This window comes from Pallidibacillus pasinlerensis, assembly GCF_009996845.1.
In the GTDB taxonomy this organism is placed as follows: Bacteria; Bacillota; Bacilli; order Bacillales; family Caldibacillaceae; genus Pallidibacillus; species Pallidibacillus pasinlerensis.
Genome location: NZ_JAACYS010000018.1, coordinates 1 through 45,470, shown reverse-complemented (window position 1 = coordinate 45,470; position 45,470 = coordinate 1). Strand labels below are relative to the sequence as shown.

The window sequence follows — 45,470 nt, the reverse complement described above, 5'->3', positions numbered from 1 at the left end:
TATAAAATAAATTAAAATGTGATAAGGCTCTACTGTTATGTCCTTATCACATTTTAATAAACACTTATTTTACTCTCACGATGCCGACCTTTATTTTATATTGATTTAAATCCTTTTCCGTTCCTATATAACTAACAATTATATTTCCATTAGTGTCAAATGCGATCGATGATGGCTCTTCACCGCTTGTTAATGTAATGTTAGAAGCTTTAAACTCATTATCTATAGACTCATATAGAGATAATTTACTGCGCGTATCTAATATTAATACTTTGTTTTGATAGACATCAAAATCCTTTAACTGAACATCATAGGGAAATGATTGAAACTCCTCAGTTTGTATGTCTAGATATCCAAAGGTTTGATTATCCCAATATTCGACCACTGCACCTTCGAGTTGTATCTTTCCTGTACTATTTAAAGCGTAAATTTTGTCATTACTGTATTTTACCATTAGCGGATAAGGAATTGGTTCTTCATATTTTTCAATTGTTTTACCTTCGATGTCATATAAGTAATAATATCCTTTACCGTTTTCATGGTTATTCCATACTATTTTTCCATCAATCATAAATACTGAATAGTAAAGTTCAGATTGAAAAGGTACGTTTGCAATAACTTCCGTTTCTTCTGTCGCTAAGTTGTGTAGTTTAACTTCTACTTGTTCTGTAGCATTATTCGTATAAATCCAAGCTACATAGTCATCTTCTAATGTTGGAGGACTGAGAACTTCATCTCTATTATTAATCTCAGCGATCGTTTTAATCTCATTAGTGGACCTATCGATGACAAGGATTTTAGCTTTCCCAATTCTGCCAAAGTCTAGCCAAGTAATCCAGTTTTTATTTACATTAGTAGCTTGCATATTTGCGTTGGAATATTCGGATTCATATAATACTTCGTACTCACCTGTCTGTAAGTTATATTGGATAAATTTATTGATGTTTAAAATGTCTGATGGACTATTAACGTGAACGAATAAATTATTCCCATCAACTACAGGATCGTTATACTTTTGAAATGGTATATAATATACAGTTTCTTCATAGAACGGATCGATATCATCTTTGTGTTCTTTGTTTACTTCAGTTACCGCAGAGTTATTTTCAGTATCAGTTGAGTTAGCTAAATTTTGCGTTTGAGATTGAAAAGATTGCGTGATTAAAAATCCGCCAATGAGGATAATGAAAAAGGAAGCTAATGCAACCGATAAAATTGGAGAAAACAATTTAGGATTTTTCATATCTTTTTTATCTATTGTATTTTTATAGATTTCTCGTTTCTTAGATGATGATAACTCTCCATCTTTCAACATCGTTTCATCCATGATTTCTTTTAAATTATTAAGATGGTCATTCATATTCTTTTAGCCTCCTTTCAAATTTTGTTTGAAGGATGTTTCTCGCGCGTTTCAGGCGTGTTCGAATTGTCTCTTGTTCTATTCCCGTTATTTCAGCAATTTCTTTAATTTTCAATTGCTCATAATAAAATAAAATGATGACTTCTCTGTATTTACTTGGTAGCGATAAAACGAGCTTAGCAACTGCTTGTCTTTCGTCATTCGAAAGTACTTGGTGTTCAGGTGTACGGTTTGTCGTTAATAAAAATTCCTTTATATATTCTGTCGGCAGTATACTACGGTACCATTTACTTTTTAAATAATCTTTACACTTATTAATGGTAATTTTATAAAGCCAAGTTTTATAGGAACTTTCACCACGGAAAGTATCCAGTTTTTCATAGCACTTCATAAAAACATCCTGGGTAATATCTTCCGCAATCGCCCAATCTTTCACATAAAGATAAGCTAAACGATTAATATAAGAAGCATATTCTTCGATTAAAATTTGTAGTTTTTCCTCTTTTGTTTCTAGGCTCTCCTCTTTCGTTAACAATATGGATCCCCCTTTCCTACTTATTTAGACGAATAAAATGAAAAAATGGGTCCACAAACATTATGTAAATTCATTATATTCTAAAAAACACCTTTTTTTATAGTAAAATAGAAATTATTGGGAAAATATGGTAATCTAATGATGGTATGGGGAGGGAGAGTATGAAAAAAGTAATAAAGACTGTTATCAATGTAAGCTTTATCATCTATTTGTTACCACTAATCTATATATTATTTTTAAGATTTAGGGTTGATCGGATGCAAGGGTTAGATTTCTCAACCTATGTCATGAGTTCTACTAACCTAGTTCCTTTTCGTACAATCAATACATATATTCAAGCGATGATTGATGGAAGTATGAATATGTATATACCAATTGAAAATTTGGCAGGTAATTTGCTGTTATTTCTACCGATGGGAGTCTTTTTGCCTTACTATATAGCAAGAATAAATAAAATTAGTCAATTTATCTCTTCTATGATTGTATTGTTATTCGTTGTTGAAGCGATGCAATTTATTACGAGAAGAGGAAGTTTTGATATTGATGATTTTATTCTTAATATGATTGGTGCATTAATTGGATATGGTATTTGGAAGATGAAGCTTACGCAGAAATTGTTAGGGTATGTTAATCTAAAAGGTGATAAATACATAGCATAACTTCTGAAGGGTAGGGCAACAAATGAAAACGGAAAAAGAAAAAATGTTAGCAGGCGAGATATACAATCCGGCAGAACCTGAGTTAGTTAGGGACCGTGAAGAGGCTCGCCGGAAAGTTCGAGTTTATAATCAAACATTAGAAACAGAAGGTGACAAACGAACTCAGATTTTAAAAGACTTGCTCGGTTCAACAGGGGAAAATATTTATATGGAACCAAATATTCGGTTTGATTATGGCTATAACACTTATGTCGGAGAAAATTTTTATACCAATTTCGATTGCACATTTTTAGATGTTTGTGAAATACGAATTGGGGATAATTGTATGCTTGGACCAAATGTGCACATTTATACGGCAACTCATCCACTCAATCCAATTGAACGAAATTCAGGGAAAGAATATGGAAAACCTGTGAACATTGGAGATAATGTTTGGATTGGGGGAGGCTCTATTATTAACCCTGGTGTAACAATCGGGGACAATGTTGTGATAGCATCCGGATCCGTTGTGACTAAAGATGTTCCAGATAATGTAGTAGTTGGCGGTAATCCAGCTAAAATTATTAAACAAATTGAATTATAGTAAAGATAAAAGTGCTAACATGTTTCCGTTGGCACTTTTTTAATTGGGAGGAAACTTTTTTCTACTTATATTCGTATTATTAAGTAACTAGTAAGCAAAGGGGGATGCGTAGGAATGGAATTAACGTTTTTTGTTGTTATTGCATTTCTCGGTATTGTTGTAGCGGTAGTGGGGGTAGTTAAAGTTTTCAGTCGCCGAGTTACTGAACCGAGGCGGGATCTTGAAGAAAAAGTAGAACGATTGGAAAAAGAGATACAAGATTTAAAAAATCATAAGCGATAAAACATTTCCTTGTGATTAAATAAAAAAGAAAAAGTTTCAAAATCATTGTATGTAATTTGAAACTTTTTTGTGTAACATTATTTAGCTTTTGATAATTTTTCAAGGGCTTCTTGTTCAGAGGAAACAAAAAATATATCATTTCCGTTATTGCATTCATAAATAAAGTCGTTCAAAGCTTTACTCGTATATTGTGAAAAATCTTCGATAAACTTAGATGAAGAAAATATTTTGGGGGATTTTTACAATCGGTATTATTCTTTTAGTTAATTGGGGAGCAGTAACTTTTTTAACTCAAACTTTTTCGAATGTCCTTTTTATCTGGTCTGGCACAGTTACAATAAAATCCGTTTCTTAAACTCTTCCGGTGCGTTTATGTCAGATTTGACTGATTCAAAATTGATGAGCACAAACAATGATGACTTATTAAATCAATTGCGGTTCTTTTTATTTTTTATTAAAAAATATCTTTAATTTTTTGTATATACATATATCATTTTTTGAATTTCGTTTTCGTAAGACTTTTTTAAAATAATTTATAAGTTATTTGTGTTGACAAGAAAAAAATATTGTGATAAATTTCGAACTAACAATTCTAAAAAGTCGAAAACTAAATATTTTGTACATTCTTATCAAGAGTGGTGGAGGGACAGGCCCGATGAAACCCGGCAACCTGTTAAACTATTAAATCGTTTAACAAGGTGCTAAATCCTGCAGAAGGTAATTCTGAGAGAAAGAGGAGTGTGAGCGAAATCATACCATATTAAAGAAGTAAAAATTCGGAACAAAAAACCAAGGAGATGTGTTTCCCCTTGGTTTTTTATGTAAATTAACATTACCTAATTATCTTCACTACACAAACAATCCAACAACCGTTCCTGTTAAAATTGATGCTAATGTTGCAGCAAGTAATATTTTTAAACCATATTTGGCAACGATGCTTGCTTTCTCTGCATGAATCGCTTGAATAGAACCAGCAATAATTCCAATCGATGAGAAGTTAGCAAAGGACACTAAAAATGATGAAACAATAGCCACTGTTTTCGCCGATAACTCAGGCATAAGTGGTTGGAATTGCAACATGGCAACGAATTCATTTGTAGCTAATTTCATACCCATGATTGACCCAGCTGAAATTACCTCACTCCATGGCACACCCATGATGAAAGCAATAGGAGCAAATATGTATCCTAGAATTTCAGAAAATGAAATATTAATTAATGCAGTAAATATCCCATTAATCAATGCCATTAACCCTACGAAAGCAACCAGTTGCGCCGCAACAATCAGAGCAACTTTACCGCCATCTAAAGCACCTTCTCCAATCGCTCCAAAAATTGAATTGGAAGTTGCAATATCTTTAATATTAATTTCTTCATCATCTTCTTTTGTGATTGGTGTCATAATTGTCGCAACAACTAAACCAGATAGTGCATTTAAAAGCATGGACACTAAAACATATTTTGGTGGAATCATCGTCATATAAGCTCCCATAATTGAAGCTGAAACCGATGCCATTGCACTTGTAGAAATAATAAACAGTTTATTATTACTCATTTTGTCTAAATGAGTCTTAATCGCTAAAATTGCTTCACTTTGCCCGAAGAAAATGGAGTTAACACTGTTAAAAGTAACTACTTTAGAAAGTCCTGTAATTTTCGCTAAAAATCCACCGATATACTTAATTGCCAATGGGAGAACTTTAATATATGTTAATATTGAAAGTAATGTTGCAGTAAATATAATAACCATTAGGACATTGAAAAAGAAGACCGAAACTCCTTCAGGAATTAACCCACCAACTACGAAGTTAATTCCTTCATATCCATAACTGATGACTTTTGTAACACCATTTGATACAACTTCAATAATTTTTGCACCAAACGTTGTTCTAAACATGAAGAGTGTTACGATCACTTGTAATACAAGTAAAATAATGATTGCTTTAAAATTTATATTCTTTTTGTCATTTGAACATAAAAAAGCAATACCAATTGTGAAAATTACACCTAATAAACCAATTAAAATATCCATATAGATCTCCTTACCATTTTTTTTACACTAAGATAATAATACAATTGTGGAAATGCCGATGTCAAATGTATTAATATTCACAAATTTGTTGTATATAGATAATCACTGTTGTGTTATTTAGTTTTGCTAACTAAAAATTATTTATGCAACAATGGGAAAATATTTACCTGTATAAAATTTTTAATGAAATTTTAATCTCAATTTAAAGTAAATTCTTGTAAAATGGTATTTTGCGGGGGAGGAAATTAATGAGGATTGTATCGAAGCGAAAAACAGTTCTCAAAAAATTTATCGCATGTTCTGTTTTTGAAATTGCTGGGATTTTCGTAATTTGGTTAGGGATGACATATGAATCGGAAAAGTATAGCTAAGGTTGGATTATGATGACAAAGGCTACTATGATTCTATTTGGGCTTTTTGTCTTCTTCTTTATGTTTCATACAATCCGCCAATTGGACCAATATATACCTTTTAAATTTCCTGAAGATGACGAGGAATAATTATAAATTCGTACACACTAAAAAAACACGCAACAGAAATAAACATAAAAAAATACTAGTAATTTCCAACGGAGGGGAACGATTTTATGGATTTCATAAATAACTGGATATTTAATTTAGGCTTTGAGGGGAAAACCGGCCAATACTTAGCTGCAGCAGTTACAATTTTATTAATAGCATTAATATGTATTGTTGCAAATTTTTTAACGAAAAAGGTTGTCGTTCGCATAATATCTCATATGGTGAGTATGTCAAAATTTAAATGGAATGATATTCTTCTGAAACGTAGAGTATTTCATAAATTATCCCATATCGTACCAGCGATTATTATTTATTATTTCGCACCTACATTTCCACGTTATCAACATTTGATTGAAAGTGGAGCAAATATTTATTTAATCATTGTCAACCTAATTGTTATTAGTAGTGCGCTTGATGCTTTCCATGATATATATGAAACCTTTGAGATTTCAAAAATCCGCCCAATTAAAGGTGTCATTCAAATTGTAAAAATTGTGTTGGCAATAATAGGGATTATTCTAATTATTTCCATTTTACTTAATAAAAGTCCATTTATTTTACTAAGCGGTTTAGGTGCACTTTCTGCAGTACTAATGCTTGTGTTTAAAGATTCCATATTAGGACTTGTAGCAGGTGTGCAATTATCTGCCAATGATATGGTTCGTGTCGGTGATTGGATCACGATGCCGAAACATGGAGCAGATGGGGATGTCATTGAAATTTCTTTACATACGGTAAAAGTGCAAAACTTTGATAAAACGATTACGACAATTCCGAGCTATTCGTTAATTTCCGATTCTTTTATTAACTGGAGAGGGATGCAAAATTCCGGAGGGCGAAGAATAAAACGACCAATTTATATCGATGTTAATTCCATCCGATTTTGTGATGATGAGATGATAAACAAATTTCGCAGAATAAATTTTTTAGCCGACTATATCGATGAACGATTAGTAGAAATACAAAAGTTCAATGAAACGCATAATATTGACCGAAGCAATCCGGTAAATGGACGAGCGTTAACGAATATCGGTGTGTTCCGTGCATATATAAAAAATTACTTACTTAATCATTCTGGTATTCATAAAGGAATGACTCTAATGGTCCGCCAATTGGAACCGACTGAAAGAGGTTTGCCGATAGAACTATATTGTTTTACCAATACGACCGATTGGACTGAATATGAAACGATTCAAGACGATATTTTTGATCATTTATTTGTGGTTGCTCCGGAATTTGGTTTACGTATTTTCCAAAATCCGTCCGGCCATGATTTTAGAAATTTAAATGGTGAAGAGAAAGAGATGTCTGCAGTTGGAAATGAGTAGCTTTACCGATTCGAATAAATAGATTCTCAAACTCATTTCATTTATAATCAAAGAAAACCGAGATAAAGGAGTGCAAAATAGTGACAGAAAAGAAGAAAGAAACGAAAGAGTCGACTCCAATTAAATTGGTTGAGTTAGATATTTTAAAGGAATTACAACTAAATGATTCATCAGAAGGATTTTTTTGTGATGTAAATACTGGTGTATGTGGTCCAATTCAAAAAGAGAAAGAGGTAAAATAATGAAAGTTACAATTTGGTCTGATTTTGTTTGTCCGTTTTGTTTTATAGGTCAATCTCACCTCGACCAAGCATTAGAGCGTTTTGAACAGGTAGATAATGTTGAAATTGAATATAAAACGTTTCTTTTGATGTCTGATGCAAAATATGATCCAGGGAAAAGTTATGCAGAAACATTTGCAGAATTAAAAGGTCTACCAATTCAACAGGCGGAATCGATGTTAAGCCAAGTAGTAAATATGGGGAAACAGTCTGGTGTCAATATTGATTACGATACAGCGAAACTTGCCAATACAATTGATGCTCATCGTGTATTCCAATTTGCGAAGAAGCAAGGAAAGGGAACAGAGTTTTTTAAACGCTTTTACCGAGCTCATTTTTCTGAAGGTGAATTAATTAGTGATCACGACACAATTGTTCGCTTGGCAACTGAAGCAGGACTTGCTGAAGCGGACGTTCGTAGTGTACTAAACAGTAAAGAGAATATCGATGAAATGATGGACGATATTAAAGAAGCTCGTAGTATTGGTGTTCAAGGAGTACCATTCTTCGTGTTTAACAATAAATATGCCGTTTCCGGAGCACAACCGGTGGATGCATTTGTTCAAGTTTTAAATAAAGTTTGGGAAGAAGAACAGGCGGAAAAATAAAGGAATGCAAAGCGACGTAAGTGTTGGGCTTACGTCGTTTGTTTTTTTTGGGCGAGGAATTCAAATCGCTCATACCGGTAGTGAAGTCGATCATAGGTCGTATGAAATTGCTCATAGGACAAGTAGGCATGTTTTAAATGATAAATATCGATCAAACACCTTACAAAATCGCTCATAGCTAACGCCAATTCGCTCGTAAAATCGCGATTCGCTCATAAATTGAAAAAGTCGCTCATGAAAAAAGGCAACTCGCTCACAAAAGTAAGCGAATCGCTCATTAAACAGGAAAAATCGCTCATAGAATTTACAAAGATAGGCTAATAATCGTAAAATCGCCCGAATAAAGGTCAAGCTTTATAAAAATCACCCTAAAATTGTAGATTATCTACTTATACAACTCCCAAGCTAGTTTCAGCGAATCCGTAATATATTCAGCCGTTTCCTCAACATCTAACGAATCGGTGTTAATTTTCGAATGATAAGTTTGATAAATCGGTTGACGTTCGTTGTATATCTGCTCCATTTCCTCTAACGTTTTCCCTTGTAATACAGGTCGACTATCAATAATTAAATTAATCCGATCCTTCCACGATTCAAAAGATAAATCTAAAAAGATAATAATACAATTTTCGTAACACGCTTGTTTAATTTCTTCTTGTAAAAATGCACCGCCACCAAGGGAGATTACTTTCATTTTTTGTTCGCTAAAATGAAGAATCATTTCTTTTTCAGCTTGGCGAAAGGTTTTTTCACCGTAAGTTTTAAAAATTTCCGTAGTTGGCATTTGGAACTTTTTCTCAATTTCTTTATCAATATCGATAAAATCCCGATATAATTTTTTAGCAACGGCTTTACCGACTGTTGTTTTTCCAACTCCCATAAAGCCAGTTAATACAATACTTTTTTCTTTAAGGGACATCACGTAATTCTCCTCTTCACAAGTTGTTTTCTGAAAAAAATCTTATATATTAATATAAAGGTTAATTAGAAAAAAATGAAGACAAACTTCTACATATTTTTTATATCGTCTGGGCGCAATTGATGCCCTCGTAAATTGATTTCAATTAATAACGTATTGATTATTTCTTTATTTGGCTGGTTTGGAAGCTTCGATTTCTCATAGGCAACGGATAATTGATGATCGTAGACTTCGATTAACTGCAATGCTTTTTCAAATGAATACTTTCCATTGCGACAATCGAGTAATTCTTGTCGGTTAGGTCGATATGTATGAAAATCTCCAGTTTCTAAAATTTCAATGGCACTTGTAAGTAATCTTACCGTATGCATAAACAGTTTTGTATCATACTCCTTGTTTTCAGAATTGAAACTGGAAATTAATTTTTTTCTTTGCGAAAAGGCATAACCGGCAAATTTTTGATAAATTTGTTTCGATAAAAATAAATGCCGATTTTCAACAAGCATTTCTCCTAAATCAGTTAACTTCAAATAATCCTCTTTCCGTAAAAACAACAGTTCAATATTATTAGGTACACCTTTCATGGCGTTTATTACGAATTTATTTATATGAAAAATCGTTACATCAACATCATTTTTCGTATTTTTAAAATTTTTCCCACCGCTTGTATCGTATTGGTGAAAAGCGTTTAATCCGAAATAATAATCAATAGGTGGAATACAAATACCTTTATAATCACGGTCAGAATGTGCCGTATTCGTTCCGTAAGCAAAACTACCCGTTGAAGCAAATAAAATTGTTCGTTCTTCTAACCATGGAAGGTTAGGATAATTGATCAACATAATAATTCTCCTTAATTTTTTTGAAACTTTTATGATAATTTTATCGTATAAAAGATAAATTGTTAAAAATGGGAGGGGATGGTTTGGAGACATTTATTTTATTTGCACTTAGCATACCCATTTTCTTTTTACTATTGTTCGGATATACGGACCCAGAGGAAGCGTTAATGTTAGGGAATCGCTGGGAATATGCGGAAGAGCCAGTCTTTTCAGAAGAGAGATTGAAATTAACAAAATATAGTTCATTATTCTTTTTAGTTTTACTTTGTATTTGGTACGCATCAATCCTGTTTAAAATTATAAAAGGCTTCATTTCATTATTTATATAAACAAGAAAACCTTCTCTAAATTAAGAAGGTTTTCCGCTTTTCTCGAAGACAAAATTTAATTTTTTCTCTTGCTCATTCCATGCTAGTTTTGCCGTAAATTCCTTTTCTTTACTTTTGAAGCCTTTAATTTCATCTGTAATGCCATCTTTTAATAACTTTTTCAATTGGGCTTGGGTTATAGACTTTCCTAAAATCTTTTTGGAAATCGTAAATTTACACCCATTATTTTGAAAGTTAGAACAGCCATAAAAACTCCCTTTATCGACAACATTGCCATCACATAATTTACAGCTCCCTAATTTTCTTGGTGTTGACTTTTTATATTCTCGTGGGACAAAGTTTTCAGTTACGTCTTCACCGAATTCCCAATTATTCATGTTATTTTTCGTTTCTTCAATTAAGTGAGTAATCATCTTATTCGTCATTTGCATAAAATGGGCCGGTGACGCTTTTCCTTCTGAAATTTCTTTTAAACGTTTTTCCCATTTTGCTGTCATTTCTGGTGAAGCAAGTAGTTCTTGCCCAATCGCGGTAATTAAAATTTTTGCTTTGGCAGTGGCATATACGAGATTTCGTTTAATTTCAATATACTTTCTTTGTTTCAACATCGTAATAATGCCAGCCCGGGTCGCTTCCGTACCAAGACCTTCTGTTTCTGCCAACACTTTTTCTAATTCTTTATCTTCAATATGTTTACCAGCAGTTTTCATCAGTGTAATTAGCTGACCCTCTGTATATCGTTTCGGTGGCTGGGTTTTTCCTTCTTTTACTTGTACCTTTTCAACGGTACCTGTTTCGCCATCTTCAACAATCGGAAGGATTGGATCTTTATCTTTGTCACTAGCTGGAATCACTTTCCGCCAACCTTCTTCTAATTGCACTTTTCCTTTTGATAAAAAGGTTGCGCGACCGTCCACTAATGTGGTGATCGTTGTATATTCATAAACTGCCTTCGGATAATGGGCAGCAAGCACACTTTTTACGACTAAATCATATAGCTTTTGTTCATCGCCACTTAATTTTTCAATATTCGGTATTTGTTCGGTCGGAATAATCGCATAGTGATCGGTTACTTTTTTCTCATTCACATAGCGCTTATTATTCATAATGGATTGAATCGGAAGCGGGAAGTAGTCCGCATATTTTTGTTGTTGCGAAAGTTTTTGTAAAATATCAGGAAAACTAGCTGCTTCACCTGGTGTCACGAATCTGGAATCAGATCTAGGATAAGAAACAATTCCTTTTTGGTATAAACCTTGTAAAACATCTAATGTTTTTTTCGGAGGAAATTTAAAAAGCCGGTTCGCATCCGCCTGAAGGGCAGATAAGTTATACAACATCGGTGGTTGAAATTCCTTTTTCTCCCGTTTTACTTCCGTAACCTCCGCCGGTTTGTTTTGACAAAAGGCGGCAATTTTATTGGCCATTTCCTCAGTCTTAATACGTGAATCTCCTTTAAGCTCCCATTTTCCACGATATTTTTTTCCAGCCATTAAAAAGTCAGCAAACACTTCCCAAAACGGTTCGGAGACAAATTGTTCAATCTCCAGTTCCCGTTTCACAATGAGTGCAAGGGTTGGTGTTTGCACACGTCCGACAGAAAATACGTCAGAAAAACCACGTTGTTTTAAAAGAATACTATATAGCCGTGATGCATTCATGCCGACAATCCAATCAGCACAAGCCCGGGTGTATGCTTCGTAATATAAATTTTTCGTATCGGATTCATCTAATAACTTTTGGAAACCTTCTTTAATGGCCTTTGGTGTAAGGGAGGATATCCATAGTCGTTTCATCGGTTGGCGGGCTCCAGTTAAACGGAGAATGTTACGAATGATGAGTTCACCTTCACGTCCAGCATCGCCTGCATGAATAATTTCCGTTACTTTCGGGTCATTTACGAGCTTTTTAATAATCGAAAATTGTTTAACTTTATCTTTTGTAATTTGATATTGGAAACGCTCAGGAATCATCGGTAAGGTGTCGAGGGTCCATTTTTTCCATTCGGGATTGTACTTTTCGGGAGGGACAAGTTCAGTTAAGTGACCAATCGCCCAAGTCATGTAGGCTCCGTTTGGAAAGATATCATTGGGCATAATTTCAATATAGCCTTGTTGTTTTTTCGTTTTAAAAATAGATGCCAGGGTACGCCCTTGATCCGGCTTTTCAGCAATAATTAATTTCATCGTTTTACTTTTGCGCCTCCTATAGAAATAGGTTTTTAATTATACGGCATGATTGTTTTCTAGTGCGTTAATTTAATTATACTCTATTAAAATTATAGGAGGTCCGGGAAAAAATTCAAGCGGGAAATATTAGTTTAGTGTTCGTAATTGGCTGTATTTGAAATAAAAGAAAAAAGTGTTCACCATTCTAGAATGCATTATATGCAACACTAGCTACTAGATGGTGAACGATTTAATACTAAAACAATTCCTTTCTCCTAAAGTAAATCAGACCTCCTATGAAAAATAGAAGGAAACTCCCACCGACAATTGTGAGAACCTGTTCCGCTGGCACATAAAAAAGAGTGTCCATATTATCTGTAAAATTGTGCATCATGAGAAATGGTTGTGCCCATGGATAAATGGGTCCGAATGTTTCCGAGTTAACGGCCATAATGGATGGTAATGTAAAAATCACATTCACGGTAAAAGGCGCAGCAAAACTTTTCCACATAATTGACATCCATAATTGCAAGGCTAACAAAGGAAAAGTTGCGATCCATCCACCTAATATACTTTTTAAAGCTATTTCAAGTGGAAAAGGATCAGGAATTCCTTTTAAGATACCAGCAACAAACATCGCACTAAAATATAGAAATTGAATTAGTAATACTAGAAGAATTAAAATAAGGTATTTTGCTATAAACACTTTATTTCTTGTAACTGGCATTGATAATAGTTGTTTCCAACCACCGGCTTGATGTTCGTAGCGACAAATCGTTCCGGCTAAAACACCCGTCATTAACGGAAGAAAAAGCAACCCGTAAACTAAACTATTATACATAAACATAATGAACCAACCATTTATTTGTTGAGCTTGTAACGGTTCATTATTTAAATAGCCCATAATAAATCCAAGTGCAGGACCGAGCATAATGATTGAACTCACTTTTGATTTCTGTAATTTAAACCATTCTGAGCGCATAATCGAAAATAGCATTTATTTCACATCCCTTCTAATAAAATCAAACATTCCAATGAAATAGAGGAGTATTCCAAATCCTATACCGAGCCAAACATTCATTAACGGGTCATTCCAATCATTCATTAATGTCGGCCATTTCCAAATGACCCAGTCGGGTAAAACATAGGCTAAATAGGTTGCGATACAGCCAATGACTCCAAATGTGATCGGGATTCCTTGATTTCTTGAAACCGTTGCGATCCATAAATGAAATGCTAATATAGGCAGAGATGCGCAATATGGGTAAAAGCTAAATTTTAGAATCTCTATATAAGGAACTGGTTCACCTAAATCAAGAAACAAACCATAACTGAATGTAAAAATGGCTAACAGTGTAGAAGAGATAAATAGTAAAGTTGCAAGAACAGTAAACTTTGATAAATATACCGTCATTTTTGAAACGGGTAATGCAATTAACTGCTTCCAAGCATTTGTTTCATCTTCTACACTAGCGATTAACGATGTTAAAATAACAATCCCTAATACTAGCGCCATAGCCGTAAAAGAATGAACATTGTATAAATAGTACAACCACTTATCATCACTTTGTTGGATTAACCAGTCGTATCGTAAGCTGTAGTTTACAATTTGTAAACCGACAACCCCGAAAGCACCAAGAAAACTTAAAAGCCAAAAACCCTTTCGTTTAATTTTTATAAAATCTGCTTGTAAAAGTTTGCCAATCATTGTAGATTTCCCTCCTTCGTCATTTGCAGGAAAATATCTTCCAATGATTGTTTTTCTTCTTCAACACGATAAACGGAAAAGTCGTTTTTAATAAGACATTTCACAGCTTTAGCAACTTCGTTATCCGTTTGTTCTGATAAATATAAATGTTGATTCTGTGAATCTACTTGAATACCATTTGCTAAAAGAGATTGATAAGCAAGTTGTGGTTCGTTTACAGTTATACGAATTTTTGGATTTGCTTTTTTGCGCATTTCTTCAATCGGTCCTTGGAAAATTAAACTACCTTTCGAAATAACACCGACGGAAGTTGCGATTTGATCGATTTCAGATAAAATATGACTCGAAATAAGGACGGTCATATCGTATTCTTTTGGCAATCTCCTAATTAAATTGCGCATTTCAATAATGCCGTTCGGGTCAAGACCATTTGTTGGCTCATCTAAAATAAGTAGTTTAGGTGAATGCAATAAGGCTGCTGCAATTCCTAATCGTTGCTTCATTCCAAGGGAGAAACTTTTCACTTTTTTATTAGCTACATCACTTAAACGGACAATGGCCAATACTTCTTCGATTCTTGATTTTGGCGCTCCTAATATTTTTCTCAATGCTTCTAAATTTTCGTATGCAGTTAAATGTGGATAGTAAGAAGGATTTTCAACAAGTGATCCAACTTGCTTTAAAATTTTAATTCGATTCTTGTTTAAATCTTCGTTAAAAATCCGAATTGAACCATAAGTAGGCTTCATTAAACCAAGGAGCATACGAATCGTTGTCGATTTACCAGCACCATTCGGACCAAGAAAGCCGTACACTTCTCCTTTTCGTATTTTCAAATTAATTGCTGAAACAGCTGTATGTTTACCAAAACGTTTCGTTAAATTATTTGTTTGTACAATAAATTCCATTCCAATCACCTCACCTTCTAGCTTATCCAGTGAAGGTTAAAAAGAGGGAGAGGGGAAGTTTAAATTTTGTTTAAAAAAGAAAAGACTGCCTATTAGACAGCCTTTTCGAAAGATTTATAACGCAATATTTTAATCGTTGTACCGTTATTTGTTGAATCAATTTTCCAATCGAGATTCATCGTTTTAATCATCATATCGACGATGGCAAGGCCAATGCCCGCTCCTTTTTCGGTAGATGAAGCATTCATTCCTTTCCCGCGATCCGCAATAATAAGAGCATCATACTCATCTGTAGATTCTGTTCGCAACCCGATATATTTCCCATCAGCTGCATGACGGATTACATTTTGAAAAAGATTATCAAAAATTCGTTCCATCCAAATCGGGTCTATATTCCATTCTTTCTCCTTAAACTGTTCAAGTTGGACATCAATTTCAAATCCATTTTTCTCAAATAATGGATACCAGGAAGCAATTGAAGTTCGTAACAATCTTACAACATCAACATCCTCTGATTTAAATTCAAATTTATTAGCATGCAATAACGTATAGGACATTAAGTTTTCAATTAAAGTATCCATTTTATTAATTGATTCATTCATATTTTTTATCGATTCTTGAGCTTGTTCAGATAGCGTCTCTTTTTGAAGAGTATAAGAATGGGCACGAATTTTCGTTAACGGTGTTCGGATGTCATGGGATAAATTAGCAATTAATTCTTTTCTTAATTGTTCTTCTTCCTGTTCCCGTTTTCGACTTTTTCGTAGTTCAGCAACCATATGATTAAAGGCATGTTCTAAGCTACCGATTTCATCCTCTTTTTTAACAGGAATTGCAATTGGTAAACCGTCATTATCCCGAATCTCCATTGCATCTTGCAAGTTTACAAGTCGCTTACGTATTTTTCTGAAAAATAAATAAGAAACAAAGATAAATAGGATAATCCCAAGTGGAACTGAAATTGATAAAAATTGGCTATTTGTTTCAACGTAGTCTTGTTCTAGTTTATCTCTTGGAATCTCGTATACGAGAAAACCATGTTTTTGCTCTTCACCGACAAAAGCAATTACTGTAAATGGATCATTATCATAGCGTTCCTTAATAAACTTAGCAGTATAAGAAGCATCCCAAATGGGTGGGTAATCTTCCTTAAGATTATGATGTGCGGTGAGGCGCCCTTTTTCATTAATCCAAAACATGGATGCATCTGGATATCGGTTTGTCCAATGTTCGAATAGCTCGGTAATCATAGACGGATTTTCGATTGCATTCGCCTCTCGATGCCATTCTCTTTCAATTTTAGCCGTCTCCAGTTCTTCATGTCCATTAATGTTAAATACAGCAATCGATGTTGCTAAAAATAAAATGTAAACAAAAAATAGGGCAGTTATGACAATGAGCATATATTTTGCTTGTAATGATTTAAAAAATTTCATTTTCTCACCCGATAGCCAATCCCACGTATCGTTTCAATAATTTCCGGATTTGCTGGATCCTTTTCTATTTTTTCTCGTAAATAGCGAATATGAACCATCAATGTTTTGTCGCCTTCAATATACGGTTCTCCCCAAACACCTTCATACAATTGTTCCTTAGTTAAAATTTGATTGAGATGCCGGAGAAAATATTGGAAGATTTGATATTGTTTTCCGGTTAATTGGATTTCCTCTGATGTTTCGTTATTAATGATTAACATATCTTTCATATGAATAGTTAGATGTTTAAGTTGCAATACTTTTTCATGTTTATTGTATCGTCTTAATAAAACTTCAATTCGTGCCAACAATTCTTCCATATGAAAAGGTTTCGTTAAATAGTCATCTGCAAAACTAAGTCCCTCAACTTTGTCATCGATGGCCGTTCTTGCAGACAACATAAGGATCGGAATATCGCGAGCTTTTTTAATCCTTTTCCCGATGGAAAATCCATCTAAACCTGGAAGCATGACATCAAGAATCACGAGATCTGTTTTCGATAATTGCTTTTCAATACCTTCACCTGATTGGAACCATGTTATGTTAAATCCATGTTCTTTTAAACTTTCGTAAACCCACTCTCCAATTTCTTTATCATCTTCAATGTATAATATATTGACCATCATTCAGCCCCCAAGTTTTAAATAGAATTATTTTTATTTTATATTATCAAACTATATGGAAAATGAAATAATAAAACCCGAAGTATAGTTTGTAATTTATATAAAAAGTGTGTTCATTTCGTAAGTTTTGCAAAAAGATAGAGCTAAGGTTTAATACACCCCCAGCCCTTCATCAATGATCATTTCATACATTTGTTTCGTCGACTCCATCGGTTCAAAGCCATATTCTTCTTCGAGCACTTTACAACATTGTTCATAATATTGTATCGCTAAGTTACGATTATTCTTTTGATAGTGACAGTACATAAGTAGGCGATAGGCTTCTTCCCATGTACGATCCATCGTTAAAATTTCTTCACACCAAAAAATGGCCTCATCATATTCTTGCGATTCAACGTATAATTGCGCCAGTTTTTCTGCACCTCGTAAAAATAATGTTTGCAAGTGAGTTTGTAAGTTTTCAAATAAAGGTATATCGAGCGTTCCTTCCATGAAACGTCCTTTGTAATGGTGAAGACCTTGTAAAAGTAGGGATATCGCTTTATCGGTATGTTTTTCACGTAAACCTTCTTTAATCCAATGTTCAAACTGTTCGTAGTCAATTTCAATGACCGCCTTTGGATTGATGCCGTACATGTTATTTCGTCTATAGATATAAAATGGTGACGAACGAGCTTTACGATTCGGTTCTAACGCACGGTTACATGCGTTTAAAATAACTTTAAATTCCTTTTCGATATTTTTACTATTCGTATCCGGCCAAAGTTGATCGTAAATTTGTTCTTTCGTATACCAACTCTCTCTCTTTATTAATAAAAATTGAAAAAGTTCCTTTGCTTTACCCCGTTGCCAGTCTTTATCAGTTACAAGACGATCCCCTAAATATACTTCAAAACCACCGAAGGTTTTCACGCGTAACGTATAACCAGGATGAGAGTCAATGTCGTTATAGCCGAGACTTTGTAAAATTGATTGGACAAAGGGTGGATAAACATCCAATTCTTTCGCCTTCATTAATAACGGTATAAACGATTGCATATCTTTCGGACTAAATTGGGTAGGTTTTGAAAACAGAAATTCATAGTTTCCGAGTTGTACTTCTTGTAAAAAGCTCGTAACGACAAATTTAAAGTTTTCCCAGTCTTCATTAGCAAGATAGTAAAAGCTCAGCCAACATAAAGAAAGGGTATAGCCGTATGGATCGCCGTGGGTTTTAAAAAAGTCCCGAGCATGTTCAAAATAGTTTTTCGCATCCTCCAAACGTCCACACTGATAGGAGGCAATGCCCATAGAAAGACGAATAAAGGAAGCTAACCATTGGTCTTGTACATTTTCAGTTTCGTATAACGCGAGTTTACCTATTTCTAATGCTCGTTCAAATTCTCCCCGGCGGCTATAAAGGATACATAACCCCATATTTGGTTCAGCTTTTCCACGGGAAACGTGGATTTTCTCCATTAATTCAAGGGCAGTGAGATAACATTTTTCAGATAAACTCGGATCATAATCATTCAAAATTTGGTTCGCATGGCCGAGTCGCATCCAACCGCAAGCTTCAACAAATATGTTTTTTGATTTAATTCCTTGTTCAATCCCTTTTTGTGCGTATCGTTTTGCTTCTTGTCCATTTCCGAGACATAGTTCAATATAGGCGAGTATTATCTCTGTTTCCCGATGGGTTTGTGGAAGAGTTCGGTTATGTTCTTCATCTTGTAATCTTTTTACAAGTAGTTGCTTTGCCTTTTCTAATTGACCAGTTCGTAGAAACATGCGGGCATCAAGATTGTTTGTTGCCATGATTTTTTGTAGACCAGCTAACTTTTTAAACCATTTTTCAGCTTTTTTTGCTTGTCCAGAATTGATGAGATTTTCAGCCATTAAGCCATATATTTCGATCGTTTCGACATCATCTTTTCCTTTAAATTTTTCAAGTAATTTTATCGCTTTTAATAAGTACTGTTCGGCAACAACTGGTTGAATCGTATCAATATAAATTTTCGCTAAACCTTCATAGGCCATTGCTGTAAGTAAAGAGGACCCCGAAATTTCAGCGTGTTCAATTAATTCGAGATAACAATTTTTTGCCTTTTCATAATAGGCTAAGTAGCGTTGTACTTCACCTTCATAAAAGAGAAGCGATAAATATTTTCGCTTAAACTCATCTGGAATCGTTTTTAAATAGCCTGCTAATTTTTCCAACTTCCCATTTTTTAAAAGATCATCGGCACCTTCATTTAAAATTGCTGCAATCCAATCATAGTTTTGAATTTTTTCTAGGTGAGAAATGGCCATTTCCCAGTTTTTTTGTTTTTCATAATAACGGGCTGCTTTTTCATTTAATTGTTTATATAACTGAATTTGTTCTTCTTCTACTTTCCGTTCAATGGCCGCTTTAAAAAGGGCATGGAAGCGGTATTGATGATTACTTATTTTCATCATAAAAGCATTACTTTCTACAAGTTTTTCAAGTAACGCCTCAGAACCAGGAACACCTAATATTTCATTACATAGTTCAGGAGAAATTTCTTCAAGGACAGCTACTTGTTCAATAAAACTTTGCATAATCGGTGTTTGTTTTGCTAACACTTCCAAAGCTAAGTAATGAAATAAGTCATCCATGGAAGTGTGTTGATAGTTAAGGATTGCATCAAGTTGCGTACCATTTTTCACTTGTTCGGCAATTAGGCTAACAGAAATAACCCAGCCTTCCGTTAATTCATATATGGAAGACAGTTGTTCTTCTGTTAAATTCCCATTGTTATTTTCATCGAAAAACAGTTCTACTTCATCTTTTTCTAAAGCTAAATCATTTTTATCAATTTCTAATAATTTTCCTGTTACTTTCCATTTAGTAATTAGCGGGTCTAATTTTGGCTTTGTTCGACTGGAAATGATGATATGAACATGATTAGGAAGATGTTCAATCGTCTTTTCAATCCATTGATTAATGGAAAAGGAATGATCAACTAAATGATAGTCGTCTAAAACGAGATAAGTTTCTTCATTAATAGCAGATAATTCTTTTATAAAAAGTGCATGCAGTATTTGAATTTCTCCATCACGAATAAATGAAGTTAAGTTGTTCATATAGGCTAACAATTCCTCGCCAAAGTCTTCAAAACACTTTTTAATTGCATAAACAACATGAGTAATAAAGGGAATAATATCATCATCGTTTATGTCAATCGTATACCAACAACAATTTTTTTGAAAACTGTTCATATAGAGGGAAAGGGCAGTACTTTTACCGTATCCTGCACCAGCGTGAACAATCGTTAGTGGATGCTTTGAAATATTGTGCATTTTTCGCATGAGTTTTTGCCGATGGATTACATTCTTTTTAACAAATGGAGGAATTAATTTCGTTTCAATAATTGGAATGACAGGTTTCATCATGTTTTCACCTCACTTTTCGCCGAGGGCTTTTCTTATTTATTATATTACCGAATATTCACAAAAAATGAAATAATCAGTAAAAAATATTTTGTAACTAACTTGTAACTTCCTCATTTTATGATGTTACTAGTTTTAATAATGAGTTATCTGGAGGGAGATAAGTGAAAAGGAAAAAATTTAGTTGGTTATTCGTATTCGCTATTATTGGTGTATTAATTTTTACAACGGCGTGTAACTCAAGCTCGTCAAGTGGCGGCGATGGCGATGATGAAATTGTAATTGGTGTATTGCTATCCCAGACAGGAGCATTAGAAGCTTATGGTTTACAAACAGAACGTGGTTTTGAAATTGGTTTAGATTATGCAACTGACGGAACACGAGAAGTAGCTGGTAAAAAGATTAAAGTAATCTATGAAGATACAGAAACATTGCCAGAAGTTGCCGTACAAAAAGCTACGAAATTATTAGATGAAGATGAAGTAGATTTCCTTGTCGGATCTTCCAGCTCAGGTGATACATTAGCTGTTCTTCCACTAGTAGAAGAATATGAAACAATTATGGTTGTTGAACCTGCTGTAGCTGATAGTATTACAGGTTCTGAGTTTAATAAATACATCTTCCGTACTGCTCGTAACTCATCACAAGATGCGGTTGCTGGAGCATCTGCCATTGCTGGTCCAGGTGTGAAAATCGCAACCCTTGCACCGGATTATTCCTTCGGCTGGGACGGTGTGAAAGCGTTTAAAGATGCTGCAGAAGAATTAGGGGCAGAAATTGTGCATGAAGAATATGCCGACCCACAAGCAACAGACTTCACATCTAATATTCAAAAAATCATTGACTCTGACCCAGAATACTTATTTGTCATTTGGTCTGGACAAAACTCTCCATGGCAACAAATTGCGGATATGAAATTACAAGAACGTGGCATTAAAATTTCTACCGGTGCACCGGATATTGCTGCATTATCCATTATGGAACCGTTAATCGGAATGGAAGGATTCTCCGTTTACTATTATGAACTGCCTGATAATGAAATTAATGATTACTTAATTGAAGAGCATAAGGAGCGTTATGACGGCGATGTGCCTGACTTATTTACTGCAGGTGGTATGAGTGCAGCCATTGCCATTGTTGAAGCGTTAAAGCAGTCCGATGGTGATACGGATGCAGATACATTAATTGAAATTATGGAAGGCATGAGCTTTGAAACACCGAAGGGAACAATGACCTTTAGAGAGGAAGACCATCAAGCATTACAAACACTGTATGCAATTCGGTTAGAGAAAAAAGAAGGGGTACCATATCCAGTTCCAGTATTAATTAGGGAACTAAGTCCGGAAGAAACCGCTCCACCGATTATGAATCAATAAATTAATCTTTAAAAAAATTTACTTAAGAAAAGATGTTGTTTAAATAATATTGTAGATTGATGAGAATGAAAGACACGAGACTCCAACGGGATTAGCGTGAGTCTTGAGACCCCGCAGGCGAGCTTGCGAGGCGAGGAGGCTCAAGCCACGCCCGCGGAAAGCGAGTGTCTATAGTGACAATCAACTGAATTGAGAAAGTAAAGAACAAATTTTTTTAGGGCTCTTTCAATCTTGTTTTAATGGTTGAAGAGCCCTCACCAACAATTTGGAGGTGAAACTGTGTCAACACCAATATTAGAAACAAAGGATTTAACAATTCAATTTGGTGGTCATGTAGCGGTAGATGAGGTTAATTTAACCGTTAAAGAAAAAGAATTAAAGTCGATTATTGGCCCAAACGGAGCAGGTAAAACAACATTATTTAATTTAATTAGTGGTCAACTATCCCCAACGAAGGGCTCCATTTTTTATAAAGGAGAAAATATTACAAACTGATCCCCTGTTAAACGAACAAGGAAAGGTATTGGACGTTCATTCCAAATTACAAACGTTTTTCCAAATTTAACCGTATTAGAAAATGTTCGACTTGCTGTCCAGTCCCGATTGGGGATTCGCTATCAAATGTTTAAACATTTTGCTAGCTACAAAGAAGTGACAGAAAAGGCATATGAAATTTTAGATCTCGTTTTGTTAAAAAATAAAGAAAATTTTTTAGCGATTAATTTAGCCCATGGTGAACAACGGAAATTAGAGATTGCCATGTTACTCGCGTTAGATACTGAAATTTTATTACTTGATGAACCAACCGCCGGCATGTCCCTTAATGATGTTCCTGCAATATTAGAAGTTATTCAAAAAATAAAAGAGGAAGGGGACCGGACGATTCTTTTAATTGAACATAAGATGGACATGATTTTAAATTTGTCCGACTCCATTTTTGTGTTATTTAATGGAGCGTTTTTAGCCGACGGGAAACCAGAAGAGATTATGGAAAACGAGGTGGTCCAAACAGCTTACTTGGGAGGTTTATACGATGACAACAATTCTTAATGTTGAACAAATCGAAACTTATATCGGTCAATATCATATTTTGCAAGGTGTCTCGTTTGAAGTGCCTAAAGGAGAAGTAACGGTATTACTTGGTCGAAATGGGGCAGGGAAAACAACGACGTTACGTAGCATTATGGGATTGAACCCTCCATCTAAAGGGAAAATTGTTTTTCAAAATAAAGAAATTCAAGGTATGCCGACGTACAAAATTGCTGGCCTTGGAATCGGGTATGTTCCTGAGGATCAAGGTATTTTTGGTGAATTAACCGTTGAAGAAAATATTCGAGTGGCGATGAAAGATAATTCAGATGCAACAATGGAACGAATTACCAAAGTTCTAGAGCTATTTCCGGATTTGAAAAAGTTTTGGAAAAAAGAAGGTGGTCACCTTAGCGGTGGACAAAAGCAAATGTTATCCATTGCACGAGCCTATATCAATGAAAATGATTTGTTACTAATTGATGAACCGAGTAAGGGACTCGCACCAATTGTTGTGGAAAGAGTAATGGAATCACTTCAAGACTTGAAAAAGTCAACAACAATCGTGTTAGTTGAACAAAATTTCCATATGGCAAGTTCAATTGGTGACCGGTTTTATATTATTGATGACGGTAAAACCGTATATTCTGGCGAGATGCATGAATTAAATGAAAATCAAGATTTAAAGAAGAAATATTTAGGAATTGCCTAAAGGAGGGAAGTGGGGGATGGAGCTTGTTATCAATTTAATTATAAATGGCCTCGCCACAGGTATGCTCATCTTTTTACTGGCAGCGGGATTAACGTTAATTTTTGGGCTTATGAGCGTATTAAACTTTTCCCACGGTGGATTTTTCGCTTGGGGAGCATATATGGGTATTTGGCTTTTTACAACGACAGGAAATTATTTGTTAGCCATACTTGGTGCGATGGCTGTCGGATTATTGCTCGGTGCCTTTACGGAACGAGTCATTATTAAACCAGTGTACGGCAACCATATTCGGCAAATATTAATTACGTTGGGTTTAATGCTTGTTTTACAAGAAATGTTAAAAGTTGTGTGGGGACCGAACCAATTACCGGCCCGGGCACCAGAGTTTTTATCAGGAAGCTGGGTTATCGGAGATATCGTTATTATTAAATATCGGGCATTTATCATTTTAGTCGGTTTCCTTGTCTTTTTCCTCGTTCATTTTATGCTTAAGAAAACGAAGATTGGCTTAGTCGTCCGTGCGGGAGTTATGAATAAAGAGATGGTGCAAGCACTTGGCATTAATATAAATCGGGTGTTTATGTTTGTCTTCATGCTCGGTTCAGCGATGGCAGCCTTAAGTGGTGTGTTATTAGCACCGTATTCAGGTGTAATTTATGCAGAAATGGGCTTAGAGTTTGCCATACTTGCTTTTATCGTTGTTGTCATTGGTGGAATGGGAAGTTTTCCAGGATCGTTATTTGCTGCCATATTAGTCGGTTTATCTGGAGCCTTTATGACGTATTATGTTCCGGATTTATCATTGGCGGTCAATATGTTGTTAATGGTCATCGTGTTATCAATAAGACCAGAAGGCTTATTTAAAGTAAAGGGGTGAGTTGATGAAAACAGGTAGAATTACGAATTTAGCAATGATTGTGATGGGAATTATTTTACTCATCCTACCTTTTGTATATGAATCTCGTTCCCTCATCATATTACTTACACAAATTTTTATATTTGCGATTTTTGCCATGAGTTATGATATTTTATTAGGCTATACAGGGATTGTCTCCTTTGGACACGCGATGTTTTTTGGCTTCGGTGCTTATGCAACGGGTATTTTTTTACAACGTGCTGAACCAACGATGGGAGTTTTACTTTTAGCTTTACTAGTCGGTGTGTTAATTTCCTTAGTTGTAAGTATCATTATCGGCTTTTTAACGTTACGGCTAAAAAGTCACTTCTATGCCATGCTGACGTTAGGACTTGCGAGTTTGTTTTTAGTTCTAGCTGAAAAATGGCGGACATTAACCTTTGGAAATGATGGCTTTACATTTAAAATTCCTGAATTGTTAAGGGATCGTGTCCATTTTTATTTATTATGTTTAATTTTGATGCTGGGGACTTTCTTTCTTTTAAAACGATTTACGAACTCGCCGATGGGTCGTGTTTTACAAGCGATTCGTGAAAATGAACAACGTGTTGCATCACTTGGATTTAACCCATTGTATTACAAAGTGATTGCAACGGTTGTAGCAGGTGTTACAGCAACTATAGCGGGTTCATTGTACGTGATGTCTCTACGATTTGTAAATACGAGTGTTTTTGCCATTGATGTTACGTTGGATGCATTATTAATGACGATAATTGGGGGAGTCGGAACATTAGTTGGACCGATTATTGGCGCGGGGATAATAGAGTTTGCCCATGAATGGCTCACCTCTTTAGCGAGTTCTTACCCGATTTTTGAACGGTGGATTATTTTCTTCGGAATTCTTTATATATTAGTTGTTATCTTTTTCCCGAAAGGTATCGTCGGTACGTTACAAAGTAGATTTACAAAAGTAAAGAAAGTCGAGGTCCATCGTGATGAAAAGGACGAAAATATAGCTGGGTAATGGAGGGAGATTATGACAGAGATTGGCATTGTCAGTACAGGTTTGTATATCCCAGAAACGTATATGACGGGTCGTGAAATTGCGGCACGTTCGGGGATTCCTGTTGACGTTGTAGAAAATAAAATGGGTATCCTTCGCAAACCAATCCCAGGTCCTGATGATCACACATGTGAAATGGGCATAAAGGCGGCAAAACAAGCGATTGAACGAGCTGGGATTGATCCGAAAAACATTGATTTAGTTATTTATATTGGGGAGGAACATAAAGAATACCCAGTCTGGACGGCGTCGATTAAGATACAAGAAGAAATAGGGGCTTATCATGCATGGGCCTTTGATGTTGCACTTCGTTGTGGAACGACGATTATGGCGTTAAAAGTAGCGAAAAGTTTAATGCTTGCTGATTCTACAATAAAAACCGTTTTACTTGCGGGCGGATACCGTAATGTTGACCTCATCGATTATAACAATCCACGATCACGGTTTATGTTTAATTTAGCTGCTGGCGGAGGCGCAATTCTTTTACAAAAAGGTGTAAAAAAGAATGTCGTTTTGGAATCGGTTTTAGTCACTGATGGCTCTTTTAGTGAAGATGTCGTCGTTACAGCAGGTGGTACGAAAAATCCGATTACCCACGAAGCTTTAGATCAAGGGTTATTTCGACTAGATGTGACTGACCCAGAAGGTATGAAACGCCGTTTAGAACAAAAATCGATGGATAACTTTTTAAAAGTAATTCGAGAATCTTTATATCGTAGTGGCTATACAGAAAAAGATATTGATTATTTAGCGATTCTTCATATGAAAAAATCGGCACATCAATATGTATTAAATGAGTTAGGTTTATCAGAGGAGCAGTCGATTTATTTAGAAGAATACGGACATATCGGGCAGATTGATCAAATTTTGTCTTTAGAATTGGCTGCACAACAAGGAAAATTGAAAGATGGTGATGTCGTTGTACTTGTTAGTGCAGGAATAGGATATGCATGGGGAGCAACGACCGTTCGTTGGGGAGTATGAAGTATGGTATGCCTTTGGAGCTGCTGTTTGAAGGCGAAATTTTACGAAAAAGAGAAGGTTTTTTATTAAAAATGTAGAAGTTTGGTCATAAATCAAATTAATAACAAACATTATTGAAAAAAGACTCAAATTTTAATAGAGTTTGTGCGAAATACGTGGTAAAGTGTGCGAATTATGTGTGGGAACGTGCGAATTCTACAAAACTTGTGCGGAAACGGTTGAGTAGTGTGCGAACGATCTAGTATTTTGTGCGGAAATCAGAAAAAGTGTGCGAATCCCAATGCGAATTTTTAAATACAAATAAAAGGAGGCGTGTTAAATGACGTTAAAAACATTAAAATCAGTCCAATTACCAAACGGTGAAACGTTGACATATCGAGAACGGGAAGGCGGTACAGAAAAGGTATTACTCGTTCATGGTAATATGACATCGTCAAAACATTGGGATGTATTAATGGAAAAAATGGACCCAAGATATAAAATTTATGCCGTTGATATGCGTGGGTTTGGTGGTTCTACTTATAATAAAAGAATTACTGGAATAAAGGATTTCGCTGATGATATTAAACTATTTGTCGATGAGCTCGGATTAAAAGATTTTGCCCTTATTGGCTGGTCAACGGGTGGAGCGGTTGGAATGCAGTTTGTTGCAGACAACCCAGGGTATTGTAACAAACTAGTTTTATTAGCGTCGGCATCGACACGCGGTTATCCGATTCATGCCCCAAATCCAGACGGGACACCAAATCTTGAAAAACGGTATCAGACATTAGAAGAAATCGAAAATGATCCAGGTAGAACGATTCCATTCCAAAAGGCTTACGATGAAAATGACCGTGAATTTTTAAAACTAGTATGGAATACAGCGATTTATACGAAAAACCAACCTAATCCGGAAAAATATGAAGAATATATTGATGATATGCGCACCCAACGGAACTTAGCAGATGTTTACCATGCCCTTAATACATTTAACATAAGTGCCCATCATAATGGCCTTGTAGAAGGGACTAATCAAGCAAAGGACATAAACATTCCCGTTTTAGTTTTACGTGGAGATCGGGATTTACTCATCACACCACAAATGGCGGAAGAAATTATGGAAGATTTGGGTGATAATGCAACTTATGTGGAGCTTGAAGATTGTGGCCACTCACCTTTAATCGACGATCTTGAACAGTTAAAGGAAAAAATCGAATCATTTATATAGAAAAAATTAGGGGGGCATCAAGTTTGATGCCCCCTTTCATATTACCCGTTCATAAACGGAATCGGTATACCGAATAGATTTAAAATATACAATACGATAACAGTGAAAATGGCTAATATAATGATAACTTTCAATATCCGTTTAATGCTTTTAACAATAAAAACAATAGCTAATAAAATGATGAAAAGTGCCAACCAAATTATATCGATAATTTCCATCGAATTCTCCTCCTTCCTTTCTTCGTTGTTAATTCCCATTTGAGAAGGTTGCGAACAATACCCACTGTAACCACCTTGTAACTATCACAAATACAATAAAAGTAACAGATTGGTGGTGAGAAGGGAGATACAAAAATGGATTGGATAGCGAAACGGGCAAATTTAACGGGAAGTAGACAAGCAATTATTGATATTGAAAAGCAACGGACGTTAACATATACCGAATTAAATCGAAGTGCTGAACGCTGGGCAGCCTTTCTTTTGTATCATCATATTCAAAAGGGAGATCGAGTAGCCGTATTAGGTGAAAATCAAGCCGAGCTATTTGAAATATTATTCGCCTGTGGAAAAATTGGTGCGATTTTTGTACCGATTAATTGGCGTTTATCGAAAAGTGAAATCGAATATATATTACAAGATTGCCAACCAAAGGTATTACTATATAATGATTCGTTCGAAGAAATTATGAAACAGTTTAAATTTCTCAAAGCCTATAGATTTACAAATATCGAACAATTTACTATACCCATTAAGACAATCAGCACGGAAAATATCGAGGAAGAAGATCCATGGCTCATGATTTATACAGGTGGCACGACAGGAAAGCCGAAAGGAGTTGTATTAAGTCATCGTGCTGTAGATTGGAATGCTTTAAATACGATTGTAAGTTGGGGCTTAACAGATAATGAAGTAACGCTCAATTATATGCCTCTTTTTCATACCGGTGGAATAAATGCTTTATCCCTTCCCATCCTCATGAATGGTGGAAAGGTCATTATTGGTAATAAATTTGATCCGCAAAAAGCCCTTTATTATTTACATTTATATAAATGTACGATTGCCCTCTTTGTGCCGACAATGTATCATATGATGCAACAAACAGAAGAATTTCATAAACTTGATTTTTCCCATATGAAAGTGTTTCTTTCCGGTGGAGCGCCTTGTCCCCTTACGATTTATGAAAAATTTGCTGAAAGAGGATATCAGTTTAAAGAAGGTTACGGTTTAACTGAAGCGGGCCCGAATAATTTTTTTATTGACCCAAAAGTAGCGCAAATAAAAAGAGGTTCTGTTGGGAAACCAATGATGTTTAATGAAGTAAAAATAGTTGACTTTGATGGAAAAGAAATCACTGGTTCAGGAGTCGGTGAACTGCTTATTCGTGGAAAACATGCCTTTATTGAATACTGGAATAATAAACAAGCGACAGAAGAAACTTGGCAAGATGGTTGGATTCATACGGGTGATTTAGCAAGACGGGATGATGATGGGTATTATTATATTGTCGGCCGTAAAAAAGATATGATTATAACCGGCGGTGAAAATGTTTATCCAATTGAAGTTGAGCAAACATTAATTGAACATCCAATAATTGATGAAGTAGCTGTAGTTGGAATTCCTGATGAAAAATGGGGCGAGAAAGTTACCGCATTTATTTCATTAAAAAATAATCAACAAATTGAAGAAACTGAACTAATTCATTTTTGTAAGCTAAAGTTAGCGAATTATAAAATCCCGAAATCATTTATTATTTTAGACCAATTGCCAAAAACAGATGTTGGGAAAATTGATAAAAAGGCTTTAAAATCGTTGAAAACATCTGTTTAATGGATACATTGTTTTTCCCCCTTTTATAATTTTTTTATGATGGTGAGTTACAAAACTTGCATCATTTTTTATTCCTTTTTGAAAAAAACGCAGTATAATCTTTATTAGAGCTTTAAACGAATTTGTATGCTCGGTTGGATAAGGAGAGGACATATGAAAAAATATAATATTACTTTAGGGTTATTGCTGTTAAATATATTCCTTGCATTTTTAGGTATTGGATTAATTATCCCAGTTATGCCTTCATTAATAAATGAATTAGGAATTTCAGGTACAACGATTGGTTATCTTACTGCTGCCTTTGCAATTGCCCAATTAATCGTTTCTCCTTTTGCTGGAAAAGCGGTTGACCAAATTGGTCGGAAAATTATTATTGTCATAGGTTTATTTATTTTTGGTATCTCGGAATTTTTATTTGGTATCGGGAAAGAAGTAAGTACATTATTTATTTCACGCGTTCTCGGTGGTATTAGTGCGGCGATGATTATGCCTGCGGTTACGGCTTTTATTGCAGACATTACAACTATAGATAAACGTCCGAAAGCGATGGGCTATATGTCTGCGGCGATTAGTACTGGATTTATTATCGGTCCTGGTATTGGTGGATTGTTAGCTGAATTCGGAACCCGGGTTCCATTCTTTTTTGCTGGTGGTTTAGGGGTTCTTGCAGGAATACTATCAATAATTGTATTATCCGAACCTGAACGGATTGAAGAAGAAACAACTGAAACGACAACTGAAAGAAAAAGCGGTTTACAAAAAGTTTTTTCCCCAATCTTTTTCATTCCGCTCGTATTAATTTTTGTCATTTCCTTTGGTTTAGCTGCATTCGAATCATTCTTTAGTCTTTATACGGATCATAAATTCCAGTTTAAACCGAAAGATATCGCCATTGTAATTATGGGTGGGGGCATCATTGGTGCCATTGCACAAGTTGTTTTATTTGATTGGTTAGTACGAATTTGGGGTGAAATTAAACTTATTCGTTACTGTTTAGTTGTTTCGGCTGTCCTTGTTTTCTGTATGACCGTAGTTCAATCGTATTGGTCCATTATTTTAGTAACATTTACAGTGTTCGTTGGTTTCGATCTATTTCGTCCGGCTGTCACATCTTACCTTTCCAATATTGCTGGAAAGGAACAAGGTTTTGTTAGTGGTATGAACTCCATGTTTACAAGTATGGCTAATATTGCAGGGCCAATTATCGGTGGATTTTTATTCGATATTAATATTAACTATCCGTATTATTTCGCAGCATTTATTATGGTATTAGGGATTATGTTATCGATGATTTGGAAGAAACCCTCGAGCCAATCAAATAAACAATTGAATGCGAGTTTTTCAAAGTCATAAAAATCCTTTTTTCAAAAAATAATAAGGATATAAATTTCCACTAAAAATAAGGTTGTACCGCTTTAGAAAATTTGAGCAGTACAACCTTTTTATGTGCTATGTTTATCTTCGTAGATACTCTTTCTTCGTACCATCTTCAAAATCAATTTCTAATTCAAATTCAATAAAATTATCATCAAGGTCAAATGCTTTTAAAACTTGGGAAATGACTTCATCATCCGGTGAGTTTTTATCAAAGGTAAAAGACTCAAATACAGGTCTTATTCGATTAAAGGCATCATCACCTTGTAAATGTTCGTTTCCTTTAACCGTATCCTTTACTTCTGCTTCCATTCCATCAGCGTCATTTTCGTAATCAATATCAAATTCTTTATTATCAGGGTAGTCAATGTCTAAATCGAAGCTTGTAAAATGAATTTTACTCCCACTTTGCATACCGTTCTGATTTGCATCATCGGTTGCTTGATTATCATCCACATCATTAGTTTGATCGTCTAATCCAGTTTGATTCATATTTTGATTCGCATTCTCATTTTCCACCGGCGCATCATTTGGTGGATTTGTTACTTTATCATCATCGTTATTACAACCAAAGAGTATAAACATACCCAATATTATAGTGAGTAATAGAACATGTTTCTTCATTGAATAACCTCCTTTTATATTTTTATTATGAGCTTAAAGGCTGGAAAAATTTCATAGAAAAAAAGCTTTTGTTCGTAGACCGATGTGCAACATGATAAAATATAGTTGATGTTACTTTGACTTTCATTTTACAGGGGGAATTCCTAATGACGAAATCGCTTCAAGGAACCGTTACATTACATAATGGTGTAAAAATGCCGTATTTTGGCCTAGGTGTTTATAAAATTGAAGATGGAAATGACGTAATTAATTCGGTTAAAACTGCACTAAAATTCGGTTATCGTTCAATTGATACTGCTGCTCTTTATGAAAATGAAGAAGGGGTTGGCCAGGCGATCAAAGATAGCGGGATTCCGCGGGAAGAAATTTTTGTAACTACAAAAGTTTGGAATACGGATCATGGATATGAAAATACGTTAAAAGCCTTTGATAAAAGTATTGCAAAATTAGGTCTTGAATATGTTGATTTATATTTAATTCATTGGCCAGGAAAAGATAAATTTGTGGATACGTGGCGGGCGTTAGAAAAATTATATCGCGAAGGACTTGTCCGGGCGATTGGTGTTAGTAACTTTAAACCTCATCATTTGCAAACATTAATGGACAAATCCGAGGAAAAACCGGTTATTAACCAAGTGGAATTACATCCTTATTTTCAACAAAAAGAATTACGCGAGTTTTGTAAAAAGCATGACATTGTCGTTGAAGCATGGTCACCACTTGCTAGAGGGCAAGTTTTAAATGATTCAGTCTTAAATGAAATCGGTAAAAAATATGGTAAATCACCAGCTCAGGTGACACTACGTTGGCATTTACAAAGTGATATAGTCGTTATTCCAAAATCAGTAACACCGTCACGAATTAAAGAAAATGCGGATATATTTGATTTTGAACTTACAGACGAAGAAATGGGACAAATTAATCAAATTGATAAAAATACACGTTTCTTTAAAGATCCAGATGTATTTTTCTAAAATAAAGGATAGGACCATTAATTTGGTTTCCTATCCTTTATTTTTGAATCATTTTTCTCCCAAATTCGTATAAAAAGTAAAATGGGAAAAGGTGGGGTTTAAGTGTGAATAAGTTAAGAAAATCGTCAATGAATAAAGCTTTGTTCGGTGTTTGCGGGGGAATTGCTGATTTTTTTGGCATCTCAGCAACGGCCATTCGCTTAATTTTTATTTTTACACTTCCTATTTCATTTTGGGTTTATTTAATTTTAAATTTCTCAGTGAAACAGGAAATGACGTTACGATGATTATTAGTTAAAAGTCTAATTTAATGCCGGAAAATCATCGATAAACGGTGCTTCTACTGTAATTTTTTCCAATGTTAATGGATGTGTAAAGTTTAGAAACTGTCCGTGTAAAGCTTGTCTGTAAAATAATCGTATTCCCCCATAAAGAGTGTCACCGACTAGGGGATGACCAATATGGGCGAGATGGACACGAATTTGATGTGTTCGTCCTGTTTCTAATTGACACCGTATTTGACTTAAGTTTTTCTTTGCATCGTATGCGATAACCTCGTAGTGGGTAATGGCATCTTGACCAGTCGGAGATACGCGTCTTCGTGTTGGATGATGGCGATCACGACCGATTTTTGCTTGTATCGTTCCTTTTTGATTTTTTAGTTTCCCATGGACAACAGCAGTGTATGTTCGTTTTATTTTACGCTCCGTTAATTGATAATCTAAAATTGACCCGACAAATGCCGATTTTGCAAAAAGTATTGCTCCTGTCGTATCTTTATCTAAACGATGCACATGATGTACTTCAGAGCGCTCGTCCTTTTCTTGGAAGTAGTAAGCTATTCCATTTGCTAATGTTTTAACATCCTCAGGCTTATTTGGATGTGTGGCAATGCCTGCCGGTTTATTTGCTACAAGTAAAAAGTCATCTTCATAAATAACTTGAAAATCAACTTCGTTCGGCACATAACCGTAATCCTCAGTTTGAAAAACATTTTGGATTAGCAAAACCTGCCCTTTCACTAAACGCTCAGAAAAAGGTACAGCCCTACCATTAATCTCAATAGCTTTATCCATCCTCATAAAGTGAACGGTTTTTTTCGATAAATGCCATTCCTTTTTTAATAAGTCTTCAACTGTTAGTCCGTCCCATACATCGGGAATTTGGATGTATAGATCATGTTCTTTTTTCATTACGTTATGCATATAATCACCTGCTATCATTGATTACCTAAAATTACCACAATCATTCTCATTGTTCCTATGTTATTCTAGTGATAGTTTAAATTTAAGATGGAGTAAATATGTTATAAAGGTGGGTTACTCTTGAAGATCGTTTATGCTTCAACCTCAGAACAAGAGTTGAAAATAAAAAATCTCGTGGAATATTTTTATACTTCTATTTTTCCTAAATATTTTTCAGAAGAGGATGTAACCAAATTTGAAAAAATGAACTTTTTAAATGTATTAGGAAAAAACGAGTTGAATGGCACACTAAAAGAATCATATCAAATCATTTCGAGTTTAGAAACTCTTATCTTTTTAATTGAATCAAATGGTTTAGAAAAAAATAAATATCAGCAAATGTATGAACGAAACGTCCAAATTTTAGAGGAACTCGGTTTATCTTTTCCGTTTTCTCATGAACAATTTTTGGAACAACGAGATTTCTGTTTAGAAGCTGATAGTGTTTATATTAAAACTCCAGGTAACTTTGTCATGTAGTGATATTAGCAATCGGTCATAAGGTCGGTTGCTTTATTTTTTGATGGAAAAAATAGAAGTGGTTACGTATCACAGCGACCTAAAAATATTTTGTTATAATAAAAATAGACATAGTTTAAATTAGAAACAGGTGAAAGTATGTTAAAACGTTTAGTAATAACAGGATACAAACAACATGAACTAGGTGTATTTGACGATAAGCATCCAGGTATCGCCATTATTAAAAAAGCGATTAGACGACAGTTAATTCAATTAATTGAAGAAGAACAATTAGAATGGGTTATTTTAAGTGGTCAATTAGGAGTCGAAACATGGGCAGCAGAAGTAATAATGGACTTACAAATGGACTTTCCTCAGTTAAAATACGCGGTAATTACTCCCTTCTTAGATCAAGAAAAAAATTGGAAAGAAGATAAACAGGAGAAATATCAAGAAATTTTAATGTTTGCAGACTACCATACTTCGGTTACAAATCGTCCGTATGAGGGACCGTGGCAATTTCGAGAAAAAAATAAGTTTGTCATTCGGAACACAGATGGGATGTTAATTGTTTATGATGATGAAAAAGGCGGTTCACCTAAATATATAAAAGAATATGCGGATGAATATGCAGAGCAAAATGATTATCGGATAATTGTCATTGATTCCTATGACTTGCATGCGATTGTGGAAGAAGAGATGTATGAACAGTGGTAAGTCGTAATGAAATCTAACAAAAATATCGTTCAAAAAAAAAGGGCCGCCTCAATAATTAGAGGGCGACCCTTTATTAATTTTCCTATTCGTTCACAACGTTCGTTTCAAAAAACTCTTTAAATTTTTCCTCGCCAACAAACCCTTCAATTCTGCTTACTTCTTTTCCATCTTCAAAATGCACAATTGTTGGAGTAGATGTTATACCGTATTGAGCACTTGGATGTTCGTCAACATTATATGGTTTTAAGTCAAATCCCATTTCCTCAGCCATTGGAAAGACAATAGGTGATGCTTGTTGACAGTATGAACATGTTGGACTATAAAAATAAACGGTTTGTGCTTTACCACTAGCCAAGTCTTGTTCTAATTGTTCAGGGGTGATAGCATTTTTATAATAATCCGAATCTGACATCTTCGTTAAAAGGGCAATTGCAATAAAAATAACAACGATAATTCCACCAAAGATAAACACTTTTTTCATATTAGTTTTCCTCCTTTACTTGTCGCCACACAATGAAACTAACGATAAAAATAAGAATAAATGCGATTAATGCTAAAAACGGGATTGTAACAAAACCAAACCAATTTATGTATTCGGCAGTACAAGGTACACCGACACTACATCCAATAGCATTTTCTCCAAAACTTGCGATTTTTTGTATTGAATAATGATATAACGAAATACATGCGCCGATTCCAGACAAAATCATCGCATAAAAACTCATTTTCCAATCTTTTTTAATATAAGCAATACATAGTAAAACCGCCATTGGATACATTAAAATCCGTTGATACCAACATAATTCACAAGGGACAAAGTTTCTTATTTCAGAAAAATATAAACTCCCAAAAGTGGCAATAATGGAAACGAGCCAACTGAAAAAGAACAAATGATCAATTTTTTTATTTTCCAACAAGTCCACCCCACATTTATTAAAAAAAAATGACTTGTCCTATGGATAATTTTAGCATATGTTATTTTAGAATGCTTTTAAAACAAATTGAATCCCGGAATTTTTTGAAAATTAAAAAGGACCTAACGTGTTTTGTTAGGTCAAGCAAGTTTCTTTCGTCCTCACCAGTTAGACAGAAAAAATCACATCTTGTTGCATTATCATTGCTTGTTCGTTTGCATGATCAGCATAAGCAAGCAGAGAAATTAAGTAATTTTCCACTACTGCATGATCTTTTTGAAAATAATAGGCGTGTAGAAAATGTTCGATTTTTTTTGATAAAAAATCATCCTTTGTGCGGACCATTAGTAAAAGCAAATTATCCCATTGGGAATGATAGGTGTAGTACAGTGCACGATCATAATCTGCTTTGTTCATTTGAAACCTCCCTTGTGCAGGGGTTACTAGTATTTTGAGCAGTCGGCAAATTATTTTACAAAGTAAAACTTAACAAACCATATTTTTAAAGGTCGTATCAATTTTCCAGTATATTCGTTAGGTTTTAAAACGGAACAGGAGAAAAATAAAAATGTGAAAAACGTAATTGGAAGTGAAATTGTTGGTAAAGAAAATTTTCTTGTTGTTGTTTTGCTTTTTCATCCTTAATCCCACTAAAGGAAAGGCAGATTATATTGTAGAAGCACAAAATCCTTAAAGACAGACCATCTTTTAAAGGGTATAAAGGGAAACAGCCTTTGGAAGGTAAAGAAGTGCAAGCTTTTGTAAAATTTATTAAAGAATTAAATCCGAAGTCTGCAATTGCATATCATTCAGCGGGACATGTTATTTATTGGCAATACGGTGAGCAACAAAATATTTATCGTGATTATTTTTTAGCAAGTAGTTTAGCTAGCCTTACAGGATATCAACTTGCCAAACCGCCTCTTGAGGCAACAGGTGGTGGTTTTACAGACTGGTTTATTGATGAATTTAAACGTCCCGCTTTTACATTAGAACTAACGAATCATGTTGGTGAAAGCCATCCGCCGATGGAGAAGTTTCATGAAGAGTGGATTCGCAATCAATTTGTTGGCTTTTATTTAGCATCTGAAATGATAGACGAGTAAATGCTGAAGCGTAAAACTTAATTATTAAATCCTTGTAATTTCGAGAAAAAATCGGTAACAAAGTCGTAAAAAATTCGTTCTGAAGGAGCAAGCTCTCTAGTTTTAGAAGCGATAATGCCAACCGATCGTTTTACTTCAGGATGGGAAATTTTTATTTTTTTCGTCATTCTTGGAATGTTATTGTATAACGTATTTTCTGGGAGGATGCTTAACCCAATTCCAGCCGAGACTAACCCTTTAATCGCATCCGTATCTTCACCTTCTGAAGTAATATTCGGTAAAAATCCGGCTTGGGTACAGGCATCAACGACAATTTTTCGCAAAATAAATCCTTCTGAAAAAAGAACAAAATCTTCATCTTTTAACTCGTGTAGTGATACTTCGTCCCGTTCCGTAATTCGATGATTAATTGGTGCGAGTACATAAAAGTTCTCTGTGAATAAAACATTCACTTGTAATTCAGCATCTTCGACTGGAGCGGGACCCATAAATGCTAAATTAATATCTCCATTTTTAACCGCATTTTGTAAATCGGCATATGTGCCTTGACGTAAATGAAACTTTACATCGGGATAGCGCCGTTTAAAGTTTGAAATCACTGTAGGTAGAATATGGTTAGCAAAACTTGATGGATAAGCAATTTTCACTGTGCCGTGATCAGGATCTAAATATTCATCAACCTTTGATTTGGCATAATCAATATCTTGTAACGCCTTTTTTATATGAAATAAAAATGTTCGACCGATATCCGTTAATTTTAAATTTCGACCAACACGTTCAAACAGTGTTACCCCTAATTCATCTTCTAATTTCGATATTTGTAAACTAACAGCTGATTGTGCCACATGTAAATTTTCCGCGGCTTCTGTCATATGTTCCCTTTCGGCAACTTCAACAAAATACCGCAACTGACGAAGTTCCATCACCATTTCTCCCCATTCATATAGATTATAGATTAATGTAAATTATATCATATATTATTTCAATCAATTAGGGACATGCTACTTTCTTTATATGAATTATGTTTTTTACATAAAAATGAAAAGTAATCATTCCCCCTTCTCCTTCATAAATTATAGGTAATAGTAAAGGGGGAGAGGGATATGTTAGCCGAGGAGCATAAGGAACTTCAGCGTGCGATAGAGGAAATTACCGAGGTTGCTGAAGGTTTTGGTTTAGATTTTTATCCGATGCGTTATGAAATTTGTCCCGCAGACATTATTTATACATTCGGTGCGTACGGCATGCCGACACGTTTTTCCCATTGGAGTTTTGGAAAACAGTTTTTTAAAATGAAACTGCATTATGATTTAGGTTTAAGTAAAATTTATGAACTTGTCATTAATTCCAACCCATGTTATGCATTCTTACTTGATTCAAACTCTTTAATTCAAAATAAACTCATCGTTGCCCATGTGTTAGCCCACTGTGATTTTTTCAAAAATAACGTTCGCTTCAAAAATACGAAAAGAGATATGGTTGAAAGTATGGCTGCAACCGCTGAACGAATCCGCCAATATGAAATAAAATATGGGCGTCAAGAAGTAGAATCATTTATCGATGCAGTACTCGCAATTGAAGAACATATTGACCCATCTTTAGTTCGACCAACCCTTGATTGGACATTAGAAGATGTAGAATATGAAGAAGATGATGAACATGCCATTACAACACCATATGATGATTTATGGAATTTAGATAAACGCCATGAGCAAAAAATGAAAAAGCCAAAGCGAATGAAAAAATTCCCACCACAGCCAGAAAAAGATCTCCTATTATTTATTATCCAATATAGTCGTGAACTAGAAGAGTGGCAACGCGATATTATGACAATGATTCGCGAAGAAATGCTTTATTTCTGGCCGCAATTAGAAACGAAAATTATGAACGAAGGCTGGGCATCTTATTGGCATCAGCGAATTTTACGGGAGATGGATTTAACAAGTGATGAGGCACTTGATTTTGCAAAATTAAATGCGGATGTTGTGCAACCTTCCAGAACAGGCATTAACCCATATTATTTAGGTTTAAAAATATTTGAAGATATTGAAGAGCGGTATAACAACCCGACGGAAGAAATGAAAAAACTAGGCGTTAAACCAGGAAGTGGTCGGGAGAAAATTTTTGAAGTAAGAGAAATCGAATCAGATCAATCGTTCCTGCGAAATTATTTAACGAAAAAACTTGTGATGCGGGAAGATATGTACCTTTTCCAAAAACAAGGCAGAGAATATAAAATCGTTGATAAAGATTGGGAAAATGTTCGTGATCAGTTGGTCAATATGCGGGTAAACGGTGGCTTCCCATATATTACCGTTAATGATGGAGATTACTTAAAAAATGGAGAACTATATTTAAAACATCATTATGAAGGTATTGAACTTGACCTTAAATACTTAGAAAAAGTACTTCCATATATTTATCAACTTTGGGGTCGAAGTGTTCATATGGAAACGATCATGGAAGAAAAAACGATTTTGTTTTCTTATGACGGACGGAGTGTACAACGCAGATATTTATAGGGCTGATTTTTCAGCCTGTTTTTTTGTCAAATTTTCTCTATCATTTCATTTTTTTAATGGGTCAAAATAACTAGGGAAGAAGTTATTGAATAAGAAAGGGTGGCAGAAATGGCAGAAAAGCATATACATACGAAACAAAAAACAAATAAAGTTGGTTCAGGTTTAGGCGTGGTGCCTGAAGACAATATTGCTCGGGCCCTTGATCCATTCGGTGGTGCTGCGGCTGCGGTTGGTGAAGAAGATGCTACTAAAACTAAAGAAAGTGATATAGATGGGGAAAATCCCGAACTTTAACAATAGAATAAGTGGATTGGATTGCTACTTTTTTAACAAAGATAAAAGCAAATTTCTTATTTGGAGTTTGATATAAGTTTGAAAAATTTGATTTTAAAAGGGAAAATACCACTCAATAAGAGTGGTATTTTAATCGTGTATTTCTCCTTCTTCGATATAAACTGTTTAAATTGAACTCTAAGTGATAGAGACGAAGAAGTATAATATTTCACAAAAATAAAATTAAAAATTTGGTTTAGTAACCACCACCAACATATGAAGTACCAACAATGATAAGCAGAATAAAAAGGACTACAATTAGTGCAAATCCTGCGCCCATATTGTATCTGTGGCTCATGGAACCCCTCCTTTAAAAATTGTGTAAAATTACAAAACAATTCCGAATGAGAAGGTGTGGTGTAAGTTAACACCACCGACATCTTCTTCTATGATGAATCACTTCAGTTCGATAAATTGGTTTAATAATATGTCTAGGTACATCAATTACATTTATTCGATTAACATGGACAATTGGATGAATGACTGGATGGACTCGTTTAACAAATTTATTTCTAACATGATACCTAGGAGGACAATATACTGGTCTTGAATGAAACATTATTAATAACACCTCCTTTGTTATTAGTAGATGCTTTCTTTGTCTACTTTGATACGGACAAATTCACTATATTGATAAATGTTTTAGCAATTAAAATGTGGAGATTTAATAAAATATAGTTGCTTTTTATATGAAAAAGTTTTTATTTTATTATTGATTGTGAATAGTTAAACATAAATATTTTTATTGAATGAAAATTGTCTATTAGATAAAATAACTTTCAGAGCAATTTTGAAGGGTTGAATGTTTTATGGGGAATCTTTTATGTACAATTGATAAGTTTTATGATATGTTACACGGTGTACCCGATGATCATAAAAGCATTTACGAGTTTTATAACTTTTTTAAATCATTATCTTTCGTTCCTTCAAAAAATATTCCTTTCGTTGAATTAGGAACGATCCTTAAACATAAAAAACCTGTGGTCTACTATGGATTGAAACCTCTATCTGAAATGAATCACATTATCCAAATCATTACTTCGGTTGACATGGATTTAGAAAAAGCAATCGAAAACATTAATTCAATCATTGACGAAGGAAGCCGTTAAGCTTTCTTTTTATGTTCTAGAAAAGTATACAAATATAAGTGTATTTTGATTATGATTTATTTATATAGTTAATTGGAGGTTTCATTTTTGACGTTAACATTATTTCTCGCAATTATTATTTTTATAGCAACTTTAATATTTGTTATTTGGCAACCGAAGGGGTTAAATATTGGTTGGTCAGCTTGTGCAGGTGCTTTTATCGCATTACTAGTTGGAGTTGTTGACTTTCGTGATGTTTTAGAAGTGATCGACATTACCTGGAATGCAACTTTAACTTTTGTAGCAATTATTCTTATTTCATTAATTTTAGATCAAATTGGTTTGTTTGAATGGGCAGCATTACATATGGCAAGATTAGCAAAGGGAAATGGCATAAAAATGTTCATTTATGTAACAATTTTAGGTGCAGTTGTTGCAGCTCTTTTCGCCAATGATGGTGCAGCATTAATTTTAACTCCAATCGTTCTAGCGATGGTACGAAATTTACATTTTACAGAAAAAATGTTATTTCCATTTATTATGGCGAGTGGCTTTATTGCCGATACAACATCGCTGCCATTTATTATAAGTAATTTAGTAAATATTGTCTCCGTCGATTTCTTTAATATTGGTTTTAATGAATATGCAATTCGGATGATCATTCCGAATATTTTCTCTTTAATTGCGACAATTACAGTGCTGTTAATATATTTTAGAAAAAGTATCCCAAAGTCATACGATTTGGATAAATTAAAGAATCCTAAAGATGTAATTAAAGATAAAAAGTTGTTTTATGTTTCTTGGTATGTTTTAGCAATTTTACTTATTGGTTATTTCACAAGTGAATTTATTAACGTACCTGTTTCTATCATAGGTGGATTAATTGCAATTGTTTTTATATTGTTGGCTAGAAGAAGTAAAGTAGTAGATACAAAGCTTGCGATAAAAAATGCCCCGTGGAATATTGTGTTCTTTTCGATAGGCATGTATGTGGTTGTGTATGGTTTAGGAAATGCCGGATTAACCTCTACCCTATCACAAGTTATTCAATATGTGGCTGAACAAGGATTGTTTATAGCTACTATAGCAATGGGCTTTATTGCTGCTGTCCTTTCTGCGGTTATGAATAATTTGCCGACAGTAATGATTGATGCTTTAGCCATTGGAGAAACGAATACATCAGGGGTGATTCGGGAGGCTTTAGTGTATGCTAATGTAATTGGTTCCGATTTAGGTCCAAAAATAACACCTATCGGTTCACTAGCAACTTTAGTTTGGCTCCACGTTTTAGCACAAAAGGGAGTAAAAATATCCTGGGGGACATACTTTAAAGTTGGAATTATATTAACTATCCCAATTTTATTTATTACGTTAATTGGACTTTATATATCATTATTACTTTTCTAAAGGAGTGTAGAGATGGCGAAAAAAATTATTTATTTTCTATGTACAGGAAATTCTTGTCGCAGTCAAATGGCAGAAGGTTGGGCAAAACATTATTTAAATCAAGCTGAGTGGGATGTGAAAAGTGCGGGAATAGAAGCCCATGGATTAAATCCGAAAGCAGTAAAAGCGATGGAAGAGGTTGGCATTGATATTTCCAAGCAAACGTCAGATATAATTGATTTAGAAATATTAAATAATGCGGACTTCGTTGTGACATTATGTGGCGATGCGAAAGATAAATGTCCAGTCACACCGCCACATGTGAAACGGAACCATTGGGGATTTGATGATCCAGCGAAAGCAGAAGGAACGGAAGAAGAAATTTGGCAAGTCTTTCAGCGGGTTCGTGATGAAATAGGAGAAAGAATTAAGCGGTTTGCTGAAACGGGGAAATAATTCTACCTCGTATCTAAATAACGTCCCATTTGTGAAAAATGCTAAGCTTGTTTTGAAACTCTTTTTCAAAACAAGCTTTTTTAAGTTAATATAAATTTTTACCTCCAAGAATATGGTTAATATTAGTACCAAGGATAGTACGGATAGTAATAAGGGATTGGAAAAATTCTTCTAAAAAAACGGAAAGGAAAATAACGTCTACGGTAACGACGATATCTTCTACGTGGACGACCGTAACCATAATTAAACTGACGCGTCATTTCATCATCTGTATCATCTTCTACCCATTCAGGAACTAACATCCTCACTCCATTATTATCAAAACCTTCAATAATTCCATCAAAGTGTGTATTAAAAAAAACTGTTCCTTTTTGAGAAGGAAGATGCTAAACTTATCTTTTGTGTCAGAATACCATGTGGTCAGAAAGAAATTAAAGAATTTGAGGTGAATAATTACATGGTAGAAAAAATTAAACTAGAATGGTTCTCGAATATAAGAGCAGATATTTTAGCTGGGATTGTTGTTGCCTTAGCATTAATTCCTGAAGCAATTTCCTTCTCAATTATTGCAGGCGTTGATCCAATGGTCGGTTTATACGCTTCATTTACGATAGCGGTCATTATTGCCTTTGCCGGTGGTCGTCCAGCGATGATTTCAGCTGCAACGGGTGCGATGGCGTTAGTAATGGTACCTCTAGTTCGCGATTATGGAGTACAGTACTTGTTTGCAGCTACAATTTTAACTGGTATTATTCAAATCTTATTTGGTGTTTTTAAAATTGCAAGATTTATGAAGTTTATTCCGAACTCAGTCATGATCGGCTTCGTTAATGCGTTAGCAATTTTAATTTTTATGGCACAAGTACCGCATTTTATCGGAATCAATAATTTAACGTATGTTTTTGTGGCGATAACTTTAGTTATTTTATATGTATTGCCGAAATTTTTTAAGGCGATTCCAGCTCCTCTAGTTGCGATTGTTATTTTAACTGCAGTTACGATTTTTTCCGGTGCTGAATTACGTACTGTAGGAGACTTAGGTATTATTTCACAAACTTTACCAAACTTCTTATTGCCAGATGTTCCATTTACATTAGAAACATTGCAAATTATTTTTCCTTACTCATTATCATTAGCAATTGTCGGCTTAACAGAAACGCTTTTAACGGCGTCGATTGTGGATGATATGACAGGGACGGATAGTAATAAAAATAGAGAAGCACGTGGACAAGGGATTGCCAATATTGTCACTGGATTTTTTGGTGGAATGGCAGGTTGTGCAATGATCGGACAATCTGTTATTAATGTTAAATCAGGTGGTCGCGGTAGACTTTCTACTTTTGTTGCTGGTATTTTCCTTATCATTTTAATTATGATTTTCGGTGATTTAGTTGTACAAATTCCAATGCCAGTACTAGTTGGAATAATGATTATGGTTTCTGTCGGAACATTTGATTGGTCTTCCTTTAAATATTTAGTAAAAGCACCCCGTTCCGACGCCTTTGTTATGTTAGTAACAGTAGGTATTGTTTTATTTACGAATGATTTATCAAAAGGGGTAATAGCCGGAGTTATTTTAAGTGCGCTATTCTTCGTCGCAAAAATTTCTTCTATTAAAGTGAAAAAACAATTAGAAGAGTCTACTATAACGTATCATGTTGAAGGTCAGTTGTTTTTCGCTTCTGTTGAAGGGTTTGTAAAAGCCTTTGATACAGAGGTGGAAAATGAGAACATTGTAATTGATTTTGCCAATGCCCATATTTGGGATGAATCTGCTGTAGGTGCGATAGATAAAGTTGTGTTAAATTATCGAGAAAATGGAAATATCGTAACGATTAGAAACCTAAACTCCGCAAGTAAGAAGCTCGTTGACAAGTTGGCGGTATATAGTGAAACGAATCCGAAGTTATCAACTAATTAATTTGGGGTGAAATGAATGTATAAAAGTATTCTTTTAGCCGTAGATGGTTCAGAGCATTCTCTTCGCGCAACGAAAGAAGCGGTAAAAATTGCTTCTCTTATCAATGGCTGCAGCGTGGAAGCTCTGTATGTCGTTGATTATGATAAAGCAAAACAAGAAGTGCTACATTCTCAAGGGAAAGAAGAACTTGAATTACAGCGTCGAAAAAGACTTGCTCCAATTGAGGAAATGCTAAAAGAGGCCAACATTTCTTATCGCACAAAATTACTTCATGGTGATCCCGGTCCCACTATCGTTGATTATGCAAATAAAGGGGAGTTTGATTTAGTCGTGATCGGAAGCCGTGGATTAAACACGTTTCAGACAATGGTACTTGGTAGTGTCAGTCATAAAGTAATGAAACGAGTAAACTGTCCAGTACTAATGGTAAAATAAAAAAGAGTTGCTAAATTGGATTTGAATCCGACTTGGCAACTCTTTTTCCTATTATATAGTCGAAAAACGTTTATGTATCTTAATTCTTCATATTACATTAAACGCATCGTGGTAATACATGTTTTATCATCTTTATATGTAGCTATTTTTGATACAGGGGAATAATGATTTTCTTCATTAATATTACCAAATTTTTTATTACGACACTAGATTTAGTTTATCGTAGTCTTTAGGCTAAATGTCTAGTTTGTTAAAAAGTATATTTAACTAGATTTATTGAACTAAATAAATATTAAACATTTATTTAA

Annotated in this window: 50 protein-coding genes, 2 pseudogenes and 1 riboswitch; of the genes and pseudogenes, 29 read left to right on the top strand and 23 right to left on the bottom strand. The window is 34.6% G+C overall.

The window, feature by feature from the left end:
- Window positions 1-64: 64 nt before the first annotated feature.
- On the bottom strand, window positions 65-1,360 hold the full coding sequence (locus tag GW534_RS05975) for a hypothetical protein (protein ID WP_161920147.1): 1,296 nt from the start codon (window positions 1,358-1,360) through the stop codon (window positions 65-67).
- Window positions 1,353-1,895 carry a sigma-70 family RNA polymerase sigma factor gene (locus GW534_RS05970; RefSeq protein WP_202630841.1) on the bottom strand — a complete coding sequence of 181 codons (543 nt, stop codon included), beginning with the start codon at window positions 1,893-1,895 and terminating at the stop codon, window positions 1,353-1,355. The genes GW534_RS05975 and GW534_RS05970 overlap by 8 nt, the downstream gene beginning before the upstream one ends.
- A gap of 161 nt (window positions 1,896-2,056) precedes the next feature.
- On the opposite strand from GW534_RS05970, the gene GW534_RS05965 reads away from it, so the two are divergent.
- The 3 genes from GW534_RS05965 (at window position 2,057) to GW534_RS05955 (ending at window position 3,419) form a co-directional block, all read left to right on the top strand.
- Window positions 2,057-2,554, top strand: coding sequence for a VanZ family protein (locus GW534_RS05965; protein ID WP_161920146.1), 498 nt, complete (start codon window positions 2,057-2,059; stop codon window positions 2,552-2,554).
- A 22-nt stretch (window positions 2,555-2,576) separates the two neighbouring features.
- A complete protein-coding gene (locus GW534_RS05960; RefSeq protein WP_161920145.1) occupies window positions 2,577-3,137 on the top strand; it encodes a sugar O-acetyltransferase in 561 nt (186 codons plus the stop codon).
- A gap of 114 nt (window positions 3,138-3,251) precedes the next feature.
- Window positions 3,252-3,419, top strand: coding sequence for a hypothetical protein (locus GW534_RS05955; RefSeq protein WP_161920144.1), 168 nt, complete (start codon window positions 3,252-3,254; stop codon window positions 3,417-3,419).
- Between the two features lie 77 nt (window positions 3,420-3,496).
- Here GW534_RS05955 and GW534_RS16115 read toward each other — a convergent pair.
- Together GW534_RS16115 and GW534_RS05945 are read right to left on the bottom strand one after the other, a co-directional pair.
- Window positions 3,497-3,625: pseudogene (locus GW534_RS16115) on the bottom strand (DUF4180 domain-containing protein); the annotation flags it as partial.
- Between the two features lie 417 nt (window positions 3,626-4,042).
- A riboswitch (SAM riboswitch) is annotated at window positions 4,043-4,155 on the top strand.
- Window positions 4,156-4,268: 113 nt separating this feature from the next.
- Window positions 4,269-5,450 carry a NupC/NupG family nucleoside CNT transporter gene (locus GW534_RS05945; RefSeq protein ID WP_161920143.1) on the bottom strand — a complete coding sequence of 394 codons (1,182 nt, stop codon included), beginning with the start codon at window positions 5,448-5,450 and terminating at the stop codon, window positions 4,269-4,271.
- 248 nt (window positions 5,451-5,698) lie between these two features.
- Here GW534_RS05945 and GW534_RS16660 point away from each other — a divergent pair, with 248 nt between their 5' ends.
- From GW534_RS16660 to GW534_RS05930, 4 genes are all read left to right on the top strand, one after another.
- The gene (locus GW534_RS16660) at window positions 5,699-5,821 is read left to right on the top strand and encodes a hypothetical protein (protein WP_281351981.1); all 123 of its coding nucleotides are present in this window, start codon (window positions 5,699-5,701) and stop codon (window positions 5,819-5,821) included.
- 215 nt (window positions 5,822-6,036) lie between these two features.
- On the top strand, window positions 6,037-7,299 hold the full coding sequence (locus GW534_RS05940) for a mechanosensitive ion channel family protein (protein WP_161920142.1): 1,263 nt from the start codon (window positions 6,037-6,039) through the stop codon (window positions 7,297-7,299).
- A gap of 80 nt (window positions 7,300-7,379) precedes the next feature.
- On the top strand, window positions 7,380-7,541 hold the full coding sequence (locus GW534_RS05935; protein WP_161920141.1) for a hypothetical protein: 162 nt from the start codon (window positions 7,380-7,382) through the stop codon (window positions 7,539-7,541).
- Window positions 7,541-8,188, top strand: a complete 648-nt coding sequence (locus GW534_RS05930; protein ID WP_161920140.1) for a DsbA family oxidoreductase — start codon at window positions 7,541-7,543, stop codon at window positions 8,186-8,188. The genes GW534_RS05935 and GW534_RS05930 overlap by 1 nt, the downstream gene beginning before the upstream one ends.
- Before the next feature lie 385 nt (window positions 8,189-8,573).
- Here the strand turns inward: GW534_RS05930 and GW534_RS05925 are convergent, their stop codons facing one another.
- Both GW534_RS05925 and GW534_RS05920 read right to left on the bottom strand, forming a co-directional pair.
- Window positions 8,574-9,107, bottom strand: coding sequence for a shikimate kinase (locus GW534_RS05925; protein WP_161920139.1), 534 nt, complete (start codon window positions 9,105-9,107; stop codon window positions 8,574-8,576).
- Window positions 9,108-9,196: 89 nt separating this feature from the next.
- Window positions 9,197-9,949 (bottom strand): nucleotidyltransferase domain-containing protein, encoded by a 753-nt coding sequence (locus GW534_RS05920; protein ID WP_161920138.1) that lies wholly within the window; start codon window positions 9,947-9,949, stop codon window positions 9,197-9,199.
- A gap of 83 nt (window positions 9,950-10,032) precedes the next feature.
- Between GW534_RS05920 and GW534_RS05915 the strand changes: the two genes are divergently transcribed.
- A complete protein-coding gene (locus tag GW534_RS05915; protein WP_161920137.1) occupies window positions 10,033-10,278 on the top strand; it encodes a hypothetical protein in 246 nt (81 codons plus the stop codon).
- 20 nt (window positions 10,279-10,298) lie between these two features.
- On the opposite strand, the gene GW534_RS05910 is transcribed toward GW534_RS05915, so the two are convergent.
- The 7 genes from GW534_RS05910 to GW534_RS05880 all read right to left on the bottom strand — a co-directional run bounded on the left by GW534_RS05910 (window position 10,299) and on the right by GW534_RS05880 (window position 20,556).
- Complete coding sequence (locus GW534_RS05910) at window positions 10,299-12,464, bottom strand: DNA topoisomerase III (protein ID WP_161920136.1); 2,166 nt, start codon at window positions 12,462-12,464, stop codon at window positions 10,299-10,301.
- 238 nt (window positions 12,465-12,702) lie between these two features.
- Complete coding sequence (locus tag GW534_RS05905) at window positions 12,703-13,443, bottom strand: ABC transporter permease (RefSeq protein ID WP_161920135.1); 741 nt, start codon at window positions 13,441-13,443, stop codon at window positions 12,703-12,705.
- Complete coding sequence (locus GW534_RS05900) at window positions 13,444-14,154, bottom strand: ABC transporter permease (RefSeq protein WP_161920134.1); 711 nt, start codon at window positions 14,152-14,154, stop codon at window positions 13,444-13,446. It abuts the gene before it with no gap.
- Window positions 14,151-15,062 carry an ABC transporter ATP-binding protein gene (locus GW534_RS05895; protein ID WP_161920133.1) on the bottom strand — a complete coding sequence of 304 codons (912 nt, stop codon included), beginning with the start codon at window positions 15,060-15,062 and terminating at the stop codon, window positions 14,151-14,153. Before GW534_RS05895 ends, GW534_RS05900 begins: the two co-directional genes overlap by 4 nt.
- A 92-nt stretch (window positions 15,063-15,154) precedes the next feature.
- Window positions 15,155-16,498 (bottom strand): HAMP domain-containing sensor histidine kinase, encoded by a 1,344-nt coding sequence (locus GW534_RS05890; protein ID WP_161920132.1) that lies wholly within the window; start codon window positions 16,496-16,498, stop codon window positions 15,155-15,157.
- Window positions 16,495-17,160 (bottom strand): response regulator transcription factor, encoded by a 666-nt coding sequence (locus GW534_RS05885; RefSeq protein ID WP_161920131.1) that lies wholly within the window; start codon window positions 17,158-17,160, stop codon window positions 16,495-16,497. Before GW534_RS05885 ends, GW534_RS05890 begins: the two co-directional genes overlap by 4 nt.
- A gap of 150 nt (window positions 17,161-17,310) precedes the next feature.
- On the bottom strand, window positions 17,311-20,556 hold the full coding sequence (locus GW534_RS05880) for a BTAD domain-containing putative transcriptional regulator (RefSeq protein WP_161920130.1): 3,246 nt from the start codon (window positions 20,554-20,556) through the stop codon (window positions 17,311-17,313).
- 161 nt (window positions 20,557-20,717) lie between these two features.
- Between GW534_RS05880 and GW534_RS05875 the strand changes: the two genes are divergently transcribed.
- From GW534_RS05875 to phaZ, 7 genes and pseudogenes are all read left to right on the top strand, one after another.
- On the top strand, window positions 20,718-21,929 hold the full coding sequence (locus tag GW534_RS05875; protein ID WP_161920129.1) for a substrate-binding domain-containing protein: 1,212 nt from the start codon (window positions 20,718-20,720) through the stop codon (window positions 21,927-21,929).
- Window positions 21,930-22,208: 279 nt separating this feature from the next.
- A pseudogene (locus GW534_RS05870) lies at window positions 22,209-22,979 on the top strand (ABC transporter ATP-binding protein).
- Complete coding sequence (locus GW534_RS05865) at window positions 22,963-23,670, top strand: ABC transporter ATP-binding protein (protein ID WP_161920128.1); 708 nt, start codon at window positions 22,963-22,965, stop codon at window positions 23,668-23,670. Before GW534_RS05870 ends, GW534_RS05865 begins: the two are co-directional and overlap by 17 nt.
- Before the next feature lie 16 nt (window positions 23,671-23,686).
- Window positions 23,687-24,547, top strand: a complete 861-nt coding sequence (locus tag GW534_RS05860; RefSeq protein WP_161920127.1) for a branched-chain amino acid ABC transporter permease — start codon at window positions 23,687-23,689, stop codon at window positions 24,545-24,547.
- 4 nt (window positions 24,548-24,551) lie between these two features.
- Window positions 24,552-25,550: a branched-chain amino acid ABC transporter permease gene (locus tag GW534_RS05855; RefSeq protein ID WP_161920126.1), complete on the top strand. Its 999-nt coding sequence runs from the start codon at window positions 24,552-24,554 to the stop codon at window positions 25,548-25,550.
- 12 nt (window positions 25,551-25,562) lie between these two features.
- The gene (locus tag GW534_RS05850) at window positions 25,563-26,573 is read left to right on the top strand and encodes a 3-oxoacyl-ACP synthase (RefSeq protein ID WP_161920125.1); all 1,011 of its coding nucleotides are present in this window, start codon (window positions 25,563-25,565) and stop codon (window positions 26,571-26,573) included.
- 319 nt (window positions 26,574-26,892) lie between these two features.
- Window positions 26,893-27,783 (top strand): intracellular short-chain-length polyhydroxyalkanoate depolymerase, encoded by an 891-nt coding sequence (gene phaZ, locus GW534_RS05845; RefSeq protein ID WP_161920124.1) that lies wholly within the window; start codon window positions 26,893-26,895, stop codon window positions 27,781-27,783.
- A gap of 41 nt (window positions 27,784-27,824) precedes the next feature.
- Here phaZ and GW534_RS05840 read toward each other — a convergent pair whose 3' ends face one another.
- Window positions 27,825-28,001, bottom strand: coding sequence for a hypothetical protein (locus tag GW534_RS05840; RefSeq protein ID WP_161920123.1), 177 nt, complete (start codon window positions 27,999-28,001; stop codon window positions 27,825-27,827).
- A gap of 135 nt (window positions 28,002-28,136) precedes the next feature.
- On the opposite strand from GW534_RS05840, the gene GW534_RS05835 reads away from it, so the two are divergent.
- Window positions 28,137-29,609, top strand: coding sequence for an acyl-CoA synthetase (locus GW534_RS05835; protein ID WP_161920122.1), 1,473 nt, complete (start codon window positions 28,137-28,139; stop codon window positions 29,607-29,609).
- 153 nt (window positions 29,610-29,762) lie between these two features.
- Window positions 29,763-30,962 (top strand): multidrug efflux MFS transporter NorA, encoded by a 1,200-nt coding sequence (norA, locus tag GW534_RS05830; protein WP_161920121.1) that lies wholly within the window; start codon window positions 29,763-29,765, stop codon window positions 30,960-30,962.
- Between the two features lie 102 nt (window positions 30,963-31,064).
- Here norA and GW534_RS05825 read toward each other — a convergent pair whose 3' ends face one another.
- Window positions 31,065-31,607, bottom strand: a complete 543-nt coding sequence (locus tag GW534_RS05825; RefSeq protein WP_161920120.1) for a YusW family protein — start codon at window positions 31,605-31,607, stop codon at window positions 31,065-31,067.
- A 146-nt stretch (window positions 31,608-31,753) separates the two neighbouring features.
- On the opposite strand from GW534_RS05825, the gene GW534_RS05820 reads away from it, so the two are divergent.
- Window positions 31,754-32,581 (top strand): aldo/keto reductase, encoded by an 828-nt coding sequence (locus GW534_RS05820; protein WP_161920119.1) that lies wholly within the window; start codon window positions 31,754-31,756, stop codon window positions 32,579-32,581.
- 104 nt (window positions 32,582-32,685) lie between these two features.
- The gene (locus GW534_RS05815; RefSeq protein WP_161920118.1) at window positions 32,686-32,868 is read left to right on the top strand and encodes a PspC domain-containing protein; all 183 of its coding nucleotides are present in this window, start codon (window positions 32,686-32,688) and stop codon (window positions 32,866-32,868) included.
- 15 nt (window positions 32,869-32,883) lie between these two features.
- Here the strand turns inward: GW534_RS05815 and GW534_RS05810 are convergent, their stop codons facing one another.
- Window positions 32,884-33,774 (bottom strand): RluA family pseudouridine synthase, encoded by an 891-nt coding sequence (locus tag GW534_RS05810; RefSeq protein ID WP_161920117.1) that lies wholly within the window; start codon window positions 33,772-33,774, stop codon window positions 32,884-32,886.
- Window positions 33,775-33,906: 132 nt separating this feature from the next.
- Here GW534_RS05810 and GW534_RS05805 point away from each other — a divergent pair, with 132 nt between their 5' ends.
- Together GW534_RS05805 and GW534_RS05800 are read left to right on the top strand one after the other, a co-directional pair.
- On the top strand, window positions 33,907-34,305 hold the full coding sequence (locus GW534_RS05805; RefSeq protein WP_161920116.1) for a DUF5365 family protein: 399 nt from the start codon (window positions 33,907-33,909) through the stop codon (window positions 34,303-34,305).
- Between the two features lie 138 nt (window positions 34,306-34,443).
- Window positions 34,444-35,001 carry a DUF1273 domain-containing protein gene (locus tag GW534_RS05800; protein ID WP_161920115.1) on the top strand — a complete coding sequence of 186 codons (558 nt, stop codon included), beginning with the start codon at window positions 34,444-34,446 and terminating at the stop codon, window positions 34,999-35,001.
- Window positions 35,002-35,083: 82 nt separating this feature from the next.
- On the opposite strand, the gene GW534_RS05795 is transcribed toward GW534_RS05800, so the two are convergent.
- The 3 genes from GW534_RS05795 to GW534_RS05785 form a co-directional block, all read right to left on the bottom strand.
- On the bottom strand, window positions 35,084-35,482 hold the full coding sequence (locus tag GW534_RS05795) for a thioredoxin family protein (protein ID WP_161920114.1): 399 nt from the start codon (window positions 35,480-35,482) through the stop codon (window positions 35,084-35,086).
- Between the two features lies 1 nt (window position 35,483).
- Window positions 35,484-35,915, bottom strand: coding sequence for a disulfide oxidoreductase (locus GW534_RS05790; RefSeq protein ID WP_161920113.1), 432 nt, complete (start codon window positions 35,913-35,915; stop codon window positions 35,484-35,486).
- A 168-nt stretch (window positions 35,916-36,083) separates the two neighbouring features.
- A complete protein-coding gene (locus GW534_RS05785; RefSeq protein ID WP_161920112.1) occupies window positions 36,084-36,332 on the bottom strand; it encodes a YhdB family protein in 249 nt (82 codons plus the stop codon).
- Between the two features lie 269 nt (window positions 36,333-36,601).
- On the opposite strand from GW534_RS05785, the gene GW534_RS05780 reads away from it, so the two are divergent.
- Window positions 36,602-37,021, top strand: coding sequence for a M14 family zinc carboxypeptidase (locus tag GW534_RS05780; RefSeq protein WP_312854633.1), 420 nt, complete (start codon window positions 36,602-36,604; stop codon window positions 37,019-37,021).
- A 17-nt stretch (window positions 37,022-37,038) separates the two neighbouring features.
- On the opposite strand, the gene GW534_RS05775 is transcribed toward GW534_RS05780, so the two are convergent.
- On the bottom strand, window positions 37,039-37,944 hold the full coding sequence (locus GW534_RS05775; RefSeq protein ID WP_161920110.1) for a LysR family transcriptional regulator: 906 nt from the start codon (window positions 37,942-37,944) through the stop codon (window positions 37,039-37,041).
- Between the two features lie 180 nt (window positions 37,945-38,124).
- Between GW534_RS05775 and GW534_RS05770 the strand changes: the two genes are divergently transcribed.
- Both GW534_RS05770 and GW534_RS05765 read left to right on the top strand, forming a co-directional pair.
- Window positions 38,125-39,543: a SpoVR family protein gene (locus GW534_RS05770; protein ID WP_161920109.1), complete on the top strand. Its 1,419-nt coding sequence runs from the start codon at window positions 38,125-38,127 to the stop codon at window positions 39,541-39,543.
- Window positions 39,544-39,651: 108 nt separating this feature from the next.
- Window positions 39,652-39,837, top strand: coding sequence for a hypothetical protein (locus tag GW534_RS05765; RefSeq protein ID WP_161920108.1), 186 nt, complete (start codon window positions 39,652-39,654; stop codon window positions 39,835-39,837).
- Window positions 39,838-40,072: 235 nt separating this feature from the next.
- Here GW534_RS05765 and GW534_RS05760 read toward each other — a convergent pair whose 3' ends face one another.
- Window positions 40,073-40,156: a YjcZ family sporulation protein gene (locus GW534_RS05760; RefSeq protein ID WP_246203968.1), complete on the bottom strand. Its 84-nt coding sequence runs from the start codon at window positions 40,154-40,156 to the stop codon at window positions 40,073-40,075.
- Window positions 40,157-40,240: 84 nt separating this feature from the next.
- On the bottom strand, window positions 40,241-40,435 hold the full coding sequence (locus GW534_RS05755; RefSeq protein ID WP_161920106.1) for a spore coat protein D: 195 nt from the start codon (window positions 40,433-40,435) through the stop codon (window positions 40,241-40,243).
- Between the two features lie 250 nt (window positions 40,436-40,685).
- On the opposite strand from GW534_RS05755, the gene GW534_RS05750 reads away from it, so the two are divergent.
- The 3 genes from GW534_RS05750 (at window position 40,686) to arsC (ending at window position 42,806) form a co-directional block, all read left to right on the top strand.
- Window positions 40,686-40,985 (top strand): hypothetical protein, encoded by a 300-nt coding sequence (locus tag GW534_RS05750; protein WP_161920105.1) that lies wholly within the window; start codon window positions 40,686-40,688, stop codon window positions 40,983-40,985.
- Window positions 40,986-41,072: 87 nt separating this feature from the next.
- Complete coding sequence (locus GW534_RS05745; protein ID WP_161920104.1) at window positions 41,073-42,371, top strand: arsenic transporter; 1,299 nt, start codon at window positions 41,073-41,075, stop codon at window positions 42,369-42,371.
- Between the two features lie 12 nt (window positions 42,372-42,383).
- A complete protein-coding gene (gene arsC / locus GW534_RS05740; protein ID WP_161920103.1) occupies window positions 42,384-42,806 on the top strand; it encodes an arsenate reductase (thioredoxin) in 423 nt (140 codons plus the stop codon).
- Window positions 42,807-42,928: 122 nt separating this feature from the next.
- On the opposite strand, the gene GW534_RS05735 is transcribed toward arsC, so the two are convergent.
- The gene (locus GW534_RS05735) at window positions 42,929-43,108 is read right to left on the bottom strand and encodes a hypothetical protein (protein ID WP_161920102.1); all 180 of its coding nucleotides are present in this window, start codon (window positions 43,106-43,108) and stop codon (window positions 42,929-42,931) included.
- Window positions 43,109-43,263: 155 nt separating this feature from the next.
- On the opposite strand from GW534_RS05735, the gene GW534_RS05730 reads away from it, so the two are divergent.
- Together GW534_RS05730 and GW534_RS05725 are read left to right on the top strand one after the other, a co-directional pair.
- The gene (locus tag GW534_RS05730; RefSeq protein ID WP_161920101.1) at window positions 43,264-44,727 is read left to right on the top strand and encodes a SulP family inorganic anion transporter; all 1,464 of its coding nucleotides are present in this window, start codon (window positions 43,264-43,266) and stop codon (window positions 44,725-44,727) included.
- Window positions 44,728-44,742: 15 nt separating this feature from the next.
- Entirely contained in the window at window positions 44,743-45,162 is a 420-nt protein-coding gene (locus GW534_RS05725) for a universal stress protein (RefSeq protein WP_161920100.1), read from the top strand.
- The last annotated feature ends 308 nt before the right edge of the window (window positions 45,163-45,470 follow it).

Bases quoted from the DNA above. Each gene is read 5' to 3' on its own strand.
- GW534_RS05855 (WP_161920126.1), top strand. From the start codon at position 24,552: ATGAAAACAGGTAGAATTACGAATTTAGCAATGATTGTGATGGGAATT.
- GW534_RS05795 (WP_161920114.1), bottom strand. From the start codon at position 35,482: ATGAAAAAAGTGTTTATCTTTGGTGGAATTATCGTTGTTATTTTTATT.
- GW534_RS05865 (WP_161920128.1), top strand. From the start codon at position 22,963: ATGACAACAATTCTTAATGTTGAACAAATCGAAACTTATATCGGTCAA.
- GW534_RS05920 (WP_161920138.1), bottom strand. From the start codon at position 9,949: ATGTTGATCAATTATCCTAACCTTCCATGGTTAGAAGAACGAACAATT.
- GW534_RS05810 (WP_161920117.1), bottom strand. From the start codon at position 33,774: ATGAAAAAAGAACATGATCTATACATCCAAATTCCCGATGTATGGGAC.
- GW534_RS05860 (WP_161920127.1), top strand. From the start codon at position 23,687: ATGGAGCTTGTTATCAATTTAATTATAAATGGCCTCGCCACAGGTATG.
- GW534_RS05800 (WP_161920115.1), top strand. From the start codon at position 34,444: ATGTTAAAACGTTTAGTAATAACAGGATACAAACAACATGAACTAGGT.
- GW534_RS05905 (WP_161920135.1), bottom strand. From the start codon at position 13,443: ATGCTATTTTCGATTATGCGCTCAGAATGGTTTAAATTACAGAAATCA.
- GW534_RS05825 (WP_161920120.1), bottom strand. From the start codon at position 31,607: ATGAAGAAACATGTTCTATTACTCACTATAATATTGGGTATGTTTATA.
- phaZ (WP_161920124.1), top strand. From the start codon at position 26,893: ATGACGTTAAAAACATTAAAATCAGTCCAATTACCAAACGGTGAAACG.
- GW534_RS05955 (WP_161920144.1), top strand. From the start codon at position 3,252: ATGGAATTAACGTTTTTTGTTGTTATTGCATTTCTCGGTATTGTTGTA.
- GW534_RS05765 (WP_161920108.1), top strand. From the start codon at position 39,652: ATGGCAGAAAAGCATATACATACGAAACAAAAAACAAATAAAGTTGGT.
- norA (WP_161920121.1), top strand. From the start codon at position 29,763: ATGAAAAAATATAATATTACTTTAGGGTTATTGCTGTTAAATATATTC.
- GW534_RS05755 (WP_161920106.1), bottom strand. From the start codon at position 40,435: ATGTTTCATTCAAGACCAGTATATTGTCCTCCTAGGTATCATGTTAGA.
- GW534_RS05925 (WP_161920139.1), bottom strand. From the start codon at position 9,107: ATGTCCCTTAAAGAAAAAAGTATTGTATTAACTGGCTTTATGGGAGTT.
- GW534_RS05910 (WP_161920136.1), bottom strand. From the start codon at position 12,464: ATGAAATTAATTATTGCTGAAAAGCCGGATCAAGGGCGTACCCTGGCA.
- GW534_RS05850 (WP_161920125.1), top strand. From the start codon at position 25,563: ATGACAGAGATTGGCATTGTCAGTACAGGTTTGTATATCCCAGAAACG.
- GW534_RS05960 (WP_161920145.1), top strand. From the start codon at position 2,577: ATGAAAACGGAAAAAGAAAAAATGTTAGCAGGCGAGATATACAATCCG.
- GW534_RS05760 (WP_246203968.1), bottom strand. From the start codon at position 40,156: ATGGGCGCAGGATTTGCACTAATTGTAGTCCTTTTTATTCTGCTTATC.
- arsC (WP_161920103.1), top strand. From the start codon at position 42,384: ATGGCGAAAAAAATTATTTATTTTCTATGTACAGGAAATTCTTGTCGC.
- GW534_RS05835 (WP_161920122.1), top strand. From the start codon at position 28,137: ATGGATTGGATAGCGAAACGGGCAAATTTAACGGGAAGTAGACAAGCA.
- GW534_RS05770 (WP_161920109.1), top strand. From the start codon at position 38,125: ATGTTAGCCGAGGAGCATAAGGAACTTCAGCGTGCGATAGAGGAAATT.
- GW534_RS05900 (WP_161920134.1), bottom strand. From the start codon at position 14,154: ATGATTGGCAAACTTTTACAAGCAGATTTTATAAAAATTAAACGAAAG.
- GW534_RS05785 (WP_161920112.1), bottom strand. From the start codon at position 36,332: ATGAACAAAGCAGATTATGATCGTGCACTGTACTACACCTATCATTCC.
- GW534_RS05930 (WP_161920140.1), top strand. From the start codon at position 7,541: ATGAAAGTTACAATTTGGTCTGATTTTGTTTGTCCGTTTTGTTTTATA.
- GW534_RS05775 (WP_161920110.1), bottom strand. From the start codon at position 37,944: ATGGAACTTCGTCAGTTGCGGTATTTTGTTGAAGTTGCCGAAAGGGAA.
- GW534_RS05890 (WP_161920132.1), bottom strand. From the start codon at position 16,498: ATGAAATTTTTTAAATCATTACAAGCAAAATATATGCTCATTGTCATA.
- GW534_RS05885 (WP_161920131.1), bottom strand. From the start codon at position 17,160: ATGGTCAATATATTATACATTGAAGATGATAAAGAAATTGGAGAGTGG.
- GW534_RS05880 (WP_161920130.1), bottom strand. From the start codon at position 20,556: ATGATGAAACCTGTCATTCCAATTATTGAAACGAAATTAATTCCTCCA.
- GW534_RS05975 (WP_161920147.1), bottom strand. From the start codon at position 1,360: ATGAATGACCATCTTAATAATTTAAAAGAAATCATGGATGAAACGATG.
- GW534_RS05750 (WP_161920105.1), top strand. From the start codon at position 40,686: ATGGGGAATCTTTTATGTACAATTGATAAGTTTTATGATATGTTACAC.
- GW534_RS05895 (WP_161920133.1), bottom strand. From the start codon at position 15,062: ATGGAATTTATTGTACAAACAAATAATTTAACGAAACGTTTTGGTAAA.
- GW534_RS05840 (WP_161920123.1), bottom strand. From the start codon at position 28,001: ATGGAAATTATCGATATAATTTGGTTGGCACTTTTCATCATTTTATTA.
- GW534_RS05940 (WP_161920142.1), top strand. From the start codon at position 6,037: ATGGATTTCATAAATAACTGGATATTTAATTTAGGCTTTGAGGGGAAA.
- GW534_RS05945 (WP_161920143.1), bottom strand. From the start codon at position 5,450: ATGGATATTTTAATTGGTTTATTAGGTGTAATTTTCACAATTGGTATT.
- GW534_RS05820 (WP_161920119.1), top strand. From the start codon at position 31,754: ATGACGAAATCGCTTCAAGGAACCGTTACATTACATAATGGTGTAAAA.
- GW534_RS05735 (WP_161920102.1), bottom strand. From the start codon at position 43,108: ATGTTAGTTCCTGAATGGGTAGAAGATGATACAGATGATGAAATGACG.
- GW534_RS05725 (WP_161920100.1), top strand. From the start codon at position 44,743: ATGTATAAAAGTATTCTTTTAGCCGTAGATGGTTCAGAGCATTCTCTT.
- GW534_RS05965 (WP_161920146.1), top strand. From the start codon at position 2,057: ATGAAAAAAGTAATAAAGACTGTTATCAATGTAAGCTTTATCATCTAT.
- GW534_RS05730 (WP_161920101.1), top strand. From the start codon at position 43,264: ATGGTAGAAAAAATTAAACTAGAATGGTTCTCGAATATAAGAGCAGAT.
- GW534_RS16660 (WP_281351981.1), top strand. From the start codon at position 5,699: ATGAGGATTGTATCGAAGCGAAAAACAGTTCTCAAAAAATTTATCGCA.